60 protein-coding genes and 5 tRNA genes (1 of these 65 cut by a window edge) are annotated in these 55,717 nt (G+C 53.5%); 42 read left to right on the top strand and 23 right to left on the bottom strand.

The annotated features are described in order from the left end of the window. The 4 genes from aspS to pdxR form a co-directional block, all read right to left on the bottom strand. Positions 1–1,100, bottom strand: the 5' portion of a protein-coding gene (gene aspS / locus CAFE_RS05535) for an aspartate--tRNA ligase (protein WP_156990036.1). The gene continues 652 nt to the left of window position 1, outside the view; 1,100 of the gene's 1,752 nt are visible here — the first part of the coding sequence; the start codon lies at positions 1,098–1,100; its stop codon lies beyond the left edge, outside the window. Positions 1,101–1,165: 65 nt separating this feature from the next. Continuing rightward, positions 1,166–1,684, bottom strand: a complete 519-nt coding sequence (locus CAFE_RS05530; protein ID WP_156990035.1) for a peptide deformylase — start codon at positions 1,682–1,684, stop codon at positions 1,166–1,168. A 231-nt stretch (positions 1,685–1,915) separates the two neighbouring features. Next, positions 1,916–3,130 (bottom strand): peptidase T, encoded by a 1,215-nt coding sequence (gene pepT / locus CAFE_RS05525; RefSeq protein WP_156990034.1) that lies wholly within the window; start codon positions 3,128–3,130, stop codon positions 1,916–1,918. Between the two features lie 18 nt (positions 3,131–3,148). After that, positions 3,149–4,525, bottom strand: coding sequence for a MocR-like pyridoxine biosynthesis transcription factor PdxR (pdxR, locus tag CAFE_RS05520; RefSeq protein ID WP_156990033.1), 1,377 nt, complete (start codon positions 4,523–4,525; stop codon positions 3,149–3,151). 118 nt (positions 4,526–4,643) lie between these two features. Here pdxR and CAFE_RS05515 point away from each other — a divergent pair, with 118 nt between their 5' ends. The 3 genes from CAFE_RS05515 to CAFE_RS05505 all read left to right on the top strand — a co-directional run bounded on the left by CAFE_RS05515 (position 4,644) and on the right by CAFE_RS05505 (position 7,168). Next, on the top strand, positions 4,644–5,171 hold the full coding sequence (locus tag CAFE_RS05515; protein WP_066645228.1) for a TIGR04002 family protein: 528 nt from the start codon (positions 4,644–4,646) through the stop codon (positions 5,169–5,171). A gap of 27 nt (positions 5,172–5,198) precedes the next feature. After that, complete coding sequence (locus CAFE_RS05510; protein ID WP_066645235.1) at positions 5,199–5,765, top strand: ECF transporter S component; 567 nt, start codon at positions 5,199–5,201, stop codon at positions 5,763–5,765. Positions 5,766–5,845: 80 nt separating this feature from the next. Then, positions 5,846–7,168 carry a lipopolysaccharide biosynthesis protein gene (locus tag CAFE_RS05505; protein ID WP_166525072.1) on the top strand — a complete coding sequence of 441 codons (1,323 nt, stop codon included), beginning with the start codon at positions 5,846–5,848 and terminating at the stop codon, positions 7,166–7,168. A gap of 57 nt (positions 7,169–7,225) precedes the next feature. Here the strand turns inward: CAFE_RS05505 and CAFE_RS05500 are convergent, their stop codons facing one another. Beyond that, on the bottom strand, positions 7,226–8,071 hold the full coding sequence (locus CAFE_RS05500) for a YitT family protein (RefSeq protein ID WP_156990031.1): 846 nt from the start codon (positions 8,069–8,071) through the stop codon (positions 7,226–7,228). A 167-nt stretch (positions 8,072–8,238) separates the two neighbouring features. Between CAFE_RS05500 and CAFE_RS05495 the strand changes: the two genes are divergently transcribed. From CAFE_RS05495 to dcd, 3 genes are all read left to right on the top strand, one after another. After that, positions 8,239–8,637 (top strand): Fur family transcriptional regulator, encoded by a 399-nt coding sequence (locus CAFE_RS05495; RefSeq protein ID WP_066645243.1) that lies wholly within the window; start codon positions 8,239–8,241, stop codon positions 8,635–8,637. 502 nt (positions 8,638–9,139) lie between these two features. Further along, on the top strand, positions 9,140–9,418 hold the full coding sequence (locus CAFE_RS05490) for a zinc-ribbon domain containing protein (protein WP_066645245.1): 279 nt from the start codon (positions 9,140–9,142) through the stop codon (positions 9,416–9,418). Between the two features lie 165 nt (positions 9,419–9,583). Further along, positions 9,584–10,111: a dCTP deaminase gene (dcd, locus tag CAFE_RS05485; protein ID WP_156990030.1), complete on the top strand. Its 528-nt coding sequence runs from the start codon at positions 9,584–9,586 to the stop codon at positions 10,109–10,111. 38 nt (positions 10,112–10,149) lie between these two features. Here the strand turns inward: dcd and CAFE_RS05480 are convergent, their stop codons facing one another. From CAFE_RS05480 to CAFE_RS05455, 6 genes are all read right to left on the bottom strand, one after another. Then, complete coding sequence (locus tag CAFE_RS05480; RefSeq protein ID WP_156990029.1) at positions 10,150–10,842, bottom strand: anaerobic ribonucleoside-triphosphate reductase activating protein; 693 nt, start codon at positions 10,840–10,842, stop codon at positions 10,150–10,152. Further along, entirely contained in the window at positions 10,839–12,935 is a 2,097-nt protein-coding gene (locus tag CAFE_RS05475; RefSeq protein ID WP_066645251.1) for a ribonucleoside triphosphate reductase, read from the bottom strand. Before CAFE_RS05475 ends, CAFE_RS05480 begins: the two co-directional genes overlap by 4 nt. A gap of 121 nt (positions 12,936–13,056) precedes the next feature. Next, positions 13,057–13,482: a Fur family transcriptional regulator gene (locus tag CAFE_RS05470; RefSeq protein ID WP_156990028.1), complete on the bottom strand. Its 426-nt coding sequence runs from the start codon at positions 13,480–13,482 to the stop codon at positions 13,057–13,059. A gap of 29 nt (positions 13,483–13,511) precedes the next feature. Further along, a complete protein-coding gene (locus CAFE_RS05465) occupies positions 13,512–14,330 on the bottom strand; it encodes a metal ABC transporter permease (RefSeq protein ID WP_066645257.1) in 819 nt (272 codons plus the stop codon). Further along, positions 14,331–15,110: a metal ABC transporter ATP-binding protein gene (locus CAFE_RS05460; RefSeq protein ID WP_156990027.1), complete on the bottom strand. Its 780-nt coding sequence runs from the start codon at positions 15,108–15,110 to the stop codon at positions 14,331–14,333. Beyond that, a complete protein-coding gene (locus CAFE_RS05455; RefSeq protein WP_156990026.1) occupies positions 15,107–16,003 on the bottom strand; it encodes a metal ABC transporter solute-binding protein, Zn/Mn family in 897 nt (298 codons plus the stop codon). The genes CAFE_RS05460 and CAFE_RS05455 overlap by 4 nt, the downstream gene beginning before the upstream one ends. Positions 16,004–16,274: 271 nt before the next feature. Between CAFE_RS05455 and CAFE_RS05450 the strand changes: the two genes are divergently transcribed. Next, complete coding sequence (locus tag CAFE_RS05450) at positions 16,275–16,484, top strand: DUF378 domain-containing protein (protein WP_066645265.1); 210 nt, start codon at positions 16,275–16,277, stop codon at positions 16,482–16,484. Between the two features lie 78 nt (positions 16,485–16,562). Here CAFE_RS05450 and CAFE_RS05445 read toward each other — a convergent pair whose 3' ends face one another. Continuing rightward, positions 16,563–17,330, bottom strand: coding sequence for a type III pantothenate kinase (locus tag CAFE_RS05445; RefSeq protein WP_066645271.1), 768 nt, complete (start codon positions 17,328–17,330; stop codon positions 16,563–16,565). Positions 17,331–17,503: 173 nt separating this feature from the next. On the opposite strand from CAFE_RS05445, the gene CAFE_RS05440 reads away from it, so the two are divergent. Further along, positions 17,504–18,403, top strand: a complete 900-nt coding sequence (locus tag CAFE_RS05440; RefSeq protein WP_066645278.1) for a hypothetical protein — start codon at positions 17,504–17,506, stop codon at positions 18,401–18,403. Between the two features lie 6 nt (positions 18,404–18,409). On the opposite strand, the gene feoB is transcribed toward CAFE_RS05440, so the two are convergent. Genes feoB through CAFE_RS05425 form a run of 3 tightly spaced genes read right to left on the bottom strand, consistent with a single transcriptional unit; the run spans position 18,410 to position 21,354 of the window. Then, positions 18,410–20,251 (bottom strand): ferrous iron transport protein B, encoded by a 1,842-nt coding sequence (gene feoB, locus CAFE_RS05435; protein ID WP_156990025.1) that lies wholly within the window; start codon positions 20,249–20,251, stop codon positions 18,410–18,412. A gap of 1 nt (position 20,252) precedes the next feature. Next, positions 20,253–20,774: a spore maturation protein gene (locus CAFE_RS05430; protein ID WP_139104062.1), complete on the bottom strand. Its 522-nt coding sequence runs from the start codon at positions 20,772–20,774 to the stop codon at positions 20,253–20,255. Further along, on the bottom strand, positions 20,767–21,354 hold the full coding sequence (locus tag CAFE_RS05425) for a nucleoside recognition domain-containing protein (protein ID WP_321173051.1): 588 nt from the start codon (positions 21,352–21,354) through the stop codon (positions 20,767–20,769). Before CAFE_RS05425 ends, CAFE_RS05430 begins: the two co-directional genes overlap by 8 nt. Positions 21,355–21,527: 173 nt before the next feature. On the opposite strand from CAFE_RS05425, the gene CAFE_RS05420 reads away from it, so the two are divergent. Together CAFE_RS05420 and CAFE_RS05415 are read left to right on the top strand one after the other, a co-directional pair. Next, positions 21,528–21,803 carry an AbrB/MazE/SpoVT family DNA-binding domain-containing protein gene (locus CAFE_RS05420; protein ID WP_066645282.1) on the top strand — a complete coding sequence of 92 codons (276 nt, stop codon included), beginning with the start codon at positions 21,528–21,530 and terminating at the stop codon, positions 21,801–21,803. Next, positions 21,781–22,356 carry an HD domain-containing protein gene (locus CAFE_RS05415; RefSeq protein ID WP_233452722.1) on the top strand — a complete coding sequence of 192 codons (576 nt, stop codon included), beginning with the start codon at positions 21,781–21,783 and terminating at the stop codon, positions 22,354–22,356. The genes CAFE_RS05420 and CAFE_RS05415 overlap by 23 nt, the downstream gene beginning before the upstream one ends. A 78-nt stretch (positions 22,357–22,434) precedes the next feature. Here the strand turns inward: CAFE_RS05415 and CAFE_RS05410 are convergent, their stop codons facing one another. Together CAFE_RS05410 and CAFE_RS05405 are read right to left on the bottom strand one after the other, a co-directional pair. Then, on the bottom strand, positions 22,435–22,968 hold the full coding sequence (locus tag CAFE_RS05410; protein ID WP_156990024.1) for a cysteine hydrolase family protein: 534 nt from the start codon (positions 22,966–22,968) through the stop codon (positions 22,435–22,437). 47 nt (positions 22,969–23,015) lie between these two features. Beyond that, positions 23,016–24,194, bottom strand: a complete 1,179-nt coding sequence (locus CAFE_RS05405; RefSeq protein WP_233452721.1) for a DegT/DnrJ/EryC1/StrS family aminotransferase — start codon at positions 24,192–24,194, stop codon at positions 23,016–23,018. Between the two features lie 295 nt (positions 24,195–24,489). On the opposite strand from CAFE_RS05405, the gene CAFE_RS05400 reads away from it, so the two are divergent. From CAFE_RS05400 to CAFE_RS05375, 6 genes are all read left to right on the top strand, one after another. Beyond that, a complete protein-coding gene (locus tag CAFE_RS05400; RefSeq protein WP_066645303.1) occupies positions 24,490–25,071 on the top strand; it encodes an acyltransferase in 582 nt (193 codons plus the stop codon). After that, positions 25,071–26,198 carry a DegT/DnrJ/EryC1/StrS family aminotransferase gene (locus CAFE_RS05395; protein ID WP_156990022.1) on the top strand — a complete coding sequence of 376 codons (1,128 nt, stop codon included), beginning with the start codon at positions 25,071–25,073 and terminating at the stop codon, positions 26,196–26,198. Before CAFE_RS05400 ends, CAFE_RS05395 begins: the two co-directional genes overlap by 1 nt. A gap of 22 nt (positions 26,199–26,220) precedes the next feature. Continuing rightward, the gene (locus CAFE_RS05390; RefSeq protein WP_156990021.1) at positions 26,221–27,540 is read left to right on the top strand and encodes a nucleotide sugar dehydrogenase; all 1,320 of its coding nucleotides are present in this window, start codon (positions 26,221–26,223) and stop codon (positions 27,538–27,540) included. Positions 27,541–27,739: 199 nt separating this feature from the next. Continuing rightward, positions 27,740–28,840 (top strand): Gfo/Idh/MocA family protein, encoded by a 1,101-nt coding sequence (locus CAFE_RS05385; RefSeq protein ID WP_066645293.1) that lies wholly within the window; start codon positions 27,740–27,742, stop codon positions 28,838–28,840. A gap of 12 nt (positions 28,841–28,852) precedes the next feature. Continuing rightward, a complete protein-coding gene (wecB, locus tag CAFE_RS05380) occupies positions 28,853–29,944 on the top strand; it encodes a non-hydrolyzing UDP-N-acetylglucosamine 2-epimerase (RefSeq protein ID WP_066645295.1) in 1,092 nt (363 codons plus the stop codon). Next, positions 29,941–31,185 (top strand): glycosyltransferase family 4 protein, encoded by a 1,245-nt coding sequence (locus CAFE_RS05375; protein ID WP_066645296.1) that lies wholly within the window; start codon positions 29,941–29,943, stop codon positions 31,183–31,185. The genes wecB and CAFE_RS05375 overlap by 4 nt, the downstream gene beginning before the upstream one ends. Before the next feature lie 43 nt (positions 31,186–31,228). Here the strand turns inward: CAFE_RS05375 and CAFE_RS05370 are convergent, their stop codons facing one another. The 3 genes from CAFE_RS05370 to CAFE_RS05360 form a co-directional block, all read right to left on the bottom strand. Next, on the bottom strand, positions 31,229–32,509 hold the full coding sequence (locus tag CAFE_RS05370) for a LysM peptidoglycan-binding domain-containing protein (RefSeq protein WP_066645297.1): 1,281 nt from the start codon (positions 32,507–32,509) through the stop codon (positions 31,229–31,231). 144 nt (positions 32,510–32,653) lie between these two features. Continuing rightward, positions 32,654–33,097, bottom strand: coding sequence for an adenine nucleotide alpha hydrolase family protein (locus CAFE_RS05365; RefSeq protein WP_066645298.1), 444 nt, complete (start codon positions 33,095–33,097; stop codon positions 32,654–32,656). Positions 33,098–33,315: 218 nt separating this feature from the next. Further along, positions 33,316–34,050 (bottom strand): M23 family metallopeptidase, encoded by a 735-nt coding sequence (locus CAFE_RS05360; RefSeq protein ID WP_066646475.1) that lies wholly within the window; start codon positions 34,048–34,050, stop codon positions 33,316–33,318. Positions 34,051–34,439: 389 nt separating this feature from the next. On the opposite strand from CAFE_RS05360, the gene CAFE_RS05355 reads away from it, so the two are divergent. The 3 genes from CAFE_RS05355 (at position 34,440) to lexA (ending at position 35,743) form a co-directional block, all read left to right on the top strand. Further along, complete coding sequence (locus tag CAFE_RS05355) at positions 34,440–34,781, top strand: cupin domain-containing protein (RefSeq protein WP_156990020.1); 342 nt, start codon at positions 34,440–34,442, stop codon at positions 34,779–34,781. A 37-nt stretch (positions 34,782–34,818) separates the two neighbouring features. Continuing rightward, positions 34,819–35,007, top strand: a complete 189-nt coding sequence (locus CAFE_RS05350) for a ferredoxin (protein ID WP_066646463.1) — start codon at positions 34,819–34,821, stop codon at positions 35,005–35,007. 148 nt (positions 35,008–35,155) lie between these two features. Continuing rightward, the gene (lexA, locus tag CAFE_RS05345) at positions 35,156–35,743 is read left to right on the top strand and encodes a transcriptional repressor LexA (RefSeq protein ID WP_228725008.1); all 588 of its coding nucleotides are present in this window, start codon (positions 35,156–35,158) and stop codon (positions 35,741–35,743) included. A 3-nt stretch (positions 35,744–35,746) separates the two neighbouring features. Here lexA and CAFE_RS05340 read toward each other — a convergent pair whose 3' ends face one another. From CAFE_RS05340 to pap, 3 genes are read right to left on the bottom strand one after another with little or no spacing between them, the layout of a single operon-like run. Then, a complete protein-coding gene (locus tag CAFE_RS05340; RefSeq protein WP_156990019.1) occupies positions 35,747–36,325 on the bottom strand; it encodes a cyclase family protein in 579 nt (192 codons plus the stop codon). An 11-nt stretch (positions 36,326–36,336) separates the two neighbouring features. Beyond that, entirely contained in the window at positions 36,337–37,029 is a 693-nt protein-coding gene (locus CAFE_RS05335) for a 5'-methylthioadenosine/adenosylhomocysteine nucleosidase (protein WP_066646458.1), read from the bottom strand. A gap of 52 nt (positions 37,030–37,081) precedes the next feature. Continuing rightward, entirely contained in the window at positions 37,082–38,596 is a 1,515-nt protein-coding gene (gene pap / locus CAFE_RS05330; protein WP_066646456.1) for a polyphosphate:AMP phosphotransferase, read from the bottom strand. A gap of 151 nt (positions 38,597–38,747) precedes the next feature. On the opposite strand from pap, the gene ruvC reads away from it, so the two are divergent. From ruvC to CAFE_RS05215, 23 genes are all read left to right on the top strand, one after another. Next, a complete protein-coding gene (gene ruvC, locus CAFE_RS05325; protein ID WP_066646452.1) occupies positions 38,748–39,275 on the top strand; it encodes a crossover junction endodeoxyribonuclease RuvC in 528 nt (175 codons plus the stop codon). A gap of 13 nt (positions 39,276–39,288) precedes the next feature. Next, on the top strand, positions 39,289–39,900 hold the full coding sequence (gene ruvA / locus CAFE_RS05320; protein WP_066646448.1) for a Holliday junction branch migration protein RuvA: 612 nt from the start codon (positions 39,289–39,291) through the stop codon (positions 39,898–39,900). 28 nt (positions 39,901–39,928) lie between these two features. Continuing rightward, the gene (gene ruvB, locus CAFE_RS05315; protein ID WP_233452720.1) at positions 39,929–41,002 is read left to right on the top strand and encodes a Holliday junction branch migration DNA helicase RuvB; all 1,074 of its coding nucleotides are present in this window, start codon (positions 39,929–39,931) and stop codon (positions 41,000–41,002) included. Positions 41,003–41,206: 204 nt separating this feature from the next. Beyond that, the gene (gene glmM / locus CAFE_RS05310; RefSeq protein ID WP_066646442.1) at positions 41,207–42,556 is read left to right on the top strand and encodes a phosphoglucosamine mutase; all 1,350 of its coding nucleotides are present in this window, start codon (positions 41,207–41,209) and stop codon (positions 42,554–42,556) included. Between the two features lie 36 nt (positions 42,557–42,592). Next, entirely contained in the window at positions 42,593–43,456 is an 864-nt protein-coding gene (locus tag CAFE_RS05305; RefSeq protein ID WP_066646439.1) for a class I SAM-dependent methyltransferase, read from the top strand. Between the two features lie 21 nt (positions 43,457–43,477). Continuing rightward, positions 43,478–43,885, top strand: coding sequence for a hypothetical protein (locus CAFE_RS05300; protein WP_156990018.1), 408 nt, complete (start codon positions 43,478–43,480; stop codon positions 43,883–43,885). Next, positions 43,885–44,775, top strand: coding sequence for an energy-coupling factor transporter ATPase (locus CAFE_RS05295; RefSeq protein WP_233452719.1), 891 nt, complete (start codon positions 43,885–43,887; stop codon positions 44,773–44,775). Before CAFE_RS05300 ends, CAFE_RS05295 begins: the two co-directional genes overlap by 1 nt. Before the next feature lie 9 nt (positions 44,776–44,784). Then, positions 44,785–45,651, top strand: coding sequence for an energy-coupling factor transporter ATPase (locus CAFE_RS05290; protein ID WP_156990017.1), 867 nt, complete (start codon positions 44,785–44,787; stop codon positions 45,649–45,651). After that, positions 45,644–46,471 (top strand): energy-coupling factor transporter transmembrane component T family protein, encoded by an 828-nt coding sequence (locus tag CAFE_RS05285; protein ID WP_066646436.1) that lies wholly within the window; start codon positions 45,644–45,646, stop codon positions 46,469–46,471. Before CAFE_RS05290 ends, CAFE_RS05285 begins: the two co-directional genes overlap by 8 nt. Positions 46,472–46,482: 11 nt before the next feature. Next, complete coding sequence (truA, locus tag CAFE_RS05280; RefSeq protein ID WP_156990016.1) at positions 46,483–47,232, top strand: tRNA pseudouridine(38-40) synthase TruA; 750 nt, start codon at positions 46,483–46,485, stop codon at positions 47,230–47,232. A gap of 82 nt (positions 47,233–47,314) precedes the next feature. Further along, positions 47,315–48,547, top strand: a complete 1,233-nt coding sequence (locus CAFE_RS05275) for a DUF5711 family protein (RefSeq protein ID WP_066646432.1) — start codon at positions 47,315–47,317, stop codon at positions 48,545–48,547. Between the two features lie 76 nt (positions 48,548–48,623). Beyond that, positions 48,624–49,178, top strand: coding sequence for a CvpA family protein (locus CAFE_RS05270; protein WP_156990015.1), 555 nt, complete (start codon positions 48,624–48,626; stop codon positions 49,176–49,178). Then, positions 49,153–49,764, top strand: a complete 612-nt coding sequence (locus CAFE_RS05265) for a CDP-alcohol phosphatidyltransferase family protein (RefSeq protein WP_156990014.1) — start codon at positions 49,153–49,155, stop codon at positions 49,762–49,764. Before CAFE_RS05270 ends, CAFE_RS05265 begins: the two co-directional genes overlap by 26 nt. A gap of 63 nt (positions 49,765–49,827) precedes the next feature. Further along, the gene (locus CAFE_RS05260; protein ID WP_156990047.1) at positions 49,828–52,125 is read left to right on the top strand and encodes an ATP-dependent Clp protease ATP-binding subunit; all 2,298 of its coding nucleotides are present in this window, start codon (positions 49,828–49,830) and stop codon (positions 52,123–52,125) included. An 89-nt stretch (positions 52,126–52,214) separates the two neighbouring features. Beyond that, positions 52,215–52,288 (top strand) — tRNA-Gly (locus tag CAFE_RS05255). Positions 52,289–52,298: 10 nt separating this feature from the next. After that, positions 52,299–52,375 (top strand) — tRNA-Arg (locus tag CAFE_RS05250). 12 nt (positions 52,376–52,387) lie between these two features. Continuing rightward, positions 52,388–52,464 (top strand) — tRNA-His (locus CAFE_RS05245). A 46-nt stretch (positions 52,465–52,510) separates the two neighbouring features. After that, a tRNA-Gln gene (locus CAFE_RS05240) sits at positions 52,511–52,586 on the top strand. A 45-nt stretch (positions 52,587–52,631) separates the two neighbouring features. Next, positions 52,632–52,707 (top strand) — tRNA-Lys (locus CAFE_RS05235). 141 nt (positions 52,708–52,848) lie between these two features. Continuing rightward, on the top strand, positions 52,849–53,793 hold the full coding sequence (locus CAFE_RS05230) for a tyrosine-type recombinase/integrase (protein WP_156990013.1): 945 nt from the start codon (positions 52,849–52,851) through the stop codon (positions 53,791–53,793). A 113-nt stretch (positions 53,794–53,906) separates the two neighbouring features. Beyond that, on the top strand, positions 53,907–54,131 hold the full coding sequence (locus tag CAFE_RS05225) for a helix-turn-helix domain-containing protein (protein ID WP_066646425.1): 225 nt from the start codon (positions 53,907–53,909) through the stop codon (positions 54,129–54,131). 796 nt (positions 54,132–54,927) lie between these two features. Further along, complete coding sequence (locus CAFE_RS05220) at positions 54,928–55,122, top strand: hypothetical protein (protein ID WP_156990012.1); 195 nt, start codon at positions 54,928–54,930, stop codon at positions 55,120–55,122. 22 nt (positions 55,123–55,144) lie between these two features. Continuing rightward, complete coding sequence (locus CAFE_RS05215) at positions 55,145–55,438, top strand: hypothetical protein (RefSeq protein ID WP_156990011.1); 294 nt, start codon at positions 55,145–55,147, stop codon at positions 55,436–55,438. Positions 55,439–55,717: the final 279 nt, after the last annotated feature.

Here is a 55,717-nt window from a genome sequence, read left to right as displayed (position 1 = left end):
TTGTTGATCGGCCCCTGATAAACGCCGTCTTCCGCCACTTTGATATAGCCAAGACCCTTCATGCCGATGCTTTCGGCAAATTTCAGCATGCCTTCAAAAAAGCTCTTCGGCTGTTTTCCGCAGTCCTGCACGCTGATGGCCCGAACAATTTTATTTTGAAACGGCTTGAAGGCTGTTCCCTCAAACAAATCGGTAATATCCTGAATCAAAAGCGGATTGCGCAGGTCCGGCTTGTCGGAACCGTATTTCAGCATGGACTCCGCATAGGGAATGCGCGGGAACGGGGCCTTTGTCACGGTTTTATCCGAAAATTTCGAGAACGTTTCGCCGATTACTTCTTCGGCGACCTTGAACACATCCTCCTGGGAGGCGAACGCAAGCTCGAAATCCAGCTGGTAAAATTCACCCGGCGAGCGGTCGGCGCGCGCGTCTTCGTCCCGGAAGCACGGCGCGATCTGGAAATAACGGTCGAAGCCGGAGACCATCAGAAGCTGTTTAAACAGCTGGGGAGCCTGCGGCAACGCGTAAAACTTGCCGGGGTGCCGACGGCTGGGAATCAGATAGTCCCGCGCGCCTTCCGGAGAAGAAGCGGAAAGGATCGGCGTCTGAATTTCCAGAAAACCGAGGTCGGTCATTTTCCTCCGCAGAAACGAGATAACCTTTGACCGCAGCACGATATTCTCGTGGACCTTCGGGTTGCGCAGGTCGAGAAAACGATATTTCAGGCGGACGTCCTCCTTGGTTTCCCGGGAGAGGGGAACCTCGAACGGAAGGCTTTCCAGAACCTTGCCGAGCACGGTGAGTTCGCTCACCTTTACCTCGACCGTTCCGGTCGGAATTTTGGGATTGACGGTTTCCTCGTCGCGCAGAACGACAGTGCCGGACGCGGTCAGGCTGCATTCGCGGCTGACTTCATTTAAGAGGGCGTCATCGTAAACGACGATCTGGACCACGCCGGAATGATCCCTGATATCCAGGAATTTGATTCCGCCGTGGTCCCGGATATTTTCGACCCATCCCGCAACGCGGACTTCTTTTCCGATTTCCTGTTCGCTGACTTCGCCGCAAAAATGCGTGCGGTACTGGTTGACTAGGTTCATTTTCCGTTTATCCCCTTTAACTGCATTCTTTTAAACATCAATTATATCATGAAACAAAAAGTGATTCAATGAACGGCCTTGTCACGGCACAGCAGAGCCTTTTCCGGGTTGATTCGGAAGGAATGGCTGTCCAGCGCCCGCTGAACGGCCAGAATCCCGTCCAGATGGTCGTATTCGTGCTGAATAAGCTCAGAAAGATCTCCTTCACAGACAAGAGTGTGAGGCCGAAACTGCGCGTCCAGAAAATTAACGGTACACCGTTTGTAACGGAGCAGGCGAACTTCCAGGCCGGGAAAGCTCATGCAGTCGTCCCAGAGCTCAAACCTTTCCCCGGAGAATTCCAGCGTCGGATTAACAAAAGTCAGCTCCCGGCTGCCGAAATTCATGCAGATGACGCGAAACGGCTCGCCGATCTGCGGGGCGGCGACGGCACGTCCGTAACCGTACCGCCGCTGAAAGTCGTCCAGAGTATCCCGCAGATCGCGGATGACCTGCGCCGCTTTTTCGGCTTCGTCCGGAGAGACCTTCCGACAGGTGGTGTACAGGGCCTTGTTTCCCAACAGAAGAATCTCACGAACCGCCATAGCAACCATCCTTTGTTCATTTCGATGTTTTAGTGTTTTATTGATTTATCATATCATATTTTTGCATTGATTACGATAGAAAATTTCAAAAAACGTCCTGATTTTCTCAGCCTAATCCGGTAAACGCCGAAACATAAATCATCCCGTTTTCCCCAAGGGGTCCGGCGCGGCCGGAGCCGGAGAAAGCATTTAAGGCACAGCCTTACCGGCGCGCCGAGGGTTGGATCAAAATTATGAATCCGTTTTTACAAGATGGACCAGAATTTCAACGATTTTATCCATCGCCTGGATCGGGATGAACTCAAATCTGCCGTGAAAATTCTGCCCGCCGGTCGGCAGGTTCGGGCAGGGCAGCCCCATAAACGACAGACGGGCCCCGTCCGTGCCGCCGCGGATCGCAACGGCGCGCGGGGTTACGCCGGCTTCTTTCATCGCCCGTTCGGCCCGTTCGATGATTTCGGGATGCTTCTCGATTTCCTGCTTCATATTATAATAGGAATCGGTAAGCGACAGCTCAAACGTTCCGACGCCGTATTTGTCATTCAGATAATCCGCGATTCTGCGCACGGTTTCCTTTCTCGACTCGAATTGATTTCGGTCATGGTCGCGGATAATATAGCGCAGTTCGGCCTCTTCCGCGTCGCCGGAAATCCGCGTCAGGTGGTAAAAGCCCTCGTACCCTTCAGTATGCTCCGGGGTTTCCGCCGCCGGAAGCATGGAGTGGAATTCCATGGCAAACTGCGCGGCGCTGCGCATCCGGTTTTTCGCGTCGCCCGGATGAACGCTGACTCCGTGAACGGTCACGACGGCTCCGGCCGCGTTGAAGTTTTCGTACTCCAGCTCGCCCAGCGTACCGCCGTCCACCGTATAGGCAAAATCGGCGCCGAAGCCCTCGACGTCGAAGTGGTCCGCGCCGCGCCCGATTTCCTCATCCGGGGTAAAGGCGACGGCGATTGCTCCGTGCGGCGTATGATTCTTGTTCAGTTCTTCCACAGCGGTCAGAATTTCCGCTACGCCGGCCTTGTCGTCCGCGCCGAGCAGGGTGGTGCCGTCGGTCACGATCAGGTCGTCCCCGACGTAATCCGAGAGGTTCCGGTAATCCTGCGCGCGCATCACAATGTTTTTCTCCCGATTCAGAACAATGTCGCCGCCGCCGTAATTTTTCACGATTCTCGGCTTGATTCCCGCGCCCGGCGCGGCCTCGGAGGTGTCCATGTGGGCGATCAGGCCAATGACCGGCGCGGCCGTCTCACAGTTTGCGGGCAGCGTGCCGTAGACATAACCGGAATCATCCCGGCGGACGTCCGAGAAGCCGAGCGACTTCATTTCTTCCGCCAGCGCGTCCGCAAGAACGAGCTGCCCCGGCGTGCTGGGGCAGCTTTCGCTGTCCTCGCTGGACATGGTGTCAAACGACGTGTAGTGAATCAGTCTTTCAAAAGCTTTCATGTTGTTTTCGTCTCCTTTTTATGATAAAACGTCTTTCCAGGCCGTTTTCAGGCATTGGACCGCGTTTTTGATCTGTTCCGACGGAATCCCGGCGAATCCGAGCAGGACTTTTTCGCCCCCAGAGGTGGTTCCGATGCGTACCCCTTGCCGGAGAGCCAAATCGCGCAGGGTTTCCGCGTCGGTGTCCGCGTGTACGGTCAGGATCATGCTCAGCGGCGTCTCCTGAAGCAGAATTTCCACACGGCCGCCGAACGCCGATTTCAATTCGTGCGACAGAAGATCGCATTTGGAACCGTAGAGCTTGCGCAGCCGCCGAAGGTGGCGTTCCATCTGTCCGCTTTTCATATAGTTGGCGAGCGCGAGCTGTTCGATTTTGGAAGCCGTCTGATTGTAGTTTCCGGCTCTCCGGCGGTAACGCTCCAGCAAATCCGCCGTCAGCGCCATGTACCCGATGCGGACCGACGGCAGAAGCAGTTTGGAAAACGAACCGATGTAAACAACGCTTCGTCCGGCGCCCATTCCCTGAAGGGCGGGAATCGGCCGCGCGCGGTAGCGGAGCTCGCCGTTGTGGTCGTCCTCAATGATAATTCCGCCGTTTCCCCACGCCCACCGAAGCAGCTCCATCCGGCGGCTGATCGGCAGGCTCGTTCCGGTGCGGACCCGGTTGGACGGCCCGACGAACAGGAGCCTTGCGCCGCTAGCCGCAAGCGCGTCCATCCTTGGCCCGTCCTTGTCCCCGGGCAGTTTCAGAACTTTAAAGCCGCAGTCGGAGAAAATCTGTTCCGCCTGCCGAAAGCCGGGTTCTTCCATGGCCACGGTCGTTTCGCCGCCGTTTAAAAGGCCGCATAGGATAGACAACAGCGGCTGCGTTCCGGCGCCGATGACAATCTGGTCCGGGGAGGCAAGCACGCCGCGCGCGCCGTAGCTGTAGGAGGACAGCGCTTCACGCAGCGCGTATTCCCCCTGATGATCGCCGTAAGAGGCGATGAGCTCCTGTCGGTTCAGCACGTCCCGAATCTGCCTCCGCCAAAGCTTCAAATCCATATTTTCGCTGTCCACGCAGTCGCTGCCGAAGTTATAGACGGCCTGCGGTGCGGCCGGGCGGGGCGCCGGGGAAGGCAGAACAGCCCGGACCGGTTCCGGCCGGCGAGCGTCCAGCACAAAGTATCCGCGCTGCGGGCGCGCGCGGATGTAGCCCTCAACACAGAGCTGTTGATAGGCGCTTTCCACCGTTGTGCAGCTGACGTTCAGTCCTTCTGCCAGCGCACGAATGGAGGGAAGGCGCTCTCCGGCTTTCAGGTAACCCGATTCTACCGCGCGGCGGATTGCTGAATAGAGCTGCTGATACAGCGGAACGGAGGATTCGCCGTTCAGCTGCAGAAAATCATATGTCATAAGCTCCCTCAACTGTACTGAAAGAATTTTTTCAAACTGTATATTTCAATAGAAACAGTTATTCGCTATTATTATACCAACGTAATTTTTGCAAATCAATCCTATTGGAGGTAAAAGCATGAAAAAAACAGCATCGACGGGCCTGATTGTCTTCACGGCGCTGTTCGCCGCGCTGATATTTGTCGTTACCGCGTACCTGTTTCATATTCCGACCCCGGTCACCGGAGGATATATCCATCTGGGGGACGCGTTCCTATACCTGGCGGCAAGCATTCTGCCTCTTCCTTACGCGGTGGCCGCGGGCGGCATCGGCGAGGCGCTTTCGGACGGCCTGACCGGCAGCGTCGTCTACGTGCTGCCCACGCTTTTGATTAAATCGGTGATGGTTCTGTGCTTTGCATCGGCGGCAAAATCGATTGTCACCAAGCGGAACCTGATTGCCTGCGCGGCGGCGGGAGGAATCTGCGTCGCGGGGTATTATTTGACCGAAGTGATTCTGCTCGGCAGCTTTGCGGCTCCTGTGGCGGAAATTCCGGGAAACCTGATTCAGGCGGCAGCAAGCGCGGTTATTTACATTCTGGTTGGCCGCGCGTTCGACCGGATGAAGCTGAAAAGCCGCTTGGCCGTGATGGTAAAGCAGCATTAGCTTGAGAAAAACAGGAGGGAATGCGATATGAGAAGTAAAAATCAAACCGTCAATCTCGCGCTGGCGGGGCTTATGGGTGCGCTTGTCTTTGTCGCGACGGTATTTTTTAAGGTTCAGATTCCCGTCGGCGGAGACAAAACGATGATCGGGCTTGCCAACGTGTTCTGTATTCTTTCCGGGCTGCTGCTCGGCCCGGTTTACGGAGGACTGGCCGCGGGGGTAGGTTCCTTTCTGTTTGACATTACGAACGGGTGGGCGTCCAGCGCGCCGGTCACGCTTGTGACCAAATTCGCGATGGCCTGGATCTGCGGCCTGATCGCCTGGGGCGGGGACGGCCGCGGCAAAAAGCTGTCCCGCGTCATTGTCGGGGCCGTGGCCGGCTCGGTTTCTTACAGCGTTCTGTATCTGGCCTACTCGGCGGTGAAAGAGTTGGTTTTTGGCGACGCGGCGCAGACGGTTCAGATGGTCTTGCTGTCGAAACTGGGAGCGACCGCCACCAACGCGGTGTTTGCGGACATCATCGCGGTGCCCCTGTACTTTGCCGTTCGCAGAGCCTTGGCGCGCAGTTTTCCGGAAGCGCGCGGCAGCCGGTGAAAATTCGGTTGTGATTCTGCTGAGATAATGCTATAATGACTCCGTTCCAAAAAACTGGCAGGACGGAGTCGTTATTTGCGATGAAACAAAAAAGAGAAAAAAAGATACAAAGCGCAGTGGTGCGCGATTCGGTAAACACGTTCGGGACCAATTTGTTCGGTTCCGTCATAACCCTGTTCTCGCAGCTCATCGTCCTGAACCGCGTGGAACCCGAAATCAGGGGATATTTCACACAGATGCAGCAGTGGGGCGAAGGGTTCTTCACAATCCTCGGCCTCAGCGTCACATCCGCCGTTATCTATTACGTCGCCCGAAACTCGATCCGAAACACCAGACACGCGATCGGGAGACTGAGCATAAGCATTGCGGCGGCAATTATCATCCTGGGAGCCGCTACCCTGTTTTTTCTGCGCGGCAGTTCTTTTTTCACTTCGACGCCGGGGCAGTTTTTGGTTGCGATCGTTATTTACAGTGTCCTCTCTTTTCTGTTTAACATCTGCACGTCAATCCTTCGCGGTGAAAACAAGTTTAAATCATATAATTTGGTCAACCTTGTCCAGCGAATCCTGATGGCTGCGCTGGCAGTCGCGGTCTTTTTGCGCCCGAATGTGTTTTTCTGGGTCTGGGGCGCGATAGCCGTTTCGCTTGTGACTCTGCTTCTTGCGCTCTGGGGGGTCGTGCGCTGGAACGGCCCGATGCAGGAACCCGCGCCGGAAAATGACCTGCCCGTCGGTGTTGGGAGCATGATTGGGTACAGTCTGAAGGCTCACGTGAGCAACGTGATGACCTACCTGAACTCATATCTGGGCGGATATATCGTCCAATGGGTTTCCAGTATTGCCAATTTCAGCATCTATAATTTGGCGGTCACGATGATGCGGCAGGTCTGGATTTTGCCGGATGCCGTCAGTCAGGTTATCCTGAGCAGAATCTCAGGAATGACGCAGATGAAGGACAAAGTCCGTCTTACTTTGCTTTCCTCCAAGGTGGTTACCTACATCACGACGCTTGGTGCCGTTGCACTTTATTGGGTCGCACGTTTTCTGGTACCGATTGTGTTTCCGATGTATGTGGGGACGCTGGGTCCGCTGCCCTATCTGATGATCGGTTCCGTTTTTTATTCCTATTCCAAGGTCCTTGGAAACTCCATTGCGGGTTATGGGCATCCGGAGCTGAATATTATCCCTACCGCGCTTGGAATTGTTATAAATATTATTTCCAGCCTGATTCTTCTTCCGCTGATGGGCACGAACGGAATCGCTCTGGCTACGTCGATTTCGATGACGGCGCAGTCCGTTTCCTGCATCGTAATTTTCTGCCGGTTTTCCCACACGCAGTTTTACCGGCTGCTGGTTCCGGACCGCGAAGAGATCGCGATGGTTGCGAGAGTTTTCCACAAATAAGCGGCGTTCCGTTAAAAGTAAGGCCGGGCGGCAGTTTGCCGCCCGGCCCTATTGCTCTTATTCGCTGTGAAAGCCCCTGCCGATGATTTCACTGGTGTTGCAGATGAGAAGGAACGCCTCCGGTTCCACCGAGCGGATATACCGGCGCAGCTGTGCCGCCTGAGAGCGGTTCATCACCGTGAAAATGATATATTTGTGATGGTGGGAGTAGGCGCCGACCGCGTCGCATACCGTCGCGCTGCGGTTCAGCTTTTTGACGATATACTCAAGGATCTGCTCCGGTTCGGAGCAGATCACATTAAAATATTTATTCAGGTTGATGTTCTCAATCACGCTGTCGACGATCAGCGATTTTGCAAGAAGCCCCAGAAAAGAGAACAGTGCCGTTTTGATGCTGAAAACAAGAAAAGAAGAAAGAGTAATCAAAAGGTCGCTGAAAAACAGCGCCCGGCCGATATCGACGCTCGTGTATTTTTTCAAAATCATCGCGACGATGTCAGTGCCGCCGGAGGAAGCGCCGGAGTGAAACAGCAGGGCGGAACCGAAGGCGGGCAAAAGCACCGCGAAAACAAGCTCCAGCATCGGATCATCGGTCAGCGGCCGTTTCATCGGAACCAGCCGCTCCAGTACCCAGACGGTGCCGGAAAGCAAAAAGCTTGCGTAAACCGTTTTGACTCCGAAGCTCCGTCCCAGAAAAATGAACCCGCAGACAACCAGCAGGGCGTTCAAAACAAAGTTGACACTCGCGGGCGAAAGCGGGGTCACATATCCCAAAACCACGGAAAGACCCGACACACCGCCGAATGTAAAATTATTCGGAAATTTAAAAAAGTAGATGCCAGCCGATATGACGAGTGTGCTCAGCGTAATCAGGGCAAATTCCCTTGCGGAGTCCTTCTTCATAACAAGTCCTTTCTTATGCTTCATTTCGCACATAATTATACCATTATTTTGATTTGACTGAAAGATCGATTAAAAAATTTTGAGAAACCCTTTACAAACGATGTGAGAAGTGCTAAACTAAAAACAGTAGGAATTATTGTTTTTGTCAATTATATCAGAGGTGACCTATGGAGAAACGACGAAACTACAGTCGGAAACGGGAGGCGATTTTGAACGCCGTACGTTCCACGACAAGCCATCCCACAGCGGACTGGGTTTACGAAAAGCTGAAACCGGAATATCCCGATTTGAGCCTCGGCACGGTTTACCGGAATCTGGCGCAGTTTAAACAGGACGGCACTATTATCAGCGTCGGTGTGGTCAACGGTCAGGAGAGATATGACGGGAACGTGAAACCACACACCCATTTTGTCTGCTCAAAATGCGGGTCCGTGATTGATATACCGGACGACTATATCGGCGCGGACCGGATTGAACAGGCGGAACGAAAATACCGTCTGCGAATTGATTCGACGGATATTCTGCTTCGGGGCGTTTGTCCCGATTGCCTGAAAAAAGCAGAGTAAAAAAAGCAAAAGCGGAATATCTGCTGCGGTTCAAAAACCAACTTATGACACGTTTCCCGATACCGGAGATGACCAAGCATGCGAGTCACGGTTACGGATTCCGCGCCTTTAAAGTCGTTATTTTTACAAGTGATTTTTACAGCGGTCAGAATATGCCGGACCGGCGGAATTTTCCGCCGGTCTCTTTTTCCTTTTTTGTCAAACGCGGGCATGGTCCTTTTACTCCCGGAAAGAATCGTGTTTCTCTCTTAATCGTCAATATATCTGAAAAAAAACGGATATTTCATGACTAACTAGAAAGTATTTTAAATATTTTTCACTTATTCAAAAATAACGCTTGACAATTTTATCATTCTGGTATAATCTATGTTGCGTAGAGGTGAGAAATCACACTCGTTATAGATGCCCCAGTAGCTTAACGCAAGAGCATTTGGTAAATTCCAAAGGTTGTCGGTTCAACTCCGTCCCAGGGCAAAAAATTATCACAAGTGAGGTAAAAAATATGTTTGAGGACAAAACGTTAGTCTGTCAGGAGTGCGGGAAGGAGTTTGTCTGGACTGCCGGCGAGCAGGAATTTTACTCTGCGAAAGGGTTTACCAATGAACCGAAAAGGTGCCCTGAATGCCGGAAAGCCCGCAGGATGAGCCAGAAACCGCAGAGAGAGATGTTCGACGCTGTTTGCGCAGCGTGCGGAGCTCCGTGCAAGGTTCCGTTCCAGCCGACGGAGGGTCGTCCGGTTTACTGCAGCGAATGCTTTGCGAAGATGAAAGAAGAAGCCTGAACCTGAGAATACATGAAGGCCGGAGCCGATGCGCCGGTACTGTTTCTTGTAATTCGGTCGGAAAGTGAATTATGTACGATAAATGCGGGCGACCGCATTTATCGTATTTTTGTATCAGGGTCCGGTCATGAAGATTTGTCCTTTATATGGGAAAGGAAGCAAGCTATGATCCTGTCGGGCAGGGAAATTCTCCGCCGCATGGGCGGCGATATCGTCATTGAGCCCTTTGATGAGAAAAAAATCAATCCGAACAGCTATAATCTGTCTTTGTACAATGAACTGCTCGTTTATGAGAAAGCCGTTCTGGATATGAAAAAGCCGAATCCGGTTCAGAAAATTCTGATTCCCGAGTCCGGCCTCCGGCTGGAGCCCGGGCGGCTGTATCTGGGAAGAACGGCGGAATATACGCGCACCGAGCGCCTGGTGCCTATGCTGGAAGGGCGTTCCTCCGTCGGGCGGCTGGGTTTGTTTATCCATATCACCGCGGGATTCGGCGACGTGGGCTTTTCCGGATACTGGACGCTTGAGATGTTCTGTACGCAGCCGATCGTGATCTATCCGGGGGTTGAAATCTGCCAGATTTATTACCACACGATCGAGGGGGACTACGACCCGTACCAAAGCGGCAAATACCAGAACAACAGCGGGATTCAGCCAAGCCTGCTGTACCGGGAATTTGAACCGGAAGAATAAAGCGAGCCGCCTTTTCTGTGAGGAAAAGGCGGCTCATTTTATTTTGCCAGGTTCATGTTCGGCTGCACGGAAGCCATTTTGCGGGCAAAGCCGGCGATCTGTTCCTGTGTCCACGGCACGGAGCAAATCCGTTCCTCGTCGCAGGGCTTGTACGGCGACGGTTTTCGGTAGCGGTTCAGCGTCCACCGGGGGACGGCGGGAAGCTCTGCGGCCATTTGCATCAGGTCGGATTCCAAAAGCTGAGGAATAACGGTTGTGCGAACCTCGAACGGCGCCCCGCTGCCTAAGAGAAGCTCCACGGTTTCCCGCACGGCCGCGGCGTCGGTTCCGGTGCCGCAAATTTCCTCATAGCGCGCGGACGGAGCCTTGTAATCCACCGCGAAGTAGCTGCACGCGCCGCTTTTCAGTACCTCGGAAACCGCTTCTGGATTCGAGCCGTTCGTATCCAGCTTGACCCGGTAGCCAAGGGACTTAAATTCCAGTAAAGTCCCGGTCAGATCGGGCTGCAGGGTCGGCTCCCCTCCGGTTACGACCACGGCGTCGAGCAGACCCGTCCGCTTTTTCAAAAACGCAAGGACGGCGTTCGGGTCGAGAATTTCATGCGGGCCGGTAAGCAGGGAACGGTTGTGGCAGTAAAAACAGTCGTAATTACAGCCGGGAACGAACAGCACGCAGGAAACAAGGCCCGGATAGTCGACAAGAGAGCTTTTCTGGATCCCCGCGAAAATCATATGGCCTGTTCCTTGATCACAAATTTTTTGCGTTCGCGGTATTCTTCCTGTTTGCCGCGGTTAAAGTTCTGGACCGGACGCAGGTACCCGACGACACGGCTCCACACTTCGGCGGGCTTTCCGCAATGGGGGCAGGTGAAATGTTCGCCGGCGATATAGCCGTGGTCGCTGCAGATGGAGAAAGTCGGGGTCAGAGAGATATAAGGGAGCTTGTAGTTGGTGAAAATCTTACGGATCAGGCGCTTGGCGGCCTCGGTGTCGTGAATTTCCTCACCCAGATAGAAATGCAGAACCGTTCCGCCGGTATAAAGAGACTGCAGCTCATCCTGAAGATCAAGCGTTTCAAAAATATCGTCCGTGTACCCGACGGGCAGCTGGGTCGAATTCGTATAGTAAGGCTCCTGTTCCCCCGCGGTGATGATGTCGGGATAGCGGGCCTTATCCAGTCTGGCAAGGCTGTAACTGGCGCCCTCCGCGGGCGTCGCTTCCAGATTGTAATAGTGGCCGGTTTCTTCCTGAAGGTTCAGAATGAAGTCGCGCATGTAGTTGAGCGTGTCGACTGCAAATTTCTGCCCTGCTTCCGTTGTCAGGTCACAGTCCTGGCCGAACAGATTCATGCAGGCTTCGTTCATTCCGATCAGGCCGATCGTGTTGAAATGATTGTACCAGTAATCCCCGGTCTTTGCCTTGACGTCTTTCAGATAATTGCGGGCGTACGGATACAGTCCGCGCTCGGTCTGCTCCTCAATGACCTTTCTCTTGATTTCGAGGCTTTCCTTGGCGATGGTCATTTCTTTCCAAAGGCGCATGCGGAATTCGGACTCCGTTTTGGAAACGTAGGCGATGCGCGGCAGATTGACGGTTACAACGCCGATGGACCCGGTCAGCGGATTGGAGCCGAACAGGCCGCCCCCGCGCTTGCGCAGCTCGCTTTTGTCGATCCTCAGGCGGCAGCACATGGAAAGCGCGTCTTCGGGGGAGAGGTCGGAGTTGATATAGTTGGAGAAGTAGGGAATTCCGTATTTGCAGGTGATTTCCATAAAACGGTTGACGACGGGGCTGTCCCACTGAAAATCCTTTGTGACGTTGATGGTCGGAATCGGGAAGGTGAACACGCGTCCCTTGCTGTCGCCCTCCATCATCACGTCGCAGAACGCGAGGTTGATGATGTCCATTTCTTTCTGAAAATCACCGTATTTTTCCGGCATCACGGCTCCGCCGACCGTTACGTTCTGGTCGCGCAGCGTGCGGGGGACGACAATATCGAACGTCAGATTTGAAAACGGGCACTGAAAACCGACGCGGGTCGGTACGTTCAGATTGAATATAAACTCCTGAAGCGCTTGCTTGACCGCTTGATAATCCATGTGATCGTAACGGACGAACGGCGCGCAGTAGGTGTCGAACGACGACCAGGCCTGTGCTCCGGCGGTCTCGCCCTGGGTCGTGAACGTGGAATTGACAATTTGCCCCAGAAAAGAACGCAGGTGCTTCGGCGGTTTGGATTCCACCTTGCCGGACACGCCGCCGAATCCGCCCTGAAGAATCTGCCGCAGGTCCCAGCCCGCGCAGTACGGGCCGAAGAATCCGAGGTCGTGAATGTGAATGTCTCCCGACAGATGCGCGTCGCGGATTTCCTGCGGATAAATCTCATGCAGCCAGTAGTTTTTGGTAAACGCTTCGCGGACATAATTGTTCAGTCCGTTGATTGATTTCTGCGTGTTGGCGTTCTCGTTGATTTTCCAGTCGCTGTCGTTCAGATATTCGCCGAACATATTGATCGTCGCGCCGATCAGCGCGTTGGATTCGCGCGCGGAGCGTCTTTTCTCGCGGTACAGAATATAAGCCTTGGCTGTTTTTGCGTGTCCGTTTTCAATCAGGACCTTTTCGACGATGTCCTGAATTCCCTCAACGTCTGCTACGCCCTCCGGGTATTTTTGCGAAGCGATGGAAACAACCTGATCCGCCAGATGTTCCGAAGTGGCGAAATCGTCTCCCCCGACCGCGGTCGCGGCCTTAAAAATCGCCCACACGATTTTTTCCTTTTTAAACAGCGCTTTGGTCCTGTCCCTTTTGATAATATGTGTCAGCATGAACATTCCTCCCGCATTCCCCTTCAGACAGGGCAATATATAGTTTATTGCTTTACTGCGAATACTATATATACTAATATCTATACGGGGATTTGTCAATAGAACGGGAGGGAAAAGAGTTTCAGCCTTTCCGTTTGCCGCGGCAGTCCCGGCAGTAGCCGTAAATTTCAAGGCTGTGTCCGGTCACGTCAAAACCGGTTTTGTCGGTCAGTTCCTTTTCGTAGGATTTCAGCGGGCAGTCGTCCAGCGGGAACATCCTGTGGCAGCCAAGGCAGACCAGATAGTGGCGGTGCTTGTCGTCCAGCTCAAACAGGGCGCCGCACTCTTCCACCGTGCTCAGCCGGCGAACGGCTTTTTTTTCAATCAGAAGCTCCAGAACGCGGTAGACGGTGGAAAGACTGACGGTTTCCCCCTGCTCCCGCAGCCCGAAAAAAATACCTTCTGCCGAAACAGGCCGGCCGCTTTGCTCCAGAATCCCGATGATCTCCCGGCGCTGCCGGGTGTTTTTCAGTCCGCAGCTTTTCAGGCGGCCCTTGCTGTCTTCCATGATGTTTCTTCCTCCCGGGTTCAGAATTTTTAGGAAACACGGCCCTGTTCCCGGCCCCGCAGACCGTACACAATCAGATAACTCACGGCGGAAAGGATTACAATGCAGGCCCCCGAAGCGATATTCAGCGTATAGGAGAGCCAGAGCCCCGCGAGGCAGAAAACCGCCCCGAAGAAGATGGAGTAGCAGATCCGTCTGCCGAAGCTGTTCGTCAGCAGGCCCGCGACAGCCGCGGGCGCGGTCAGAAGCGCCAGCACAAGAATGATCCCGACCACCCGGATCAAAACCACGACGGTCATCGCGACCAGAACCAGCAGAAGATAGTTGAGGCGTTCGGTATTGACTCCCGTCACGGCCGCGAATTCCTCGTCGAACAGGTAGGCTTTCCAGGTGTCGTAAAAAACGGCCACGGCGGCAAGAACCAGAACCGTGAGGCAGGCCATCAAAAGAAGATCGCCGCGCGTCACGGAGAGGATATTCCCAAACAGATACGAGGTCATGTCGGGCGGGTAACCCGGGGTCAGCGCGACGAAAAGGATTCCCAGCGCCATACCGAAAGACCAGAACAGGCCGATGACAACGTCGGAATGCGTTGTTTTCCTCCGGCTGATTTTTCCGATGGCGAGCGCGCCGCCGACCGCAAACAGAAAAGCGCCGAGAATGGGCTCGAATCCCAGCAGGTACCCTAGCCCCACGCCGCCGTAAGAGGTGTGCGCGATCCCGCCGCTGAGCATGACAAGCTTTTTTTCGATGACGATGACGCCGATGATGCCGCAGACAATGCTGGAAAGCAGACCCGCGGCCAGCGCGTTCTGAAGAAATTGATATTGAAACAAAGCGGAAATCATTTATCGGTCCTCCCCGTGCGTTTTTAAAACCCGATGCGGCACGCCGTGCGCGATCAGGTCGACCGGGCAGCCGTAAAGGGCGTCGACCGTGTTGCGGTCGAGTTCCGGCTCGCCGTGGTAAACCAGACCGCCGTTGAGACAGGCCAGCCGGTGGACCCGGGAGGACACCGCCATCATGTCGTGCGTGACAAGCAGAATCGTCATTTTACGGTTCAGCTCCCCCAGCAGGTCGTAAATCTGTCTGCGCGATTTTGCGTCGACACTTGCGGTCGGCTCGTCCAGCAGAAGAATTTTCGGGTTTTCCGCAAGGGCGCGGGCGACCAGCATCCGCTGGAATTCTCCGCCGGACAGGCCGGAAATCTGCCGGGAGGCGAGCTCTCCGATGCCGACTTCTTGAAGCGCGGCGTCGGCAGCCGCGCGGTCGGCTCCGGAATACCGGTGAAAGGGAAGGCGGCTTCGTGTCAGCCGTCCGGTCAGGACGACTTCGCGCACCGTAACCGGGAAGCTGCGGTCAATATTCGCAAACTGCGGAACGTATCCGACCAGCATGCCGGTTTTGCCCGGGGCTTTTCCGCAGATCGAAATGCTTCCTCCCGAAATCGGCACAAGGCCCAGAATGGAACGGAGCAGGGTGGTTTTTCCGCCCCCGTTCGGCCCGATGATCCCCAGATATTCCCCCTGAGTGACGTCAAGGCTGACATCATGCAGGGCGGTGAACGCCCCGTACCGGACGGTTACGTGACTGATTTCTACGACTTTTTGACCGGGCTCTGCCGTCATTTCATAGCCTCCACCATGGTATTTGCCATTTTTTTCAGATTTTCCACATAATCGGGCGCAAGTGGGGAAAGTTCTACAGTTTTTCCGCCGATTTCCTCCGCGAAGGCCTGCGACTGCTTGCTGTCGATTTCCTCCTGATAGAAAATTGCGCGGATCTTTTGCTTTTTTGCCAGATCAACCATTTCCTGCAGATGCTGCGGAGTCGCTTCCTTGCCCTCCTCCTCGAGCGAATACATGGTCAGGCCGTAGTCTTCGGCCAGGTAACCGAACGCAGGGTGAAAGACAAGAAAGCTTTTATTTTGCATGTTGGAAAAGATGTTTTTCAAATCGGAATCCAGCGAATCAAGCTGCTTTGCATAGTTCTCAGCATTCTGCCCGTACTGCGCTTTGTGCTGCGGATCCACCGTTTCACATTCCCGAGCAATGGTTTCCACCATCACCTTTGCGCGCTTGGGGGAAAGCCAGATGTGCGGGTCGCGTTCCCCTGACGGGAACGTGCGGTCTGGGTATTCCTTTGAAACGGCATCCTGAAGGCGGATGACTTTTATGGTTTCCAAATCGGCTATAGCCGGGAGAATAGAAGATTCCTCAACGGGTACACCCACCGCAAAATAAAGGGCCGCGCGGCTGAGTTCCTCTTTTTCTTTGGGCGTCGGCTCATAGGTTTCCGGGCTGTATCCGGAAGGGACGGCGGTCATTACCTCCATATAGTCGCCGCAGACAGCTTTGGCGAAGGTTGCCTCCGGCACGACGGTTACGGCAATAACAGGTTTCTGATCCGATTTTTCCGGCACGGACGAAGATGCCTGCTGTACGCCGGACGACGAGGCGCATCCTGTCAGAACCATCGTAAAGGAGATCAGCATTCCAATGTAAAAGTTAAATCGTTTCATTAGTTCACTCCATTCCAAATGCGAATAATTTGCATTTGCATTATGCATTCTATCATAGAAGAATGGATTTGTAAATGTTTTATTTTATGGAGAAAGGGATAGAATATTTTCTGACCGAGCCATAAGTCGCGCAAACGAAAAAACACGATCATATTGCGTGCGGCGTTGGCCGCACCTGTAAATTCCGGCCGCATAAAAATATAAAAATATGATTCTTTGATGAATAATATGAATTTCCTCGGTAAAAATACTTTTTGAAAGGGGTAATATCATGCTTGATAAAATTGCTTTGATTCTGGTCATTATCGGCGGACTGAATTGGGGGTCCATCGGACTTTTCGGGTTTGACATTGTCGCTTGGATCTTTGGCGGGCAGCTCACGGCCGGCAGCCGCATCGTATTCGTCGTGGTAGCCATTTCCGCGCTGTGGTGCCTGAGATTTCTGTTTCGTGACGACGAAGAACCTGTTCACAACGCGTAGACTTTTTTTAACCTTAAAATAGCCGTCGTTCCAGACTTAGGGAACGGCGGCTTTTTCGTGATTAATCAGGTACTTTGTTTACGGTTTGTTTTTCTCATAAAGAATCCGCAGGCCCTCCAGAAGAAGCGTGTCGCAATAGACGATATCGCGTTCACATTGTTGAATAACTTCCTTGGATAAACCGCCTGTGGCCACAATGCGGCATTTTTTGCCGAGTTCCTTTTCCATGTGGGCGCACATGCCGTCGATCATGCAGGCGGTTCCGTTAATCAGGCCGGAGCGCATACATTCGGCGGTGCTCCCGCCGATAAAGTGCTTGGGAGCCTCCAGGCTGACGGAGGGAAGCTGGGCGGTGCGGTTCGTCAGCGCGTCCAGCGAAATTCCGACCCCGGGGGCAATCGCCCCGCCAAGCATCCGACGGTTTTCGTCCAGAACGACAAATGTCGTGGCCGTTCCCATGTCAAGAATAATGCAGGGGCCTTGAAACAGCTCCGCGGCTGCCACGCAGCCGACGATCAGGTCCGCGCCCACAGCTTCGGAGTTATTGAGGTCGATGAATATGTCTGTTTTGGTTTCAGGCCCCACGCAGAACGGCTCCGTTCCGGTCAGGCGGCGAATCGCCCGTTTCAGGTAAAGATTGACGGACGGAACGACCGAGCTGATTGCCGTCCCCTCAATCTGCCGGAAGGAAACGCCGTGGATATCCAGAATTTCTTTCAGTTCGATTGCGTACTGATCTTCCATCCTCATGCGGTCCGTCGCCATGCGCGAAACAAAAAGCAGCTTTGTGCCCTCGTAAACACCCAAAGTGATATTTGTGTTGCCGATGTCCAGAACCAGAATCATTCGAAATCCGCTCCCGCCGTGGAAACAGGGATTTCCCCGCTTCCGTTTTATCAAATACAGTTATTATAGCAAAGAGAGTTTTAGAATTCAATGCACAAAATAAAAAGAAATTAATTGGTTTTTTTTCATATCCTGATTTATAATACAAAAAGGATGCAGTGAGGAGGGATACGATGGAGAACACAGTTTACCCTGGGCGAAAGCGTATGCGCGGCGACCGCCATGACTCGTTCCGAATCCGGAAGGACGACCCTTTTTTCTCGGTGGTTCCCCATTTGATGCGGAACAGAACGGGAAGCATGGTCTTTTTTGAAGAAAAAATCGAGATCACCCATTTGGAGCAGTTCGTCAGGCGGATGCGCAGGGAAACCGGCATGACGGACCTGAGCACTCTTCATGTCGTCATGGCGGCGGCGGTGCGCCTGATCGCTCTTCATCCGGGTCTGAACCGTTATGTTTCCGGCAGAAAACTCTATGCCAGAAACCATATCGCCCTCTCCATCGCGGTGAAAAATACGATGAGTGAAACCGGTCAGGACACAACGCTGAAAACGTTGTTTTCTCCGACTGATTCACTGGAGGATATCTGGAAAAAGCTCCACGACGGGATCGCGGCGGTCAAGAATTCCGCGCAGAACAACGGCGCATACCGAACTGCGGAAATTTTAAGGCGCCTGCCCGTGTGTTTGCTGCGCTTTGTTGTGTTTGTGCTTTGGCATATGGATGAGGCCGGCCTGATGCCGGAAGCGATTCACCGCGTTTCTCCTTTCCACACAAGCGCCTTTGTTGTGGATATCGGTTCCACCGGAATCGGTTCCGTCTATCACCATCTCTATGATTTCGGGACCTGCCCGATTTTTATCTCCGTCGGAAAAAAGGAAACCACGTTCCGAATGAGCCGCCATGGCATAGCGAGACCCGTCAAAACGATTAATTTCCGCTTTGTCGTGGACGAGCGTATCTGCGACGGTTACTATTATGCCAGAGCAATGCGCCACTTCCGACGGATTCTGAAAAACCCGGACGTGTTGCTGACGTCACTTCCGTCGGCGGTGCCGGACCCCTGGCTTTAGCAGACGCTACGAAAACAGCCTTTGAAACAGCAGGGAGAGCTGATAGAACAGCGCGGAAACATACCACGCCGTGGCAAACTGATAGACGGCGCTGAACAGCGCGAACCGAAGTCCCGTTTCCCGGCGGATCGCGGCGAGCGCGGCGGAGCAGGGGGTATACAGAAGAATGAAGATCAGGTAGGAGCAGGCGCTGACCGGGCTGAACAGTTCCCGCAGGCCGGCGGCGGGGTTTCCAGCGCAAAGGACGCCGTAGGCCCCCACGATCGCTTCCTTTGCGACGAGTCCGGTCAGGAGCGCGACGGTTTGACGCCATCCCCCGAATCCGCACAGAGTAAAAATCGGGGCCACTGCCTGCCCCGCCGCCGACAGAAGGCTGCGGGAGCTGTCGGCGGTCATATGGAACTCCGTCGAGAGGGACTGAAGCAGCCAGATCAGCACGGTCGCAAAAAAGACAGTCGTTCCCGCGCGCTGAAGAAAATCCCGAACCCGTCTGCCGACATGTTTCCGGATGTTGTCCAGGGTTGGCAGGCGGTAATCCGGCAGTTCCATTAAAAATGGGGCCGGTTCCCCGCGCAGCACGGTGCTTTTGAGAAAGACCGCTGAAAAGAGCCCCATCAGCACGCCGAGCAGATAGATCAGAAACATGGCGAGCGGCTGGCGCTGTGCGAAGAAGACCCCCAGGAACAGGGTGTAAACCGGCATTTTCGCGCTGCATGATAGAAAGGGGGTAATCAGGACGGTCAGACGCCTGTCCTTTTCGCTTTCCAGAATCCGCGTTCCCATGACGGCCGGAACCGTGCATCCGAAGCCCATCAGAAGCGGCACGAAAGAGCGGCCGGAGAGGCCGATTTTTCTCATGGGGGCGTCCATGATGAACGCGGCGCGCGCCATGTAGCCGCTGTCCTCCAGGAAAGAAAGCAGAAGGAACAGAAGAACAATCTGCGGCAGGAATTTCAGCACCGCGCCGACGCCCGCGAGGACTCCGTCCAGTATCAGGCTCTTGATCCAGACGGACGCGCCGCGGGCTGAAAGAAAAGCGTTCAGCGCGCATGCCGCGGAATGAATCAGAAGCTCCATTGCGGAGATCATCGCGTTGCCGACGGAACCGAAGGTCAGCGCAAAAATTGCGAGAACAATCAAAAGAAACAGCGGAATGGAACAGTACCGGTTTGTGGCGATCCGGTCAATTCGTTCTGTTACCGTATGCGTGCTTTCCCCGCCCGTAACGGCTCTGGAGGCGATGGTATGAATATAGCGGTAACGCGCCTGTGCCGCGTCCAGATCCGGATCGCCGCCGCCTGCCGCGTCATCTGCGAGCCGGAGCGGCGTTCGCGGCTCGCCCAGGGCCGCGAACGCCGTTTGAAGCAGGGTGTCGATCCCGATTCCATGCGTCGCGCAGACCGGGACGACCGGAATTCCCAGAAGAACGGAAAGCAGGCGGCAGTTTACTTTCCCTCCGCGCCGGTTGAGCGCGTCCGTCATGCTGAGGACCGCTACGACGGGAATTCCCAGCTCCAGCAGCTGGGTGGTCAGGTAGAGACCCCGTTCCAGACAGGTAGCGTCTATCACATTCAGAATCAGGTCCGGTTTTTCACGGTGTAAAAAATCGCCCGCAAGGGCCTCTTCCGGCGTATAGGGAATCAGCGAATAAACGCCGGGAAGATCGACAATGCGGGCCTTGCCGCCGTTCCAGCGGGCAAATCCGCTTTTCTTTTCAACCGTTACCCCCGGCCAGTTGCCGACGGTCGCGCTCGACCCGGTCAGCCGGTTAAACAGCGTCGTTTTTCCGCAGTTGGGGTTTCCCGCAAGGGCATAAACCGGGACGGTTTTCCAAATCTGTTGTTTCATATTAAGTAAAAAACAGCCGCACCGCCAAAGCCGAAACAATACAGACGGTCAGGTCGGCCGTCAGCGCGGCGGGTATGGTGTGGCGGGTCTTCTTGATTCCGACAGCCCCGAAATAAACGGCGATCGCGTAAAACGTCGTTTCGGTTGAGCCGGACATCACGGAAGCGACACGACCGACGAAGCTGTCTGGCCCGCAGTCGTAAAAAATCTGAGTCAGGACGGCGGTGGAACCGCTGCCGGAAACCGGACGGATCAGCGCGAGCGGCATCGCCTGCTTCGGCAGGCCGATCAGACTGGCGACAGGGGCCAAAAAGGAAGAAAGAAGGTCCAGAGCGCCGGACGCGCTGAGCATGGAGACGGCCATAATCAGGCCGATCAGCGACGGGAGAATCGAGACCGTGGAGCGCAGGCCCTCTTTGGCGCCGGCGACAAACGTATCGAAAACCGGAACCTTGCGAAGAAATCCGAACAGGACAATGCAAAGAACAACGGCCGGCATGACGAAAACTCCAAGCTTATCCACGGAGAAGGCCCTCCATCAGTTTCGCCGCGGTCAGGCCGACGATGACGGAGCAGACGGAAGTTACCCAAACCGCGGGCAGAATCTCGAACGGAGCGGCGGAACCGTACTGAGCCCTTAAAATTCCAAGAGTTGTGGGAATCAGCTGAATGGAGGCCGTGTTCAGAACAACAAAGGTTACCATGGAATTGTCCGCGGTCTGCGTCGGGTTGTTTTTTTTCAGTTCCTGCATGGCGGCGATGCCGAGGGGAGTGGCGGCGTTGCCTAAACCGAGCAGATTTGCGGTGATGTTCATGCACATCGCCTTCACGGCGGGACCGCCCGGCTTGCATTCCGGGAACAGGCGGCGCATCAGCGGATTCAGCGCTTTGGCAAGAAGCAGCGTCAGTCCGCCTTCGTCTGCGATTTTCATCAGCCCGGTCCAGGCGCACATCATTCCGGTCATCGACAAAACCAACGTCACCGCGCCGGAAGCGCCGCTTAACACAGCGTTTGAAAGCGGCTCCATCCTGCCGGTGACGGCGGCGCAGAAAACGCTGAACAGGATCATTCCCGCCCAAATGTAATTTAACAGTTTGTTCATCCCCTTTTTGGAAATTAACTGTATAATTACTATTCGTGACTAAAATTCAATATTATTGATTATGTTAAAAGTTTTTCACATTTTAAGTGTAACCGATTGACAAATATGGAAAATTATACTATAATCGATCCGATCAGAAAAAAGAGCCTTTTTGGTGAAAGGAAGTACTTTTATTGAAATCAACAGGAATTGTAAGAAAAGTTGATGAACTTGGTCGCATTGTATTGCCGAAGGAGTTGAGAGTGACCCTAAATATAAATGAAAAGGATCCTCTCGAAATATTCGTTGATGAAGACAATCGGATTGTTCTTCAAAAATACGAACCGGCATGCGTCTTCTGCAATGGAATGAACGGCATCATCAATTTCGGGGGCCACAATATCTGTCGCGACTGCCTTGAAAAGCTGGCGGAAAAAGCGGCGGAAAATGCGAAGGAAGAGAGAAAATAAGCCGATCTTGCCCGCCGGCGCCGTTGCCGGCAATTTTTATTGCCTGCTCTTACATAAAGAAGAGGCGAAGCAGAATATGCGGCTAACCCAAAATGAAAAAATTTATTTCAGCGAATGCGTGTCCGATTTGATGGATTCGGACCAGGTGCGGCGGATGAACCGATTTATCCAGCACGCGGACGTTTCCTGTCTGGACCACTGCATTTCCGTTGCCCGCACAAGCCTTTGGCTGAGCAGGCTGCTGAGAATTTCCGTTGACCGCAGGAGCATGATCCGCGGCGCTTTACTGCACGATTTTTTTCTGTACGACTGGCATGAAAAGAGCGACAGAAAAGGTCTGCACGGCTTTACGCATCCCAGAACGGCTCTGGAGAATGCACAGCGTGAGTTTGTGCTGAACGACCGGGAAAAGGATATTATTCTTCGGCACATGTGGCCGCTGACTCCGGTTCCGCCAAGGTACCGGGAAGGCTTTATTGTAAGCTTTTCCGATAAATATTGCTCCGTACTGGAAACGCTTCGATTTTACAAATCTGGCCGGACGTTGGATTAGCAAGACAGCAAAAAGGGTTTTCCCGCCGGGAAAACCCTTTTTTATGTAATCCAGGCTTGGTCTGCCGGGAAGAAAAGCTCAGGCTGAGATCAATTTTGCCAGATCTTTGAAAGGAATAACGGATGCAAAACGTCGGTCCCAAATCCGGCCGGAATAAAATTCGCACAGCTCGGCGGCGCGCATCGGTCCGTTGTCAAAGGTGGTGAAGGTTCCTTCCGGAATCAAAACACGGAATCCGAGTTCAAACGCCGTCTTGCAGGTGGAATCAATGCAGTATTCGGTCTGCATCCCCACAAGAATGATCTCCCGGATTCCTTTTTGGGTCAGATAATCCTTTAAACCTGTCTTGAGGAATGCGCTGTTATATGTTTTTGTAAAGATCTTTTCATCACTTTGGGGAGAAATCCGCGCGCAGATTTCAAATCCTCCCGTACCCGGTTCCAACTCGCTGCCTTTTCCGCCGTCGTGCCGAACGTAGATAACCTCCACGTCATTCTCTCTGCAAACGGGAATGAGAGCTTCTATGTCTTTCAAAACCTGTTCTCCCTGATAAGGGCCTTCATCCATCAGCCCATTCTGAACATCCACCACAAGCAAAGCCGTGTTTTTCATGTGACGCCTCCGTATTAAAAATCGGAGCGGTTTCCCGCTCCGATTTCCTATTTATGATAAGTCTCCACAATATTGCGAACGGCTTCAACCACGTAATCGGACTGCTTGTCTGAGAGCGTCGGGTACAGCGGCAGTGAAATGATGCGTTCGAAGTGCTTTTCGGTATTCGGAAAATCTCCCTTTTGGAACCCAAACCGCCCGGTGTAGGCACTCATGTTGGTAACCGGGATAAAATGGACGCTGGTGCCCACGTTGCGTTCGTTCAGCTCGACAATGAAGCGGTCCCGGTCAATGGTGAGCTTGTCCGGAACGATCCGCAGGACATACAGATGCCAGGAGTGCGTTGCATAATCCGGGACAAGCGGCGGCTCCACCGCGTCGATTTTTGAAAATTCACGTTGGTATTTTTCCGCGATCGCGATGCGCTTCGCCTGCATTTCCTGAATGCGGGAAAGCTGAATCAGACCAAGCGCGGCCTGAATATCAAACATATTGTATTTGAATCCGGGCTCGCAGATGTCGTACTGCCACGTGCCGCCTTTCGCGTAACGGTTCCAGGCGTTGCGGCTCATGCCCTGCCCGGCCCAGATGCGCGCTTTCGCGTCGATTTCATCGTCATCCGTCACGAGCATGCCGCCCTCGCCGGTCGTCAGGTTCTTCGTCGCGTAGAAGCTGTAGGAAGCAGCTCCTTTCAAGCCGTTTCCGATCAGCCGGCCCTTGTAGCGGCTTTCAAACGCGTGCGCGGCGTCCTCCGAAACGAACAGGCCGTATTTATCCGCAATCTCATAAATGCGGTCCAGGTCGCACACCTGTCCGCTGTAATGGACCGGCACGACGGCTTTCGTCTTTTTCGTTACTTTCTTTTCAATTTCGTCCGGGTCGATGCAGCCGGTGCTGTAATCAATATCCGCGAAAACCGGCGTTGCGCCGCAGTGGATAATGGTGTTCGCGGTGGATGCGAACGTCATCGGAGTCGTAATGACTTCGTCGCCCGGTCCGATTCCCGCGGAAAGCAGCGCCACGTGGAGCGCCGCCGTGCAGGAATTCATGGCGATCGCGTGCTTTGCGCCCAGATAGCCGGCGAATTCCTGCTCGAACTTTACGGTGCGCGGGCCTTTTGCAACCCACAGGGATTTGAGGGTTTCTTCCACTTCCCTGATTTCCGCTTCGGTCAGATCGGGAAGGTTATATGGGATAAATGTTTCTCGTTTTTGAAAATTCTTCATACTGTGTCCTTTCATTTTCCCTGTTATTTTTTCTCGGAAATTGGTTTATCATGCCGGGAAACTCAAAAGATATAAATAAATATAGTACCATTAACCGATAAAGTCAATCAAAAACAGATTCCCGGTCTGCGGTGATTGACTACGGGGCCGCTTGGGGCTATAATATACGGGTTAAGGCGGCATGCCGCCGCCGACACGCCCCGCCGGACGCAACAAACGAACCGAAAACAGGTTTTGGCGGGGAAGAAAGAGAAAATTCCCGGCTGTATTTAATAATAGAAACGGTGGCTTTTCTGTGAAAGAATCTGACAACTATTTCGCTCACCCGAGTGCTTGTGTGGATGAGGGGGCCGAAATCGGAGAGGGGACAAAAATCTGGCATTTCTGTCACATCAGCGCGGGCTGTTCTGTCGGCAGCGGATGTACGATCGGTCAAAATGTGTTTGTCGCCCCGGGCGTCAAAATCGGAGACAACTGCAAAATCCAGAACAACGTGTCCGTATATGAGGGCGTGGAGCTTGGAGATTACGTTTTCTGCGGGCCGTCCATGGTGTTTACCAACGTGCAGCGGCCACGCTGCTGCTATCCGCAGCGGGGAGCGCAGTTTTACGCGAAAACCCCCGTGGGGGACGGCGCCAGCATCGGAGCGAACGCGACGATTGTCTGCGGGCACCGGATCGGCAGAAATTCTTTTATTGCCGCGGGAAGCGTCGTGACAAAGGACGTGCCGGACCACGCGATCATGATGGGATGTCCTGCCCGCCGGAGCGGATGGGCCTGCGAGTGCGGCGAAAAGCTGAACGAAGAGCTTGTGTGCCCCAAATGCGGCAGAAAATATGTGCAGGGCGAAAACGGCCTGAAGGAGGTACAAAAATAATGCAGAAGCTTGCGTTTAACGACCTTGGCGCTCAGTATCGCCAGTTAAAGGAAGAGATCGATGCCGGGATTGCCGGAGTCATTGAAAGCTCCCATTTCATTTCCGGCCCGCAGGTGGAGCAGCTGGAACAGGAGCTTGCCGCCTATGTCGGCAGGAAATACTGCGTTTCGGTCGGCAGCGGCACGGATGCCCTTTTGATGCCGCTGATGGCGGAAAAAATCGGTTCCGGCGACGCGGTGTTTGTTCCGGCGTTTACCTTTTTTGCAACGGCGGAGGTTGTCAGTCTGTGCGGCGCAACTCCCGTGTTCTGCGATTCCGACCCGGATACGTTTAATCTGAGCCCCGAATCGCTGGAAACTCAGATCGAAAAAACGCTTGCCGCCGGAAAGCTGAAGCCGAAAGCTGTCATTGCGGTCGACTTGTTCGGACAGCCGGCGGATTTTCCTGCGCTTCAGAAAATCTGCGACCGGTACGGCCTGATCCTGATGGAAGACGCCGCGCAGGGCTTTGGCGGCGCAATCGGTGAAAAAAAGGCCTGTTCGTTTGGAAAATACGCGGGAACCAGCTTCTTCCCCGCGAAGGCCCTGGGCTGCTACGGAGACGGCGGAGCGATCTTTACAGACGACGAACAGGACTACCGGCTTCTTTTGTCCCTGCGCGTGCATGGAAAGGGAAGCTTTAAATATGAGAACGTGCGCCTGGGGCTGAATGCCAGACTCGACACCCTTCAGGCCGCGATTCTTTTGCCGAAGCTGCACGCGTTCGACGAGGAAAACGCACACCGCAGACGCGCGGCGGCCCGATACGCCGAACTCCTTGGCGACCGGTTCCGCGTTCCCGTTGTCAAAGAGGGATTCTCTTCCGGTTTTGGATATTATACGCTGAAGGCGGAAAACCTGAAAGAAAGAACGAAAATTCTCGACGGCCTGAAAGCGGCGGGAATCCCGGCGATGGTCTACTATCCAAAGCCGCTCCATCTGCAAAAGGTGTACGAGCCGCTGGGGTACCGGCCGGGCGATCTGCCGAACGCGGAACATCTCTGCGATACGGTTTTCAGCCTGCCGATGCACGGATATATCACGGAGGAAGAGATTGCCATGGTTTGCACGGCGCTCAAAAATCTTTAAATGCTGAAGCGAGGAAAGTAAAATGTCGAATTTAAAAATGGGACTGCTGGATAAAATAGAAAAGAAAACGGCCGTAGTCGGCATTGTCGGCCTCGGTTACGTCGGGCTGCCGCTTGCTGTGGAATTTGCAAAAGCGGGTTACCGGACGATAGGCTTCGACGTTCAGGCTAAAAAGGTGGAATCCGTGAACGCCGGGCATAATTATATCGGCGATATTGTAGGAGATACGCTGAAAGAGATGGTGGAAAACGGCAGGCTTTCCGCGACCTCCGACTTTTCGTTCATTCAGGGAGTGGACGCCGTCGCGATCTGCGTGCCGACCCCGCTCGATAAATATCAGCAGCCGGATATCAGCTATGTAAAGGGGTCCGCCGAATCCGTCGCGAAATTTGCGCACAGCGGCATGGTGGTCATTCTGGAGTCCACCACATATCCGGGAACAACGGAAGAGCTTCTAAAGCCGATTTTTGAAGAAAACGGGCTCACCTGCGGCGAGGATTTCTACCTTGCGTTTTCGCCCGAACGAGTCGATCCCGGCAACAAGCAGTATAAGACAAAAAATACGCCGAAAGTGGTCGGCGGTGTAGGCTCCGATTCCACAACGGTCGCGGCCGCGCTGTACCGCAGCGTTCTTGCCGGCGGCGTTTATGAAGTTTCCTGCCCGGCGGTCGCAGAAATGGAAAAGCTGCTGGAAAACACCTACCGCAACATCAACATCGGTCTGGTCAACGAAATGGCAATCATCTGCCACCGCATGGGAATCAACGTCTGGGAAGTGATTGAAGCCGCGAAGACAAAGCCCTACGGTTTTCAGGCGTTTTACCCGGGCCCCGGCCTTGGCGGGCACTGTATCCCGCTTGATCCGTTTTACCTGACCTGGAAAGCCCGCGAGTTCGATTATCACACCCGGCTGATTGAAACCTCCGGCGAAATCAACACGGGCATGCCGGAATATGTGGTTCAGCGCGCAATGGAGGTTCTGAACCGCGACGAAAAGGCGATGAACGGCGCGAAGGTGCTGGTTCTGGGCGTTGCCTATAAATCCGACATCGACGATTACCGTGAGAGCCCGGCGCTCAACGTGATTGACCTTCTGATTGCGAAAGGGGCCGACGTAACGTTTTTCGACCCGTATATACCGCAGTACCGCCACAAGGGGAAAGTGCACGACGGTGCGAAAGAATTGACGGACGATATGCTTCGCGGAGCAGACTTGGTGCTTCTGTGCACGGCCCACTCGTGTTTTGACTATCAAAAGATTCAGGCGCTTTCCAAAGAAGTGTTCGATACCCGCAACGCGATGAAGGACATTGAGGACCGCTCAAACATCGAACTGCTGTAACTCCAATCCCCCCGTTTTCCGGCGAAAGCGGGGGATTTTTCGGGCAGGCAGAGCCTGCTTCGGCCCGCCGGCCGGAATGCGAAAAAAATCAGCCGCGCCGGGCGGGACGGTACGGGGGCCCCGCTGGCGAAGCCTGTTTTTGCCGGACCGGCGACTGAAGTAACACAGGATATCAATGAAAAGAACAGGTGGATGAATCATGAAAAAATACCGTTTTATGCTGATCGGCTGCGGCCGAATCTCCAAAAATCATATTGCCGCGGCGGCGGCTAACCGGGACATCATGGAGCTTGTCGCCGTCTGCGACCCGATGACCGAAAAGGCGGAGCAGAAGGCGGACGACTGCAGAAACGCGGCGGGATATCGCCCCAAAGTATATGGGGATTACCAGAAAGCTTTAGCCGAACTGGAAATCGACTGCTGCTCCGTTGCGACCGAAAGCGGTTATCACGCGGAGATCGCGCTTGACTGCATCCGCGCGGGCAAGAACGTGCTGGTGGAAAAACCGATGGCTCTTTCCACAAAAGACGCTGAGCAAATGCTCAGCGAAGCGAAGGCGCATGGGGTGACGGTCGGTGTCTGTCACCAGAACCGTTTTAACGCTCCTGTTCAGGAACTGCACAGGGCGCTGAACGACGGCCGATTCGGCAAGCTCGTCAGCGGTACGGCGCGGATTCTGTGGAACCGCTCGATGCCTTATTACGAGCAGGCGCCATGGCGCGGAACCTGGGCGCAGGACGGCGGCACCCTGATGAATCAGTGCATTCACGGCATTGACCTGCTTCAGTGGAGCCTGGGCGGCGAACCGGAGACCATTATGGCGATGACCGGGAATTATCTGCGTGACATTCAGGCGGAGGATTTCGGCGCAATTCTGATCCGCTTTAAAAACGGCGCGGTCGGCATTGTGGAAGGAACCGCCTGCGTCTATCCGAAGAATCTGGAAGAGACGCTTTCCGTATTCGGCGAGACCGGCGCCGCCGTGATCGGCGGCCTCGCGGTCAACCGCATCCAGACCTGGAATTTTTCTTCTCCCGCCGCGCAGGATTCCGAAGTGGAAAAACTGGCGGGAACCGACCCGAAGGATGTTTACGGAAGCGGCCATAACGCGCTTTATCAAAACTATATTGAAGCGATTGACAGCCACACCGAACCGCTTGTCAGCGGAGCGGAGGGCATCAAGGGAATGAAAATTATTCTGGCAGCTTACAAATCGCAGAAAACAGGCCTGCCAGTCAAATTTGATGACCTTGAATTTTCCACGCTCGACATGACGCATGAAGACGTCCGCGTCAATTAAGGGGAGCCGATCATGAAACTGATAACCGTAGTCGGCGCGAGGCCGCAGTTTATCAAAGCCTCGGTTGTGTCAATGGCCCTTGCCCATGTCTGCGACGAGGTGATCGTGCATACCGGGCAGCACTACGACCGCAATATGTCCGACGTCTTTTTTGAAGAACTGAAGATTCCGAAGCCGGCCTATCATCTCGGCGTCGGAAGCGGCACGCACGGAAAGCAGACCGGCGAAATGCTGATCAAAATCGAAGAGGTGCTGCAGAAGGAAACGCCGGATGCTCTGCTGGTTTACGGGGATACCAACTCCACCCTGGCGGGCGCGCTGGCCGCGGCAAAGCTGCACATTCCCGTCCTGCACGTGGAAGCGGGCCTGCGTTCCTTTAACCGCCGGATGCCCGAAGAGCTCAACCGTGTTTTAACGGATCATATCTCCGATTTGCTGTTTTGCCCGACGCAGACCGCCGTGCAAAACCTGAAAAACGAAGGGATCACGGCGGGCGTGCAAAACAGCGGCGACGTCATGCTGGATTCCGTTCTTCACTTTTCCAAACTCGCGGGTGAAAATCCGGAGAAAACGGCAATTTTTCAAAAGCTCGGCATTCAGCCGAAGCAATACCGTCTGGCTACGCTGCACCGCGCGGAAACCACGGACGGCGGACTTCCGGCGGTCGAACGCATTTTCCGCGCGTTTGAACGCCTTCCGCAGAAGGTTGTCATCCCGATTCATCCGCGCACCCGCAGCCTGGCGGAGAGCGCGATCGCGCAGTGCGGATTCCGGAATATCCAGCTGATCGACCCGGTCGGCTACCTCGAAATGCTTTTGCTGACTTCAAATGCCTGCCAGGTTTTAACCGATTCCGGCGGACTTCAAAAGGAAGCCTGGTTTCTCGAAATTCCCTGCGTCACCTTGCGCAGCGAAACCGAGTGGGTGGAGACGCTTGCCGGCAACTGGAATGTACTGTCCGCCCTGGAAACCGACGAAATTTACGACAAGGCGGTCAACACGAAAGTCGACCCCGCCGCGCGTTCCCAAATGCCGTTCGGCGACGGAAACGCCTCCGGCAAGATTGCGGCTGCACTGTTGCAAATGGGGGAGAACGTGAAGTGAATATCCTTTACATCAATCACTATGCCGGTTCCCGCCTGCACGGAATGGAGTTCCGCCCGTGGTTTATGGCAAAACGCTGGGTACAGGCGGGGCATACCGTTACCATTGCTGCCAGCTCCTATTCTCATCTGCGCACGAAGAATCCGGATCTGATGGCGAAAAAGTTTGAGGAGCAGACGCTCGATGGAATTCGCTATTTTTGGATTTCCGGCCCGGAATATCACGGAAACGGGATGGGCCGAATTAAAAATATGCTTTCGTTTCTCAGTGGACTATACCGCTACGGCTCAGAAATTGCCAAAACGGGCGCGCCGGATGCGGTGATCGCCTCTTCCACTTATCCACTTGATATATACCCGGCGTATCATATTGCTAAAAAATACGGAGCGTCATTAATTTATGAGGTGCACGATCTCTGGCCGCTCAGCCCGATCGAGTTGGGCGGCATCAGCCCGAAGCATCCCTATATCCGGGTGATGCAGGCGGCGGAGAACTTTTGCTACCGGCACAGCGATCGTGTTGTCTCGTTGCTTCCGAACGCGAAGGAACACATGGTGGAGCATGGGATGGCTCCTGAAAAGTTTGTCTATGTTCCGAACGGCATTGAGAAAGCGGACTGGGAAAAGCCGTTTGGGAATCCGCCGGTTTACAGCGAACAGCTTTCCAAATTCCATGAACAGGGAGAATTTTTGATCGGTTACGCCGGCGCTCACGGAATCGCGAACGCGCTTGACAGCTTTGTGGAAGCAGGGGAACGTCTGCACGGCAAAAAAATCAGGCTTCTCCCGGTGGGGCCAGGCCCGGAGCGGGAACGCTTGATTCAGAAAGCGAAGGATAAAAATCTGGAGGACGTGGTTACGTTCCTGCCGCCGGTCGGGCGCGGCCAGATTCCGGAGCTTTTAAGCCAGATGGACGCGCTTTATATCGGACTGCAGCGCCAGCCGCTGTTCCGGTTCGGCGTAAGCCCGAATAAGCTGATGGATTATATGATGGCGGGGAAGCCGGTCATCTTTGCAATCGACGCGCCGAATGACATGGTCGCCGAAGCCGGATGCGGTATTTCAATCCCGCCGGAAGACAGCGCGGCCATTGCAGAGGCCGCGGAGAAGTTGGCCTCCTGTTCCAAAGAGGATCTTGAAAAGATGGGGGAGCGCGGCCGGGAGTATATTCTGCGAAATAATGAATACGACGTTTTGTCTAAAAAATTTTTAGACGCGCTGCGGTGCGGCAAGAAAAAGTGAAAACAGTTCGATCCGCCCGGCATCGGCCGGGCGGATCGAACTGTTACAGAACCTTTTTGACGTCAAACAGAGAAGACAGTACCAGCCAGTTTTGGGAAAAATAGCTGTTGGCGGTCCAATAGCTGACACCAGCCAAACCGTACCGGTGCGCAAGCTCCAGTTTCGCGCGGATGCTTCTCGCGTCCTCGAACCAAACGGTGTGTTTTTTGCCGTCCGAAGAAAAATAGTCGAAATGGGGCGACTGGGCCTCCTCGTCAAAGAGGATACGCGCGCCGACCTGCGCGGCGAGCTCTACCGCGCCGGGATTTGTCAGCGAACGGGCTGACGAGCCGCGGACAAAGGGCAAAGTCCAGTCGTAACCGTAATTTGGGATGCCCATCAGGATTTTATTCGGAGGAATGACGGTCACGGCGTAGCGGATGACTTCCTCCACAAGATTCAGAGGCGCGACCGGCCTGGCCGGTCCATACGTATATCCCCATTCGTAAGTCATCAGGATGACATAATCCACCGCTTCCCCGTGGGCGGGGTAGTCGTGCGCCTCATAAAGAAGCCCCTGTTGGCCGGCGCTGGTTTTCGGGGCGAGAGAGGTCGTGACAATGTAGCCGAGCGAATGCATTCTAGCCACTACTTTGCGGAGGAAATTGTTGTAGTTTTCTCGGTCCCGCGGATAGATATACTCAAAGTCGATATTTAATCCATAATAGTTTTTCTGTTTCATCGTCGCGGTGATGTTTTCCAGAAGAGTATCCTGAACCTGCTGGCCGGACAGGACCGCATTGGCAACTTCGCTGCTGAACCCCCCTTCGGGGCGCATGTTGGTGACGACCATCAGCGGGGCGGTGTTCTGCGCACGGGCCGCCGTGATCACCGCTTCGTCCTCAATCGGAGCAAGAGCGCCGTCGGCCCCCGCCATATAGCTGAAGATGCTGACAAAGCTGAGATAGGGCAGCGTGCGGTTGAGCGTGTTCCGGTTCACAGACGGATAAACGTAACCGTTGACCAATATGGACCCGAGCTTTTGCGAGGTGACCGGAATGGTCAGAACCTGACCGGCCTGAATACGCGAGGGGTCTGTGATCTGCGGATTGGCTTCCAGCAGCTGATCGACCGAAATTCCGTACAACGCGGCGATGGAATAGAGTGACTGGCCGGATCCGACCGTGTGCTTTACACTGTCCGTCATCAGAACCAGAGCCTGACCGACCACAAGCTGCTGCGGGTCGCGGATCTGATTGTCTTCCATAATCTGCTGCTCGGGTATGCCGTAGAGCCGGGATAATCGATAGATGTTATCCCCCGGCCTTACCCTGTAAATTACCATTCCGATTCCACCTTTTTGAGCATTTTGGCTTTTCTTTATCTATATGAACGGGCCGATGGAAGAAACACTGTTTTTGCAAAAAAATGCGAAAAAAACCGCCGCGCTCTTGTCCTGGGCGCGGCGATTCCATTTATTAATACTCCGTTAATTCTGAAGAATCAGTTTTTTTGCTTTGCGGTCATTTTTCGCGACGGGGCAAATGTTATAAACCGTTCCATCCTTTGCAACCATGGAAATCGGGATCTTCGGCAACAGTTTATGTATGATTTCCACAAATCCGTTTACAGGTGCTTCCGCCATCCCGGTAACGATGTGTGTCGCATGAACACTTTTCGCATATCCGACAGCCATCAGCGGCGCATCGTCATGAAAATAGACGGACATTTCGGCATCCGCATTCTTTGCGGTTTGGCGAAGGTACTCCAGCTCTTCACAGTCCGCGTCAAACCCGGAAGAAGTCGGCTGAACACACAGCACCTGCAGAGGGATGAACCGACTGTCGGAGATTTTTTTTCCCGCGCGGATCAAACGGTCGCAGTCGCGCTGGCCGGTTACGCAAACAAGGACGGTTGCCTTGCCTTTTTTCAAATTTCTGCCTCCTTATTTAGCAGCATTCACAATACCATTATATCAGAATTGTTACTGTTTATGAGAACAGATTCTGCATAAAATTTGAACATATTGTGAACAAATTTTATGGTGATTTTTGTTTGAATTCACTTACACGCACATTATAGCATAAATTGACTTTCGATTCAAATCATTTGCAAAAAAATGCCGGCATCCGTGTGGATGCCGGTTTGCCATTACTTCAGCAGAGTGAGGGGATCGACATATTCTCCGTTTACCTTGGTGACAAAGTGCAGATGGGATTCTTCCTCCTGCTCAATCGGAACCTTGCCGACCGTTCCGATTTCCTGCCCGGATTCAACGGTGTCTCCGGCTTTCACTTTCATCTGGTCCAGACCGCAGTACCAGGCTTCAACGTTGCCGTGCGTAATAATGACCGTGTTTCCGTATTTGTCATCCTGATAGGCTTTGGTAACCGTCCCGTTCGCAATCGCCTTGACAGTTTCACCCTGTTTGGCGCTCAGGTCGATTCCGGTATGCGCGCGCCAGTCAAGAGTGGTTTTGCAGTAGACCGGGTCCGTGCTGAATTTTTGAACGACCGTTTTTCCAACGGGATAGGAGTAGCGCGTCACCTCGGCTGCAGCTGCCTTCACCGGCTTTGAAACAGACGCTTCCGGTTTAGACTCGGGTTTGGACGCAACGGTCTCGGAACTGGATGAAGCCTTGGAAGACGACGCTTCGGTCCGGGAAGAGGATTCCGGTTCCGCGTACACCCCGCTGACCGTATTGTTGGCGGGCGCCGTGCTTTGAACGGTTTCGCTCTGCGATTTGTCATCAGGCGCCGCGTAGTTCACCACGCTGTCATAAGTCGTCCAGGCTGCCACTCCAACGGCAATCAGGCAGACCCCAAGCGCAATATAAAAACCTTTTGAAGATCCTTTTCCGCCATTTTTTTGTATGTGTAAATTCATTCTGCCACCTCCGCAAGTATTTTGACCACATAAACGGTCCGCTATACGGAAAAGGCAGGCGGAGGCAATATTTTTTTTGAGGATTATTTTCAAAAGGAAAGGGACCCGGTCGTTTCCGACCGGGTCCGATTTCATTAGCTTGAGGGGTATATTGAGGAGGGTAGAACATGAATCAAAGAGCGGTGCGGCTCCAACTCCCTGATTACGCTTTTATTATATCGTCCATGCACAAAAAAGTTGTGAATGAGTTGTGAATACCTTATGAATTTTTTCCAAAAGAATTCACGGGGGCTGTACGAGGGAGAAGGGAGCGGCTGTATCGCTCTAGGAAAGGAACGAATTGATTCCGGCGAACTGGGGATAATGGTGTTGTAACGGAGGAAGAAATCATGAACAGTCACTATTTAAAGAATATAGATTTTGAAAAAGAACTGGATCTGACCAAACTTGTTGAGTATCAGGACGGTCAGGTCGTCAGCCGGACCCTCGCGCAGAATCAGGCGGTGAGCATTACGCTGTTCGCGTTTGACCAAAATGAAGAGATCAGCTCACACAGCTCCGGCGGGGATGCAATGGTCATGATTCTGGAGGGGACGGCGCTGATTACGATCGGAGAGAAGAAAATACATCTCGATTCGGGGAAAACCATAATAATGCCCGCGGGGATTCCGCATGCCGTTGCCTCGGAGAGCCGTTTTAAGATGCTTCTTGTCGTCGTATTCCCGCGGTAGCTTAATATCACAAAAATAAATTGAAAAGGAGTATGTTATGAAAGCCAGTCTTGACAGAAGCGGTTGTATCTCCTGCGGGCTTTGCCCGCAGACCTGTCCTGAAGTTTTCCGCATGGGGGACGACGGGGTAGCCGAGGTTTATCAGGAAGACGTTCCGAAAGATGCGCAGGAGAAAGCGGTCGAAGCGCAGGAAGGCTGTCCCGTATCAGTCATCACCGTGGAATAAATGCTCAGAGGGCAGCCGAAACCGGCTGCCCTCTGATTTTTGCCTCTTTTTGGGATGAGTTTTTCACCTGGAATTATTGCAAACATTTGTTTTCATTTTCCGACTGTTATGGTATAATAATGCTATCAATCAGGGAAGGTGATTCGGGGTGCTGACAAAAAGCCAACAAAAAGTCTACGATTACTTAAAAGGCAGAATGGAAAACGGACTGCCGCCGACCGTTCGGGAAATCTGCCGCGCCACAGGGCTGAAATCCACTTCCAGTGTTCACGCGCATTTAAGGGCGCTGGAGGAAAAGGGGCTGATCACACGCGACCGCGGTCTGAACCGCGCCATTCACCTGGCCGGGGAGCAGACCACGGTCCAGGTTCCGATTCTGGGGCAGGTGGCTGCGGGCAATCCGATTCTCGCAGTGGAGGAAATCGAGGGATATCTTCCGTTTTCGCCCGCAAGACGCGTCGGAGACGAGGAATACTTCGCGCTGAACGTCAAGGGGGAAAGCATGAAGAACGCCGGAATTTTAAGCGGCGACATCGTTGTCGCGCAGAAAACCGGCTCGGCGCTCGACGGGGAAATCGTCGTTGCGCTGATCGGGGACGAAGCGACGGTCAAGCGCCTGTTCCGCGAAAAGGACCGCGTCAGGCTGCAGCCGGAAAACCCGGCGTTTGAACCGATCTATTCCCGGGACGCGCAGATTCTGGGAAAGGTCGTCGCGGTCTACCGGTTTTACCGGTAGACCTCAGTCCCGGATCAAAACGGCGCGCACGGGGGAAGCCTCCGCTCCCGACATCAGAAGCGGGAACGCGATGAGCCGGTAGCCGCCCGGTTCCGCAAGGGTAAGATTCAGCCCTTCCAGAATCGGAATACCGGCGCCCAACAGCTCTTTGTGGGGGGCTTCTTCATCGTTCGGCGCGCCGATGCTCTGCGCGTCCGTTCCGATCAGAACAATGCCGGACTGCGCGAGCGCGAACGCCGCGCTTTGCGTTAAATACGCCTCTCCGCCGCCTTTCAGCAGCAGTCTGCCGCCCTGCGGCGGCGCGAGACGGTCAATGTCCGCGCCGGTCAGAATTCCCTCGGCGGCAATGACCGTGCAGGGACCGATGCAGAGGGAAAGATCTATTTGATCAACGGAATCCCCGTCCGGGATGAAATGAAGCGGCGCGTCCAGATGGGTTGCGCTGTGGCAGCAGGCGTAAAATCCGGAAAGGTTGCAGGCGTCGCCGAGGTCCATGCGGCGGACGATATCCCGGCGCGGCACCGGGTCGCCCGGATAGGGCTGCGAGGAAAACAGCTCTCTGGTAACGTCGATCAATTCCATTGCAATCCCCCTTAAATCCGGGGAAGAAGGTTTTTGACCAGCTCGGTCAGTTCACGCGCGGAGCGGCCGGCGAATTCCGTGAAATCGACCGCGGCCTGTTCGTTCGCGTTATCCGAAATCGCCCTGATGACAACAAATTCGGTTCCGTTCAGGTAACAGACCTGCGCGATGCTTCCGCCCTCCATCTCACACGCGGAGGCGCCGAATTCATCCGCGATTCGGCCGAGCCGTTCGGAATCGCCGATGAACTGATCGCCCGTGGCGATGACGCCCGTATGTATTTTTTCCGGTTGATACACGGATTTCGAAGCGGCGACAGCCTGATCCGCCAGACGGCGGGAAGCGGGGATATGAATGATATTCGGTCCGCTTAAAAATCCTTTTTCATCCCCGAGAGCGCTCGTATCCATATCGTGCTGGACCAGTGAGCTGGAAATGACAATGTCGCCGATTTTTACCCCCGCGCCGGTTCCGCCGGCTACCCCGACGTTCAGCAGCGCCGCCGGATGGTAACGCAGAATCATGGTTTGGGCACAGACTGCGGCGGCGACTTTTCCAATCCCGCAGCGGGCGACCACGCATTCGATTCCCTCAACGGCCCCCCTGTGGTAAATGATTCCGCTGACGGTTTCCGAAACCCGTTCCGGCATCAGGCCGATCAGATCCTGTACCTCAACGTCCATTGCGCCGATGATTCCAATCATTTCGAAACACCTCCTGATATTTCTTTGATCATACGTTTTTTCCGCGGGAAAATCAATCCTCTTTTTTCCCGTGGGGATGCTTTTCTCCGCATTTGTCAAGAATCGCGTCGGTAATCAGCTCAAGGGTTTGAATCCGCCCGAATTTTTTGTCCTGTGATTCGATGATATGCCACGGCGCGTACCGGGTGGAAGTGTATTTCAGCATGTCGTTCACACAGGCTTCGTATTGATCCCATTTGCTTCGGTTGCGCCAGTCCTCATCGGTGATTTTCCAGCTTTTTTCCGGGTTGTTCTGCCGGGACTGAAAGCGGCGAAGCTGCTCTTCCTGATCAATTTGAAGCCAGAATTTCAGAATCACGGCGCCCCAGTCCGCAAGCTCCCGCTCAAATTCGTTGATTTCGCGGTAGGCGCGGCTCCACTCTGCTTCCGTGCAGAAGTTTTCCACGCGCTCCACCAGAACGCGGCCGTACCATGTTCGGTCAAAGATGGCGATATGCCCGTCGCGGGGCAGGTTTTTCCAAAAACGCCACAGGTACTGCCGGGCTTTTTCGTCCGGGGTCGGCGAGGCGATTGGAACCACCTGATAGCCGCGCGGGTCCAGCGCTTTGGCAACGCGGCGGATGGTGCCGCCCTTGCCGGCGGCATCCCAGCCCTCAAACGCGAGAATGACGGGGATCTTTTTCAGGTACAGCTCGCTGTGCAGCTCCCGCAGCTGTTTCTGTTCCTCTTCCAGCTTTTTCTGGTATTCGTCCCGGTCCATGGTCCGGTTAAGCGGAACTTCGGAAAGCTTGGGCATCGGCAGAAAGGGGTAGGCTCCGGGCTGAATGAGCTCCTGTGCCGGCAGCCGGGCCTGATGCTCTTGGTTTAAAGCTTCCGTGACCCGTGCGATGACCGCGCTGATTACGTCCAGAGCGGCGGCCCTGCGGTCGGTTCCGGAAATCAGATGCCAAGGCGCCGCGGTGGTGTTTGTGTAGCCGATTGCTTCCTCAAACGATTCGCAGTATTTTTCGTACTGCCGGTTCCGCTTCCAGTCCTGCTCTGTCACGCGCCACTGTGTATTGCGGTCTTTCGCCAGCTTTTCAAAGCGCTCTTTCTGCTCTTTTTTGCTGATGTGAACGAAGAATTTTATGATGAGGTAGCCCGCGTCGGTCAGCTCGCGCTCAAACGTGTTGATGCTGTTCAGGCGGCGGGTCAGTTCCTTGGCGCTCACGTCTTCTTCCAGCCGCGCGGTGGTAACGTCCAGATACCAGCTGCGGTCCAAAACGGAAAAATTTCCGGCTTTCGGTACGAAATTCCAGTACCGCCACAGCACGGGCTTGCGCCGTTCCAATTCCGTCGGGCGCGTGACGGAGTGAACCTTGCACCAGCGCGGATCAAGGTTGAGGATCAGGTCGGAGATCAGTTCGCCTTTCCCGGAAGCGCCCCATCCTTCGAAGAGAATGATGACGGGCAGTTTTTGTTTCAGCACTTGCTGCTGAAGAGAGGAGAGCTGCTCCCGCAGCTTTTTGGAGGCGGACTTGAACTCTTCTTTTGTAATATTTTTTTTCAAATCGATTTTTTCAAGCATGGCGCGCACCGTCCTTTTTCATCTATTATACGCGCAAAAGGACGTTTTTAAAAGGAAAGAAGTACATCGGTTCAAATTCAACCCGCGGTATTCCCTAGGCACCGCATTTGTGATATAATAAAACGAATATTTTCCGGGAAGGAGCGGCGCGATGATTATTCTGGGGATCGACCCCGGCTACGCGATTGTGGGGTACGGCCTGATTCGGTCGCAGGGCGGAAAATTTATTCCGCTGGAGCACGGCTCCATCGAAACCCGTGCCGGCGAAGATTTCTGTCTGCGGCTGGAAGCGATTTATAACGGTCTGCGCGCCGTGATGGCAAAATGGAAGCCGGAGGCGGTGTCGATCGAAAAGCTGTATTTTCAGAACAACCAGAAAACGGCGATCGGTGTTGCGGAAGCGAGGGGAGTAATTCTCCTGGCGGCACAGCAGTCCGGCGCGCGCGTCTTTGAATATACCCCGCTTCAGGTCAAACTGTCGGTCACCGGGTACGGGCAGGCGAAAAAACCGCAGGTGATGGAAATGACCCGCCGCCTTCTGTGCCTGAAAGAGGTGCCGAAACCGGACGATACCGCGGACGCGCTCGCAATGGCGGTCTGCCACGGCCAGGCAGCCGGATCGGTGACGAAACGGGCGATGCTTTCGGAAAGGCTCCAGCTTCGGAGCGGGAACCGATGATAACGGAGGAACCATGATTTACAGTGTGAAAGGAACCCTGTGCCATATGGAGCCGGGACTTGCCGTGATTGAATGCGGAGGTGTGGGGTTTAAATGCTTTACTTCGATGAATACACAGCGGACTCTGCCGCAGATCGGCGAACAGGCGAAGCTGTTCACCGTGCTGAATGTACGGGAGGACGCGCTTGATCTGTTTGGCTTTTCAACCCAGACGGAGCTGAGCTGTTATAAAATGCTGACGGGCGTCTCCGGAGTGGGGCCGAAGGTCGGCCTTGCCATTCTGTCGGAGCTGACGCCGGAGCAGGTCGCGGCGGCTGTTGCCACAGGCGACAGCAAAACGCTGACCCGCGCGAGCGGCGTCGGGCCAAAGCTGGCGCAGCGCATCTGCCTGGAGCTCAGGGACCGTGTCCGCGATCTCGGCGCGCCCGCAAGCGCGGCGGTACCGGCAGCGGGCGTTATATCGGCTTCCTCCCATGCCGCCGCGGCGGTCGAGGCGCTTTCCGTGCTGGGGTACTCGCCGTCGGACGCGGCCGCTCTGGTCGCGCAGTTTGACAGCGCCCTGCCGGTGGAGGAGCTGATCCGTCGCTCGCTGCGCACGATCGACACCGGAAAGCTGGGCGGCTGACGGGGAGGCCGATGGAAGGGGCTGAAGAATGGAACAGATGGATAACGAGCAGAATAACGGAAACGAATACGATTTTGAAAACCGGGTCGTCGCACCGGACTACGCGCCGGAGGACGCGGAGGTCGAAAATCCCCTGCGCCCCAGAACGCTGGGGGAATATATCGGTCAAGAAAAGGTCAAGGAAAATCTCTCTGTGTTTATTGAAGCCGCGAAACAGAGAAAGGAGAGCCTTGACCATGTTCTCCTTTACGGCCCGCCCGGCCTTGGAAAAACGACGCTGGCCGGAATTGTGGCCAATGAACTCGGCGTCAATCTGCGCATTACGTCCGGCCCGGCGATTGAAAAACCGGGGGATCTCGCGGCGATCCTGACGAACCTGAATCCGGGCGACGTTCTGTTCATCGACGAAGTCCACCGGCTTTCCCGCAGCGTGGAGGAGATTCTTTATCCGGCGATGGAGGATTTCGCGCTGGATATTATTACGGGAAAAGGACAGATGGCGGCGTCCTACCACCTTCCGCTGCCGAAATTCACGCTGGTCGGCGCGACGACCCGCGCCGGGCAGCTCAGCGCCCCGCTGCGCGACCGGTTCGGCGTTGTTCTTCGGCTGGAACTGTACACGGCGCAGGAGCTTGCGCGGATTGTCACCCGGAGCGCCAGAATTCTGGAAATCCCGATCGAGGCGGACGGCGCGCTGGAAATCGCCTCGCGGTCGCGCGGGACGCCCCGCATCGCGAACCGGCTGTTAAAGCGGGTGCGCGATTTCGCTCAGGTGATTACGGGGGGAACCATTACGCGGGAATCCGCCCGGATCGGGCTGGACCGGCTGGAAATCGATTCGATCGGCCTGGACGCGAACGACAGGCGGATGCTCCGGGCGCTGATTCAGTTTTACAAGGGCGGCCCGGTGGGGCTGGAAACCCTCGCGGCGGCCATCGGGGAGGAAGCCGTGACGATTGAAGATATCTATGAGCCGTATCTGATGCAGATCGGTTTTTTGAACCGCACGCCGCGCGGACGCTGCGCGACCGCGGCGGCCTATGAGCATTTGGGGCTGGAATTTTCCGGAAGCGGTGATTCCGGCCAGCAGAAGCTGTTTTAGATTCCTGCTTGAAAAACGGCGGGCGGATGTCGCCTTACGGAACGGGGTGGGGCCCAAAACCATAAAGAAATGGAAAGAATATTTTAAGAGGAAAGATCTGTTTGAAGCCCGAATACATAAAGTGATTTATGAGGTGCTTCCGGGCGTTTTGGAAAATACATTTGGCATATCCCAAAATAATTAGGTAGGAGTGTAGTGGTACTTATGGGAAGATTATTTGGAACGGATGGCGTGCGCGGGGTCGCGAACAGCGAGCTGACCTGCGAGCTTGCCATGAACATAGGAAGAGCCGCCGCCACGGTGCTGACGGACAGCTCCCACCGCCACCCGAAAATATTGATCGGAAAAGATACGCGGCTGTCGTCCGATATGCTGGAGGCGGCCATCACGGCGGGCCTGTGCAGCGTGGGCGCAAACGTTGTGCGGCTGGGCGTTGTTCCAACCCCGGCGGTGGCGTTTCTGGTCGGTAAATATAAGGCGGACGCCGGCGTAATGCTGACGGCCTCCCATAACCCCTGCGAATTCAACGGAATCAAGATTTTCAGCGGCGACGGCTACAAGCTGCCCGACGCGCTGGAGGAACAGATCGAGGCGATCGTTCTGGATCACGCGCAGGAACCCGCGTGCCCGGTCGGCGGCGCGGTGGGCAGCGTGTCGGAAGCCCCGAATACCGTGCGCGACTATGTGGACCATATTAAAAGCACCGTTCCGTTCGCGCTGACCGGCATGAAAATTGCCGTCGACTGTGCAAACGGTTCCGCCAGCCGCACGGCGGAGCTGCTGTTTTCCGAGCTTGGGGCCGAATGCCACATGCTTTCGGACCATCCGAACGGGATCAATGTCAACGACGCGTGCGGCTCCACGCATATGGAAAACCTGATGCGCTTTGTCGGTGAAAATGACATGGACGCGGGCGTGGCGTTTGATGGGGACGCGGACCGCTGCCTTGCCGTGGATGAAAACGGCCGCCTGGTGGACGGGGATTTCCTCATGGCGATCTGCGCGGCCGATTTAAAGTCGCGCGGAAAACTGGAGAAGAACACCGTCGTAGGCACCATTATGACGAACATGGGCTTTAACCGGTTCTGCGAGGACGACGGCATCAAGTTTGAATCGACAAAGGTCGGCGACCGCTATGTGCTCGAGGAAATGCTGCTGGAGGGCTACAATTTCGGCGGCGAACAGAGCGGGCATATCATCTTTCACGATTTTGCAACCACAGGAGACGGCCAGCTGACGGCCGCTCAGCTGCTCAGCATTTTGAAACGAAGGGAAGCGAAGCTTTCCAGCCTTGCGACGCTGATGACGCGGTATCCGCAGGTGCTGGTCAACGTGGATGTCAAACCGGACGGAAAGCTGCGTTTTTACACCGATCCGCAGGTCAAAGAAGCGGTTGATGGCGCGAAGAAACAACTGGGGAACCGGGGCCGCGTCGTGGTTCGCCCGTCCGGTACGGAACCTTTGCTGCGCGTGATGGTCGAGGGGGAAGACGAAACGGAAATCGCAGAGGCCGCGAATGTTGTTGCGGGCGTAATCAGAGATCGGCTCGCCTGAGGGAAGCAGGACAGCAAGGAAGGCAAGGAAGACGAATTGAGAATTTCAAACTGGAAGGACTACGAGCTGATCGACACTTCCGCCGGGGAACGGCTGGAGCGTTGGGGAAAAGTGATTCTGATCCGGCCCGACCCGCAGATTCTGTGGGATACGCCGAAGAAGAATCCCCTGTGGGAAAAGGCCGACGCCCGTTACCGGCGCTCTTCCACCGGCGGCGGCAGCTGGCAGGAGCTGGGCAGCGTGCCGCCCGTCTGGAGCGTGCGGTATGGGAACCTGAAGTTTCGCTTGAAAACGATGGGCTTTAAGCACACCGGGATTTTTCCGGAACAGGCGGTCAACTGGGATCTTGTCATGGGGCTGATTCAAAAAGCGAACCGCCCCGTGCGGGTGCTGAACCTGTTCGGCTACACGGGCGCGGCGACACTGGCCTGCCTGAAGGCCGGCGCGGAGGTTTGCCATGTCGACGCGTCGAAAGGCATGGTTGCCTGGGCCAGAGAGAACGCGGCCGAATCCGGCCTTTCGGACCGGCCCGTGAGGTGGCTCGTGGACGACTGCAGGAAATTTGTCCTCCGGGAGCAGCGGCGGGGAAACAATTACGACGGCATTATTATGGACCCGCCTTCCTACGGCCGCGGGCCGGGTGGGGAGGTCTGGAAGCTGGAAGAACAGATTTACACGCTCATCAGTGAGTGCGTTCCTCTGCTTTCCCGGAATCCGCTGTTTTTTCTGGTCAATTCTTATACGGCGGGACTGTCCCCGGCGGTGATGGAATATCTGCTTGGGGTCCTGGTTGCAAAGAGATTCGGAGGAAAGCTTTCCTCCGGCGAAATCGGCCTTCCCGTCACGCAGAGCGGACTGGTTCTGCCATGCGGCGGAACGGCGGTCTGGCAGGCGGAATAAAGCGGAGAAGGGGTGACTCAGGTGGAAAAAAAGAAAGGAAAAAGCGGCGCCGGCGCGGTTTTAGTCCTGCTGGCCGCAGTGGTCAAGCTGGTTCAGGATTCGGGGCGTTCCGACTTCTCGATCAGTCTGCTTTACCTGCTTGCAATTGCCGTAATCGCTTATGGAGCCTATTGGCTGTTTAAAAGATTTGGAAATCGGCCGGGTGACAAACTCGCCGGGCCGGCGGGGCGGTTCCCGGAACAGAGAAGCGTTTTCGGTTCTTCCCGCCCCCGGCGGACGGCGGAACCGGAAAGGACCCGGCCCGCAGCCTCCCCTCCGCCGGACGGCGCAGCGCGCAGCGCGGAGCAGTGGAAAAGTCTGTACGACGGGGGGTTGATTACGAAAGAGGAATACAGGGAAAAACTGGGCCGGATTTCCGGGCGCGGGTGATGATGGGATCATTAAAGGACGGAACAGGATACATGAAGGATTACATGAATGCGGAAAACGTTACGTTTTCCTATGAGGCTCAGGAAGAAGAAGAAACGGTCGAAGTCCTTCACGGCGTGTCGCTTGGAATCCAAAAGGGTGAGTTTGTCGCCTTGCTGGGGCACAACGGCTCCGGGAAATCCACCATGGCGAAGCAGTTCAACGCCATGCTGCTGCCAAGCGGAGGAAAAGTCTATGTGGACGGTCTCGATACGCTCGATGAAGACCTGAAGATAGAAATTCGCCGGCGGGTCGGGCTGGTTCTGCAGAATCCGGACAACCAGCTTGTCGCCAGCATTGTGGAGGAAGACGTGGCTTTCGGCCCGGAAAACTTGGGTGTTGCGCCGCCGGAAATCCGCAAACGGGTGGACGAAGCGCTCAAAGCGGTCGAAATGTACGATTACCGGCTGCATGCGCCGTACAAGCTTTCCGGCGGACAGAAGCAGCGCATCGCCATCGCGGGGATTATCGCCATGCAGCCGGATTGTATTGTGCTGGACGAGCCGACGGCCATGCTGGACCCGCGCGGCCGGGACGAGGTGCTGGAAACCATTCACCGGCTGAACCGCGAAAAGGGAATCACCGTCGTGCTGATTACCCACTATATGGATGAAGCGGTCGGCGCGGACCGCGTGATCGTGATGGATGACGGCAGAATCCTGACGCAGGGAACTCCAAGGGAGGTTTTTTCCCAGGTGGAACTGCTCAAAGCGCATCAGCTTGATGTTCCCCAGGCCACAGAGCTGATTTACCGCCTGAAGGCCGCGGGAATTCCGCTGCCGGACGGCGTGCTGACCATAGAGGAATGCGTCGCGGCCCTGGAACCTCAGATGAACCGGACAGAGAGATAGGAGAAGCAAATGCCTGTCATAGAAACGAACGAACTTACTTTTCTTTACGGCGAGGGGACCCCGTTTTGTAAAACCGCCGTCGATCACGTCAGCATCTCGATTGAACAGGGGGAGTTTCTCGGTCTGATCGGACATACCGGTTCCGGCAAATCCACACTGATTCAGCAGTTCAACGGGCTTTTACGGCCGACCTCCGGCCGGGTGCTTCTTAACGGAAAAGACATCTGGGCCGAACCGAAAAAGATCCGTTCCGTCCGCTTTCAGGTCGGAATGGTTTTTCAGTATCCCGAGCATCAGCTTTTTGAGGAAACCGTCCTGAAAGACATTTGCTTCGGTCCGCAGAACATGGGCCTGCCGCAGGACGAGGCGGCGGAGCGCGCCAGAGAAGCGGCGCGGTTTGTCGGCCTGCCGGACGAGCTGCTGGGGAAAAGCCCGTTTGAGCTTTCCGGCGGAGAGAAGCGGCGCGCGGCGATTGCGGGGGTAATCGCGATGGATCCCGATGTACTGATCCTTGACGAGCCTACGGCCGGGCTGGATCCGCGTGGAAGGGACATGCTGCTGACACAGATCAGCGCGTACCACCGCGATCGGAACAACACGGTGATTCTGGTGTCTCACAGCATGGAGGATATTGCCCGCGTGGCGGACCGCGTGCTGGTGATGAACGGCGGGAAGGCCGTCATGCTGGACCGGACCGAAAAGATCTTTGCACGGGGCAGGGAACTGGAGTCGCTGGGCCTGCGCGTGCCGGAAGTCACCAAGATTCTACTGACTTTGCGGGAGCACGGCTATCCGGTCGAAGCCTCCCTGACCGTCGATCAGGCGGTCGAGCAGCTGCTGCCGCTGCTGAAGAAAGGGGGCGCCTTCCGTGGTTAGGGATATTACTCTGGGACAGTATTTTCCCGGAAACTCGCTGATTCACCGGCTGGATCCGCGGATGAAAATTCTGCTGACCCTTGCTTTTATTGTGTTTATCTTTGTCGCAACGAATTTTCAGGGTCTTGCCCTGATGCTGGCGATGATGCTTTTGGTCCTCCTGCTATCGGGGGTCCCGCTGAGCCAGTACTTGAAAAGCCTGAAGGCCGTCATCTTTATTGTGGCGTTCACCTTTGTGCTGAACCTTTTCTACGGGGGCGGAGACACCGTTTGGAGCCAGCATTTTCCGGGGTTTACCATGCGGATCACAAACGGGGGGATCAGCAACGCCGTTTTCGTCGCCGTGCGGATATTCAGCCTGATTTTATTCAGCTCGGTGCTGACGTTCACAACCTCCCCGACCCAGCTGACCGATGCGCTGGAGCGGCTGATGAAACCGCTTAAGGTTTTGCATGTCAAGGTGCACGAGATCGCCATGATGATGACCATTGCGCTGCGGTTTGTGCCGACGCTGCTGGAGGAGACCGACAAGATTATGAACGCGCAGAAAGCCAGGGGAGCGGACCTGGAAAGCGGCGGATTCATGCAGCGAATCAAATCGCTGATTCCGATTCTGATTCCGCTGTTCGTTTCTTCCTTTCGCAGGGCCTACGACCTCGCGATGGCGATGGAGTGCCGCTGCTACCACGGCGGGGAGGGGCGCACAAAGATGAAGCAGCTTCACATGTCCGGGCTGGACGCCGCCGCGGCCGTATGCTCCGCCCTGTTCTGCGCGGCGGTTCTGTACTGTGCCCTGCGGTTCCCTGCCGCGCTGCGATAGGAAGGAAGCTTATGAGAAATCTTCTGCTTACCATTTGCTTTGACGGAGCAAACTACCACGGCTGGCAGATCCAGCAGAACGCCGTTTCGGTTCAGCAGGTTTTCCAGCGGGCGTTGGAACGAATCCTGGGCGGGCAGCCGGACATCAAGGCCTGCAGCCGGACCGATTCGTTTGTGCATGCGCGCGAGTTCTGCATCAGCTTCCATACGGAACATTCGATTCCCTGCGAACGTCTGGCCGGCGCAATGAATCACTTCCTGCCCAAAGACATTGCGGTGCTTTCCTGCCGGGAGGTGCCGGATGAATTTCACGCGCGTTATTCCTGCCTTGGAAAGGAATACGAATATTGCATCTGGAACAAGCGGGTCAGAAATCCATTTTTGTCCGGCAGGGCGCTTCATTACTGGGCTCCGCTGGACCTTGACCGCCTGAACCGGGCGGCGGCGTGTTTGGTCGGCTCCCATGATTTTACCTCTTTCTGCGCGGTTGACGCGCGGGAAAGAGACAATATGACGCGCACGGTGACCGAAGCACGGTGGGAACGGCAAGGCGGCGCCGTCAGTTTTTTTGTCTCAGCGGATGGATTTCTTTACCATATGGTGCGCATCATGGTCGGAACAATGCTCCGCGTCGCGGAAGGCAAACTGGAACCGGAAGCGATGGAGAGGATTCTGACGGCCTGCGACCGCAGAGCCGCGGGTCCGACGGCTCCGCCGCAGGGGTTATATCTGAACAGGGTTTTCTATCCTGTCAATCCTTAAAAAGCAGGAGGAATCCCTCATGAAGTCCGTCGCGATTTCAAACGATATAATGGGATTGGCAGAGGAAGGGACGTGAGGCTCGATGGCTGAAAACGGGCGTCGTTTCGATACGGCTGAATTTGATCCGGCCGGGCAAGTTCCCCGCCGGCAGAGAAAGGAACCGCGTGTTTTCGGGGAGCATGCGGTCCCGCGCTGGGTTTACAGGATTGTTCTGATCCTGATTCTATGTGTTGCGGGAACTCTTGGGTGGATGAACCGGGATAATCTTACTCCGGCGAATGCCTTGGAATGGATTCAGGCACGCGTTGTCGGGATGGGCGTGGGAGACGGTTATCCCCACTCTATCGCGGGCACGTCCGTCCTGCCGAAAAATTTTGTTTCCGCCGACAAAAACGTCTATTTTGCAAGCGACACTTCTTTGACGGTGATGAATTCAACCGCGAAGGAGCTTGTTTCCCGTCAGCACAGCTTCAGCGACCCCGTCCTCCGGCTGGGCGGGAACAGAATGCTTCTTTACAATCTCGGCGGCAGAGGCTGCCAGCTGGAAAGCATGAATCGTACGGTTAAAAAGATCAGTGTGGATCAAAATATTATAGCCGGGGCGCTTGCCCGGCAGGGCGAATATGCGCTGCTGACGGAAGCGGACGGCTACTGCGGGGAACTGACCGTCTATACGGCGGACGGACGCGAGCAGTTCCATTATTGGTTTTCCGATTATTATCCGACCGCGGTTGCCCTGGATCCGGATGGAACCAGGGCGGCGGTAACAGGCGTCAACGTGGCGAACGGGGTGATGAAATCAGCCGTTTACCTGCTGGACCTGAGCAGCGCGAAGGCGCAGCCGCCGCTCGCGGTTTATGACGGCAATATGATTTTTGACGTTTCGTGGAACGGTGACAGCGCGGTCACCGCGTTTGGAGACCAGGCTGCAGTGATCGTCAATGCGGACAGCAAGGCGAAAACAGAATACGGTTATGGAGCGATGCAGCTGACGGCTTACTGTTCCTGCGAAAGCATGACGGCGCTGGGATTTTCTTCCTATTCCGGCTCTTCGGATTCCGCTTTTGTAGTTCTGGACCGCTCCGGGAAAAAAATATTGTCCCAGCAGCTTCAAGGGGCAATCCGTTCCGTATCGATGTATGGTTCCGCCGCCGCCGCGCTGTGCGGCTCTAAAGTTTCGTTTTACACGACGTCGCCCGTCGGAGCCGCCGGAACCTGCGACGCGGGGAACGACGCGAAAGCGGTTGCGATGAAGGACGAGACGTCCGCCTATGTGCTTGGAGTATCGGAGATCCGTTTGGTATCGGTCCGGTAAACGGCTTGTGCAAATGGCTGTTTTGTGATATATTGCTTGTGTATGCGGATTTATTTTTCTATTATGGAGGCATAAAGTGGGAACATTTTATGATCTTGCGCTGCTTGGCGTTCTTCTGATTTTTGTCATTTCAGGCCTGCACCGGGGAATTGTCAGGACTGTCATAGAGCTGGCGGGCTTTATCGCGTCCCTCGTTCTTTCCGCGCGTCTGTCGGCTCGTTTTGCCGCTGCCGCCGGTCCGTATCTTGCGAAGGCGGCGCCTTCTCTTCAGCTCAGCCAGACGCTGAGCCGGATCCTCGCCGCGGCGGTTTTATTTATCGGCCTTGAAATTTTGGTACATCTGATTGCTTCCTCCGCCGACCATTTGTTTCGGCTGCCGGTTTTGCGTCAGGTCAACGCGCTTTTGGGCGGGGTTTTTGGCCTGGTAAAAGGCGTGGCCGTGCTTCTTGTCATCTGCGCCTTAACGCAGCTTGCGGTTCCGTCGGGGCAGGGTGCGAAATCCGTATGGAAGGAAATTGGAGATTCGCAAATTCTCCAGTTTACGAAGAAGAAAAATCCGGTTGATGCGTTATTACAGGCAGATCTTTGGAATGGAGTAAACTGGGATGCAAAACAGAAACAAAAACTTTAATATCCCCAATACGCTGACGATTCTCAGAATTCTGCTGATTATCCCGTTTGTCATCTACTATGCGGGAGACCAGATTCTGAAAGCCGCAGCCGTTTTGATTTTATCCGGTCTGACCGATATGTTTGACGGAATGATCGCCCGCAAGTATCATCAGACGACGGAGCTGGGGCAGATGCTGGACCCTCTTTCCGACAAGCTGACACAGGGCGCGGTAGCAATCTGCCTCGCGGTGAAGCAGCCGATTCTGATTCCGTTTCTCGCCGTTTTTGTAATCAAAGAGGCTTTAATGGTTTCCGCGGGAATCTTTCTGATCGGAAAAAAGAAAAAGCGCCCGGGCGGTTCCATGTGGTTTGGAAAAATTGCCACCGTCCTTTTTTATATCTCTTTCGGAACCATTGTTATTCTGAAAGGATTTTGGGGAATTGAGAATCTTTATGTCTCGGTCACACTGCTGTCTATTACGGCGGCTTTCATGATTTACGCGTTTATTCGGTATGCAAAGATCTATTTTGACATCGTACATTCCGACGATCCAAAGTACAAGATTGACATTCAGGAAGTTATGGATAAAAAGAGACGCGGATAAAAACTTGTAAATCCGTTTTTTTATGGTATCATATAATGAATAGAAAAGAAGTGAGCTGAAATGATGATGTGTTCCAAATGCCACAAAAGACCTGCGGTCGTTTTTCTTACTCCGTCGGCCGATGCCGGGGAGAGCCGCGGGCTTTGCCTGATTTGTGCGAAGGAACTTGGAATAAAGCCGGTGAACGATCTGCTTGAACAGATGGGGATCACCGATGAACAGATGGAAGCGATGGAGTCGGAGTTGAGCGATATGCTGGAAGAGAATCAGGTGGACTCCGGTGAAAACGAGAACAGCTCCGAAAGCGCTCTGAGCGGCTTTGTGCCCGGGGGTGCTGCGACGTTTCCGTTTATTCAGAATATTTTTCCCGGCGGCAACAGTCAGGAGCATGTGCAGAACGGGGAGTCCGCAAAGAAGGCTCCCAAAGAAAAACATAAAACAAAGCGCAAGCACCTGGACGCGTACTGCACGAATCTGACCGCTCGGGCCAGATCGCAGCAGATCGACGCCGTCATCGGCCGCGAAAAGGAAATAGCCCGGGTGATCCAGATTTTAAGCCGCAGAACGAAGAACAATCCCTGTCTGATCGGCGAACCCGGCGTCGGCAAGACGGCGGTGGCGGAGGGTCTGGCGCTGCGCATTGCCGGCGGAAACGTGCCCGCCGCACTGCGCAAAAAAGAGATTCATTTACTGGACCTGACGGCGCTGGTCGCGGGAACACAGTTTCGCGGGCAGTTCGAAAGCAGAATCAAGGGCCTTTTGGAAGAAGTTAAAACAGAAGGGAATATCATTCTGTTTATCGATGAGGTTCACAACCTGGTGGGTACGGGCGACGCGGAAGGCTCCATGAACGCCGCAAACATTCTGAAACCGGCCCTTTCCCGCGGCGAAATTCAGGTGATCGGCGCGACAACCTTCAGCGAATACCGCCGGTATATTGAAAAGGATGCCGCCCTGGAGCGGCGCTTCCAGCCGGTCACGATTGCGGAACCGTCCATTCAGGATACGGTTGACGTCCTTAACGGCATTAAATCCTATTATGAGAATTTTCACCGCGTGCGCGTTCCGGAACAGATTGTCAGGAAAATCGTCACGCTGTCGGAGCGGTATATCAACGACCGTTTCCTGCCGGATAAAGCGATTGATCTTCTGGACGAAGCGTGCTCGTGCGCCGCTCTCAGAAACGCGTCCATGGAGCAGTACGACAAGAACGCGGAACAGCTGGAGGCTTTGCATGCGCAGGAAGAAGAGCTGACGGCGGACAGCGCGGAGCCGGATTATCAAAAGCTGGCTGAGATCCGAATGAATATTTCGCGGCTGGAGCTGAGGGAAAAAGAGCTTGCGCCGGCGGCGCTGGGTTCCGAAGTCGAGGAGAGAGACGTCGCCCGGGTAATCGAATTGTGGACGGGGATCCCCGCCAGCCGAATTCAGGAAAATGAACTTAAAAAGCTTGCCGGACTGGAACCGCTTCTTAACAGCAGAATCGTCGGTCAGCAGGAAGCGGTAGCCGCCGTTTCGGCGGCGATTCGTCGCAGCAGGGTCCAGATCAGCCCGCGGCGCAGACCTGCCTCGTTTATCTTTGTGGGCCCTACGGGCGTCGGCAAGACGGAACTGGTCAAGGTCCTTTCGAGGGAATTGTTCGACACTCCGGAAACGCTGATCCGGCTTGATATGTCGGAGTTTATGGAGAAGCACTCGGTTTCCCGCATCATCGGGTCGCCTCCGGGATATGTGGGCTACGACGAGGCAGGGCAGGTAACGGAAAAGGTACGCCGCCGCCCGTATTCCGTCATCCTTTTCGATGAAATCGAAAAGGCGCATCCGGATGTGATGAATATTCTTCTGCAGATTCTTGACGAGGGGCGTATTACGGATGCGCACGGCAGAAATGTCAATTTTGAGAACACGGTGCTTGTAATGACCTCAAACGCGGGCAGCGAGAAAAAAGAAGGAACCCTTGGGTTCGCCCGCAGCGACGCGGACGTGAGCCGTGAGAGGGCCCTGAAGGCGCTTTCCGACTTTCTGAGGCCGGAGTTTATCAGCCGCGTGGACGAGATCATCGTATTCCGGCAGCTGAAGGAAGACGATTTTGAAAAAATCGCGCACTTGATGCTGGAAGAATATGTTGCCACGCTTAAGGATCGCGGGATTCGTTTTGCCTATGACGAGAAGGCGACCGGATGGCTTGCGCAGCATGCGATCGGCGGAAAAAGCGGCGCGAGGGATCTGCGGAATTTAATCCGCCGCAAAGTGGAGGATCAAATTGCTTCTCTCTTGGTGGAAAACAGCGACGGGTCTATTGCGGGGATTGCGGTGACCGCGGACGACGCGGAGGGAATTCAGCTGCAGGTTCTGCAATAAGACGACGAAAAATAAAGGCCGGAGAAAAATCAAAATTGTTATTGACAACTGCTGCTGAACGGTGCTATAATAAGAGCCGTCGCTGAAACGCGAGTGTAGTTCAGTGGCAGAACTCCAGCCTTCCAAGCTGGTCGCGTGGGTTCGATTCCCATCACTCGCTCCATATTTTTTTTGCGCCAATAGCTCAGTTGGATAGAGCAACTGCCTTCTAAGCAGTAGGCCAGGGGTTCGAATCCCTTTTGGCGCGCCACTTTTTGACATGGTGGATGTAGCTTAGCTGGTTAAAGCGCCAGTTTGTGGCACTGGAGACCGTGGGTTCGAATCCCATCTTCCACCCCATTTTTTAGATCATACGGTTGTGGGCAAGGCGCCGTACTTGATAGATTGGGCTGTAGCCAAGGGGTAAGGCAACGGACTTTGACTCCGTCATTTCGTAGGTTCAAATCCTGCCAGCCCAGCCACGGGTCCGCCCCGGCGGGCTTTGCGCGAAGGGCGGCCCAAAATATGAATCATTAGCTCAGTTGGTAGAGCACTTGACTTTTAATCAAGGTGTCCGGGGTTCGAATCCCCGATGGTTCACCAAATAAGAAAATCCTTGATAAATGGCTATTTAAAGCCGTTTATTGAGGATTTTTTCTACACTTTTGTCTTTGATATGCTATGTTTAGTCAAGTTTACGTTTTAAAGAAGTCATTTTATACACTTGATTAGGGAGTGTGTATCATGATTAAAAGAGTAGAAAAAAACTGTAAAATTCCTGAAATCTATGATGAATTTCAAAAGCATAATCAGGTAAAGAATTTATCAGAGCAAACCATTAAGTTTTACTATTGGAATTTAAAACCATTTTTCGACTATCTATCATCTGCTAAAATAAATTCTATTAGTGAAATTAGTAAAGACACTGTTAATGATTTTATTTTAGAGCAAAAACAGAAATATGATAATTCTATTTCGATAAACACTCATATACGGGCAGTAAGAGCATTTCTGTATTATGCTATGGAAAATAATTATTTGCCTTCTTTTAAAATACAGTTAATAAAGCAACCGGAAAAGGTGATGGAAACTTATTCAGATGACGATATTAAAAAACTTATTATTAAGCCCAATATAAAATCTTGTAGTTTTGTTGAATATAGGGATTGGGCTCTTGTTAATTATTTCCTTGAAACTGGGAATCGGCTCCGTAGCGTTATTAATATCAAAGTATCAGATATTCATATTACAGAGCGTAAAGTCATTTTGCATATAACTAAAAATAGGGAAGAAATTGAAACCCCGCTTACCAAAACATTACTTTCCATTCTACCACCCTATATCAGAACATGGGGATTAAGTAATGACTCGTATTTATTTCCAAGTGTTACAGGAGAGCAATTAACAGAGAATGCAGCCAAGCATACCATAGCAAAATATAATGTAAAGCATGGTGTATCCATTACTTCTATTCATGCTTTCCGGCATACGTTTGCTAGAAATTATATTGTTACAGGTGGTTCAAGTTTTAAACTACAATCTTTATTAGGGCATAAAAACATTGAAATGACAAAGCATTATGTACATCTATTCGGTGAAGATTTAGCAAAAGATATAGATCAGCACTCAATTCTTGAAAGGATAAAGCCAACATCAAATAGACTAAGCAAAAGCAAAAGGTGTTTGTAATGCACTGAAATCGTGTGTAAGAGGATATTAGCAGGATAATGAACGGTTTTCCACATTATTAATTATGATGCCTTACAAAGGCATATGGGGAATTTGAAAGGCGCATTGCTGTTATGGTTAAAATTTTATTGAAGAATGTACGTTGGAAAAAGAACTGGACAATAACAAAGGTGTCGGTTATGTCAGGAGTTAGCGAAACACATATTAATGATATTGAAAATGGTAAAAAAATTCCTACAATCAAAGTATTGTGTGCCATAGCAAGAGGCTTGCAAGTACCTGTAACAGATTTATTTGTTGATACCGAGGCCATGCAACAACGCAGTACGAATCATTAACGTGGAACATCTATAAAAATGGAATGGATAATACTCATTGTATATACAATGAAAATATAAATTGTACAATTAGTATTATTATTTGTGTAGGATTCTGTAAGGGTTGGGAATATAGGAAATAGGTACAGATATGATGTAAACCGATTATGGCTATATCATACCTATTTAGTGTACATTAATATCACTGTTCACTATTTTAATATGATTGACAAGTTGCCACAACTAGGCATAAAAAAATAGATGACGTAACAAAACACTACACCACCTGCAATTATTATCTAATTGAGAATATACTATCATACAGTTATATACAGCATTTATACATTACATATTTATAATGAAAAATTGGAACAAATATACTCGAATTCATTGGGTAGCGGTTGCTAATTATACAAAAGATTAATTTTGCACCAATCTTATTGTACATATACAACAAATATTGATGCTAATATAATGTCAGTTATTGTAATAATTAACTAATCATAATGACATATACCACATATGGGGTTTGGAATGGTCAATTATCGGCTAAGCAATCCAAAATATAGGCATTATGACTAATAAAGTTATCACCAAACTTTGGTTTTATAACATTAGGGTTATACATTGAATATACATAAATTATGTATCAAATCACATAAAAAATGTAGTGGAGAACCCCCTTTGGCAGAAATGCCGCCATAGCTAACACACTTTTTTTCTGCCAACAAAAATTTACGCTATAATACCTTGAATTATCTTCCAATTAGACATATAATTTAACTTATGGATTATATTTTGAAAGGGTGTATTGAAAATGTCAGGTAAACAAATAATCTGGGAAAACAAAGGCAAGGTAATGGATACTGTAATTGTATCTGCAAACGATGATGAAAGTGAATCCGCAGTTAAAAAATATTTAATTGAGATGCTTACCAATAAGGCAAATCCTGTATTTCAAAGAGATTGGTCAAAATTTGGACAAAGTGGTGATTGTATTAAAATAATATAGTGATTGGAAAGGGTATTGTATTATGGGAAAATTCAAGTGTCCTATTTGTGGATGTGAAGAACTACAAGAAATTCAAGATATACACGCAGCATATTATTTACCAGAAAACGTAGTTAATGGTGTACGAGGGCAAGAATCAATTTATGTAAATCAATATGTTTGTACGAAATGCGGATTTTTATATCAAATTGTTAATGATAATGATTTAGTAAAAATTCGTACATTGTATGCAAACACTCATAATATCTCTCACGAATCAGGTAATAGCTATCAATTAAATTTTGATGCTATAAATAAATGTAATCAAAACAATTAAGCGAGATAATTTAAATTAACCCCCTATCAATTCGGTAGGGGTTTTGTTATGCCTAAAAACACTATCTTATTTTTTCTTAGGCTCATCACCATAAAGCATCGGAGTAGGATGTTTTCTTACATAATGAGCATCACTCCATGCTTCTGAAATTGTGTCAACGCCGGAACTTTTTTGACCCAAAACGCCGGTCGGAAATGACCCATATCGCCGGTTACATGAGCGCCAGTCACAGTACCGCCGGAATGTCCACCGGCGGTACTGTCTGAACGCCAGCTTTGA

Origin of the sequence: Caproicibacter fermentans (assembly GCF_009746625.1) — a bacterium.
GTDB classification, from domain to species: Bacteria; Bacillota; Clostridia; order Oscillospirales; family Acutalibacteraceae; genus Caproicibacter; species Caproicibacter fermentans.
The sequence above is the reverse complement of the archived record's forward strand: the minus strand, read 5'-3'. Positions and strand labels throughout refer to the sequence as shown.

Bases quoted from the DNA above. Each gene is read 5' to 3' on its own strand.
- CAFE_RS05490 (WP_066645245.1), top strand. From the start codon at position 9,140: ATGTTTGAGGACAAAACGTTAGTCTGTCAGGAGTGCGGGAAGGAGTTT.
- CAFE_RS05370 (WP_066645297.1), bottom strand. From the start codon at position 32,509: ATGGTAATTTACAGGGTAAGGCCGGGGGATAACATCTATCGATTATCC.
- CAFE_RS05515 (WP_066645228.1), top strand. From the start codon at position 4,644: ATGAAAAAAACAGCATCGACGGGCCTGATTGTCTTCACGGCGCTGTTC.
- wecB (WP_066645295.1), top strand. From the start codon at position 28,853: ATGAAACTGATAACCGTAGTCGGCGCGAGGCCGCAGTTTATCAAAGCC.
- CAFE_RS05530 (WP_156990035.1), bottom strand. From the start codon at position 1,684: ATGGCGGTTCGTGAGATTCTTCTGTTGGGAAACAAGGCCCTGTACACC.
- pepT (WP_156990034.1), bottom strand. From the start codon at position 3,130: ATGAAAGCTTTTGAAAGACTGATTCACTACACGTCGTTTGACACCATG.
- CAFE_RS05445 (WP_066645271.1), bottom strand. From the start codon at position 17,330: ATGATTCTGGTTCTGGACATCGGCAACACAAATATCACTTTGGGTGTT.
- CAFE_RS05275 (WP_066646432.1), top strand. From the start codon at position 47,315: ATGGCTGAAAACGGGCGTCGTTTCGATACGGCTGAATTTGATCCGGCC.
- CAFE_RS05410 (WP_156990024.1), bottom strand. From the start codon at position 22,968: ATGAAAAACACGGCTTTGCTTGTGGTGGATGTTCAGAATGGGCTGATG.
- CAFE_RS05460 (WP_156990027.1), bottom strand. From the start codon at position 15,110: ATGACGGCAGAGCCCGGTCAAAAAGTCGTAGAAATCAGTCACGTAACC.
- CAFE_RS05220 (WP_156990012.1), top strand. From the start codon at position 54,928: ATGTCAGGTAAACAAATAATCTGGGAAAACAAAGGCAAGGTAATGGAT.
- CAFE_RS05500 (WP_156990031.1), bottom strand. From the start codon at position 8,071: ATGAAGAAGGACTCCGCAAGGGAATTTGCCCTGATTACGCTGAGCACA.
- ruvB (WP_233452720.1), top strand. From the start codon at position 39,929: ATGGAACAGATGGATAACGAGCAGAATAACGGAAACGAATACGATTTT.
- dcd (WP_156990030.1), top strand. From the start codon at position 9,584: ATGATCCTGTCGGGCAGGGAAATTCTCCGCCGCATGGGCGGCGATATC.
- CAFE_RS05350 (WP_066646463.1), top strand. From the start codon at position 34,819: ATGAAAGCCAGTCTTGACAGAAGCGGTTGTATCTCCTGCGGGCTTTGC.
- CAFE_RS05475 (WP_066645251.1), bottom strand. From the start codon at position 12,935: ATGCTGACACATATTATCAAAAGGGACAGGACCAAAGCGCTGTTTAAA.
- ruvA (WP_066646448.1), top strand. From the start codon at position 39,289: ATGATTTACAGTGTGAAAGGAACCCTGTGCCATATGGAGCCGGGACTT.
- CAFE_RS05415 (WP_233452722.1), top strand. From the start codon at position 21,781: ATGCGAAGGAAGAGAGAAAATAAGCCGATCTTGCCCGCCGGCGCCGTT.
- pdxR (WP_156990033.1), bottom strand. From the start codon at position 4,525: ATGACATATGATTTTCTGCAGCTGAACGGCGAATCCTCCGTTCCGCTG.
- CAFE_RS05450 (WP_066645265.1), top strand. From the start codon at position 16,275: ATGCTTGATAAAATTGCTTTGATTCTGGTCATTATCGGCGGACTGAAT.
- CAFE_RS05505 (WP_166525072.1), top strand. From the start codon at position 5,846: ATGAAACAAAAAAGAGAAAAAAAGATACAAAGCGCAGTGGTGCGCGAT.
- CAFE_RS05260 (WP_156990047.1), top strand. From the start codon at position 49,828: ATGATGTGTTCCAAATGCCACAAAAGACCTGCGGTCGTTTTTCTTACT.
- feoB (WP_156990025.1), bottom strand. From the start codon at position 20,251: ATGAAACAACAGATTTGGAAAACCGTCCCGGTTTATGCCCTTGCGGGA.
- CAFE_RS05265 (WP_156990014.1), top strand. From the start codon at position 49,153: ATGCAAAACAGAAACAAAAACTTTAATATCCCCAATACGCTGACGATT.
- CAFE_RS05470 (WP_156990028.1), bottom strand. From the start codon at position 13,482: ATGGAAGACAGCAAGGGCCGCCTGAAAAGCTGCGGACTGAAAAACACC.
- CAFE_RS05355 (WP_156990020.1), top strand. From the start codon at position 34,440: ATGAACAGTCACTATTTAAAGAATATAGATTTTGAAAAAGAACTGGAT.
- CAFE_RS05360 (WP_066646475.1), bottom strand. From the start codon at position 34,050: ATGAATTTACACATACAAAAAAATGGCGGAAAAGGATCTTCAAAAGGT.
- CAFE_RS05510 (WP_066645235.1), top strand. From the start codon at position 5,199: ATGAGAAGTAAAAATCAAACCGTCAATCTCGCGCTGGCGGGGCTTATG.
- CAFE_RS05455 (WP_156990026.1), bottom strand. From the start codon at position 16,003: ATGAAACGATTTAACTTTTACATTGGAATGCTGATCTCCTTTACGATG.
- CAFE_RS05295 (WP_233452719.1), top strand. From the start codon at position 43,885: ATGATGGGATCATTAAAGGACGGAACAGGATACATGAAGGATTACATG.
- CAFE_RS05215 (WP_156990011.1), top strand. From the start codon at position 55,145: ATGGGAAAATTCAAGTGTCCTATTTGTGGATGTGAAGAACTACAAGAA.
- CAFE_RS05230 (WP_156990013.1), top strand. From the start codon at position 52,849: ATGATTAAAAGAGTAGAAAAAAACTGTAAAATTCCTGAAATCTATGAT.
- ruvC (WP_066646452.1), top strand. From the start codon at position 38,748: ATGATTATTCTGGGGATCGACCCCGGCTACGCGATTGTGGGGTACGGC.
- CAFE_RS05495 (WP_066645243.1), top strand. From the start codon at position 8,239: ATGGAGAAACGACGAAACTACAGTCGGAAACGGGAGGCGATTTTGAAC.
- CAFE_RS05405 (WP_233452721.1), bottom strand. From the start codon at position 24,194: ATGAAGAATTTTCAAAAACGAGAAACATTTATCCCATATAACCTTCCC.
- CAFE_RS05440 (WP_066645278.1), top strand. From the start codon at position 17,504: ATGGAGAACACAGTTTACCCTGGGCGAAAGCGTATGCGCGGCGACCGC.
- CAFE_RS05290 (WP_156990017.1), top strand. From the start codon at position 44,785: ATGCCTGTCATAGAAACGAACGAACTTACTTTTCTTTACGGCGAGGGG.
- CAFE_RS05385 (WP_066645293.1), top strand. From the start codon at position 27,740: ATGAAAAAATACCGTTTTATGCTGATCGGCTGCGGCCGAATCTCCAAA.
- CAFE_RS05340 (WP_156990019.1), bottom strand. From the start codon at position 36,325: ATGGAATTGATCGACGTTACCAGAGAGCTGTTTTCCTCGCAGCCCTAT.
- pap (WP_066646456.1), bottom strand. From the start codon at position 38,596: ATGCTTGAAAAAATCGATTTGAAAAAAAATATTACAAAAGAAGAGTTC.
- glmM (WP_066646442.1), top strand. From the start codon at position 41,207: ATGGGAAGATTATTTGGAACGGATGGCGTGCGCGGGGTCGCGAACAGC.
- CAFE_RS05395 (WP_156990022.1), top strand. From the start codon at position 25,071: ATGCAGAAGCTTGCGTTTAACGACCTTGGCGCTCAGTATCGCCAGTTA.
- CAFE_RS05390 (WP_156990021.1), top strand. From the start codon at position 26,221: ATGTCGAATTTAAAAATGGGACTGCTGGATAAAATAGAAAAGAAAACG.
- CAFE_RS05335 (WP_066646458.1), bottom strand. From the start codon at position 37,029: ATGATTGGAATCATCGGCGCAATGGACGTTGAGGTACAGGATCTGATC.
- CAFE_RS05225 (WP_066646425.1), top strand. From the start codon at position 53,907: ATGGTTAAAATTTTATTGAAGAATGTACGTTGGAAAAAGAACTGGACA.
- CAFE_RS05425 (WP_321173051.1), bottom strand. From the start codon at position 21,354: ATGAACAAACTGTTAAATTACATTTGGGCGGGAATGATCCTGTTCAGC.
- CAFE_RS05465 (WP_066645257.1), bottom strand. From the start codon at position 14,330: ATGATTTCCGCTTTGTTTCAATATCAATTTCTTCAGAACGCGCTGGCC.
- CAFE_RS05480 (WP_156990029.1), bottom strand. From the start codon at position 10,842: ATGATTTTCGCGGGGATCCAGAAAAGCTCTCTTGTCGACTATCCGGGC.
- truA (WP_156990016.1), top strand. From the start codon at position 46,483: ATGAGAAATCTTCTGCTTACCATTTGCTTTGACGGAGCAAACTACCAC.